Genomic DNA, 55,788 nt, shown 5'->3' with positions numbered 1-55,788 from the left:
GCGCTCGAAGTCAACCGCTCCATGCACTCGTGGGGCCTCGATACCAGCCTGCAATACCTCGTCAAGCAAGGCAAGGGCGTGGCCGTGCTGCTCAACTGCGGTGAAAGCGCCGCCCAGCTGTTGGCCCAGTTTGAAGGTACCGCCCGCGCGGCGCAGGCCCCCGAACGCGGCCGCATGGACCTGCGCACCTATGGCGTGGGCGCGCAGATCCTGCGCGAATGTGGCGTGCACAAGATGGCTCTGATGGGCCAGCCCCGCCGCATGCCCAGCATGGCCGGCTACGGCCTCGAAATCACCGGCTTCATCCCCAAGGAATAAAGAACATGTTTGGCGCAGACAAAGGAACAGCGGACAAGCTGGACGGCAAGAAACTGCACATCGGTATCGTGCAGGCCCGCTTCAACGAGAGCATCACCAACACGCTGGCGGCAGCCTGCCGCGCCGAGTTGCTCGCGCTGGGTGTGCAAGAGAAAAACATCAAGCACGTGCTGGTGCCCGGCGCACTGGAGGTGCCCGTGGCCTTGCAGGCCATGGCCGAAAGCGATGAATTCGACGCGCTGATCGCGCTGGGCTGCATCATCCGTGGCGAGACCTACCACTTCGAACTGGTAGCCAACGAATCCGGCGCGGGCGTCACGCGCCTGTCGCTGGACTACCAGATCCCGATTGCCAACGCCATCATCACCACCGAAAACGTCGAGCAGGCCATCGCCCGCCAGACCGAAAAAGGCACCGATGCCGCCCGCGTTGCGGTGGAAATGGCCAACCTGCTGGACGAGCTGTCATGACCGAAAACACCCCCACGCCGTCCTCGGCACGCCCGCCCAAGCAGGCCCGCACCGGGCTCAAGAGCACGGGCACGCGCAAGGCAGCCTCCAAGTCCAACCGCAGCCGCGCGCGCGAATTCGCGCTACAGGCGCTGTACCAACACCTGGTGGGCGGTAACGATGCACACGCCATCGATGCGTTCACCCGCGACCTGGCGGGCTTTCACAAGGCCGATTCGGTGCACTACGACGCACTGCTGCACGGCTGCATCAACACCGCCGCCGACCTGGACGCGCTGATCACCCCGCTGCTGGACCGCAAGATGGCCGAGATCTCGCCCATCGAGCACGCCGTGATGTGGATCGGCGTGTACGAGTTTCAGCACTGCCTGGACGTGCCATGGCGTGTGGTGCTCAACGAGTGCATTGAGCTTGCCAAAGAGTTTGGCGGCACCGATGGCCACAAGTACGTGAACGCCGTGCTCAACGGACTGGCCCCCAAGCTGCGTGCGCTGGAAGTGGCGGCCGACAAGGCCACGGGCGCAATGCCTGGCGCGCCCGCCGACGAAGCCTGAGCGCACCCCGCCGAAAGGCTCCCGCGCGTGCAACCCACTGCCACGCACCGGGCCTTCTTTCTTGAGTTTCCGAGCAACACCCGACCCGCCCGGGCAGGACACCTTCCCATGAAGTTTTCCACGCGCGCTGAGCGCATCGAACCGTTCTATGTGATGGAGGTCGCCAAGGCCGCGCAGGCCCTGGCCCGCGAGGTGGCGGGCACGCGCGAGCCGATGATCTTCCTGAACATCGGCGAGCCGGACTTCACCGCGCCGCCCCTGGTGCAAGAGGCCGCCGCGCGCGCCGTGCACAGCGGCGCTACGCAGTACACCAACGCGCTGGGGCTGGATGCGCTGCGCGAGCGCATCAGCGGCTGGTACCAGAGCCGCTTTGGCGTCAATGTGCCTGCACGCCGCATCGTCGTCACGGCCGGTGCTTCGGCCGCGCTGCAGCTGGCGTGCCTGGCGCTCATCGAGTCGGGCGACGAGATCCTGATGCCCGACCCGAGCTACCCCTGCAACCGCCACTTCGTGAGCGCCGCAGAAGGCAAGGCCGTGCTGCTGCCCACCACGGCGGCCGAGCGCTACCAGCTGAGCGCCGATAAGGTGCGCGCCGCCTGGGGCGAGAAGACGCGGGGCGTGTTGCTGGCATCGCCATCCAACCCCACGGGTACTTCGATTGCGCCCGATGAGCTGCGCCGCATCCATGACGTGGTGCGTGCGCACGACGGCATCACGATGATCGACGAGATCTACCTGGGCCTGTCGTACGAGGAAGAGTTTGGCCACACCGCACTGGCCATCGACGACAACATCATCAGCATCAACAGCTTCAGCAAGTACTTCAACATGACCGGCTGGCGCCTGGGCTGGATGGTGGTGCCCGAAGCCATGGTGCCGGTGGTCGAGCGCCTGGCGCAGAACCTGTTCATCTGCGCCAGCACCGTGTCGCAACACGCGGCGCTGGCCTGCTTCGAGGCAGAGAGCATTGCTGAATACGAACGCCGCCGCGCCGAGTTCAAGGCCCGGCGCGACTTCTTTATCCCCGCCCTGCAGTCCATGGGCCTTTCGGTGCCGGTGATGCCCGACGGCGCCTTCTACGCCTGGGCGGACTGCACGCAGGCCGCCGAGCGCCTGGGTGTCAGCGGCAGCTGGGACTTTGCTTTTGAGCTGATGCGCCGTGCGCACATCGCCGTGACGCCAGGGCGTGACTTCGGCACGGCCGAGCCAGAACGGTTTGTGCGCTTTTCCACCGCCAACTCCATGGCGCAACTCCAAGAGTCTGTGGCGCGGCTGCGCAGCGTGCTGGGGTAACGCGCGATGGCATTCGAGTTCCCCATCCGCGTGTATTGGGAGGACACCGATGCCGGCGGCATCGTGTTCTATGCCAACTACCTCAAATTCTTCGAGCGCGCTCGCACCGAATGGCTGCGGTCGCTGGGCGTGGGTCAGCAGCGATTGCGGGAACAAACCGGGGGCATGTTTGTCGTAACCGATGCCCAGCTTCGCTACCACCGGCCTGCACGGCTGGACGATGAACTGATTGTTACCGCCGCCCTGCAGGCCTCGGGCCGCGCATCGTTGACAATAGTGCAGCGCGCGCTCCTGAAACCAGAGCAGATGACCGAACAAGCCCCTTTGTTGCTGAGCGAAGGCACCATCCGCATCGGATGGGTTGATGCTGCCACCCTGCGCCCCGCAAGAATTCCGAACACCCTGCTGGAACAACTCTCACCATGAACTCCCAAGACATGTCCATCATCACCCTGGTGCTGCACGCCAGCTGGGTGGTGCAACTCGTGATGCTGCTGTTGCTGGGCGTCTCCGTCGCCAGTTGGGCAGCCATCTTCCGCAAGCTGTTTTCGCTCAAGCGCGTGAAAGCGCTCAATGAGGATTTCGAGCGCGAGTTCTGGTCGGGCACCAGCCTGAACGACCTGTACGCCAGCGCCGCACAAAACGCCAAGCAGGCCGGTCCCATGGAACGTATTTTTGCCAGTGGCATGCGTGAATACCAGAAGCTGCGTGAGCGCCGCATCGTGGACCCCGGCACCCTGCTCGACGGCGCACGCCGCGCCATGCGCGCGAGCTTCCAGCGCGAGATGGATGTTGTGGAGTCGAGCCTGTCATTCCTGGCGTCGGTCGGCTCCGTGTCGCCGTACGTGGGCCTGTTTGGCACCGTGTGGGGCATCATGCACGCGTTCACCGGCTTTGCGGGCATGGAGCAGGTCACGCTGGCCACCGTGGCGCCTGGCATTGCCGAAGCCCTGGTGGCCACCGCCATCGGCCTGTTTGCCGCCATCCCCGCTGTGATCGCCTACAACCGCTTTGCCCGTGACATCGACCGCGTGGCCACGCACCAGGAGACCTTCATCGAAGAGTTCTCCAACATCCTGCAGCGCAATCTGGGCGCCCAGCCCGCACCCGCAGGCCATACGGCCTCGGGCCACTGAGCACGGAGGCCCACATGCCCGCCATGGCATCCCGCGGTCGAGGCCGCCGCACCATCAACGAGATCAACATGGTCCCGTTCATCGACGTCATGCTCGTGCTGCTCATCATCTTCATGGTGACGGCGCCCATGCTGACGCCGGGCGTTGTTGATGTGCCCAGCGTGGGCAAAGGCAAGAACATGCCCAAGGTGGTGGCCCAGGTCATCGTCAACAAGGACGGCACGCTGCAGTTCAAGACACCCGAAGCCACACGCAGTCTGAACCAGCGCGAGATCGGCGACGCGGCCAGCCGCTGGCAGAAGGCACAGGGTGCTGACAGCGCCAGTGCCGTGGTCATCAGCGCCGACAAGGGCGTGCAGTACGAAAACGTGGTGAAAGCCATGGATGCCTTGCAAAAGGCGGGCGTGCAACGCGTGGGTCTTTCCGTCAAACAGGGTGGTTGAACCGAACGCACGCCCGCCGCTCTGAAGCCCATGCACGCCCACAACGACCGCGACCAGTTTTCCCCGCCCCGCCCCCCGGCACGCTTGCGCGCCATTTCACTGGCGGTGCTTGTGCATGTTGTGCTCATCGGTGCGCTCACCTGGGGCGTGAACTGGAAGAACAGCGCCGACCAGCCTGCGGTGGAGGCCGAACTGTGGGCTGCGGTGCCCCAGCAGGCCGCACCACGCGCCGTGGAGCCCCCGCCGCCACCACCCGCTCCCCCGGAAGTGCGTCCGCCCGCTCCGCCACCACCACCGCCCCCTCGCGCCGTGGAGCCGCCCGACACGCGCGAGGCGGACATCGCCATCGAACGCGAAAAAAAGCGCCTGGAGCAGGAGAAGAAGGCGCGCGAGCAGCAGCTGGAACGTGAAAAGCGCGAACGTGAGCGCAAGGAAGACGAACGCCGCGACCGCCTGGAGCAGGAAAAGAAGGAACGCCTGCAAAAGGAAAAGGAAAAAGAAAAGGAACAGCGCGAAAAGCAGCTGGCTGAGCAGAAGAAGGCCGAGCAGGACAAGCAAAAGAAGCTGGCCGAAGACAAGCGCAAGGCCGACGCGGAGGCCAAACAGCTGGCAGAACAGCGGGAAGCCAACCTGCGCCGCCTCCAGGGCCTGGCGGGGGCCACGGGCGGCGAGAACGCCACAGGCACAGCCCAGCGCAGCGCTGGTCCGTCGGGCAGCTATGGCGGCAAGGTTGCAGCCAAGGTCAAGCCCAACATCGTGTACCCCGACGCGATCTCTGGCAACCCGCGCGCCGAGGTGGAAGTCCGCCTTTCGCCCGATGGCACCATCGTGGGCAAACGCCTGGTGCAGTCCAGCGGCAACAAGGCCTGGGATGACGCAGTGCTCCGTGCCCTGGACAAGACCGAGACCCTGCCGCGCGATGTGGATGGCCGCGTGCCGCCTTCACTGACCATTGGCTTCAGGCCACAGGACTGAGCCTCCACAAAAAAAAGCGCCCGGGTAGTACCGGGCGCTCATTTTTAGAGCATTTTTAGCCTCTAGCGCTTTGTAAACAAGCGCAAATAGCTATACAAACAATAGCAAATCTCTGCCCCTTACCGGTCCCGGCGCTCCATGCGCCGATTCAGGTTCAGCGCGCCCAGCGTGCAGGCTACGCCCGACAGCAAATACACCGTGACCGCCAGCAGCCCGAACTGGGCCGACAGGTACAGGGCCACCAGCGGTGCAAACGCGGCGCCAATGATCCAGGCAAGGTCGGCCGAGAGAGCGGCGCCCGTGTAGCGGTATTGGGGCGAAAAATTGGCCGTGACCGTGCCCGAAGCCTGGCCATACGACAAGCCCAGCAGCACAAAACCCAGCAGCAGGAACATGGTGCTGCCCACCTCGCCCGAGTTGAGCAGCACGGGGGCCATGAAGCTGAACACGCCGATCAACACCGCCATGCCGCCCAGCAGCTTGCGGCGGCCCAGGTGGTCCGACAGCCAGCCAGACACCATGATGGCCCCCGCTGCCAGAAAGGCGCCTACGATCTGCACGCCCAGAATCTGGGTCACCGGCTGGTCCGAATACAGCGTGATCCAAGACAGCGGGAACACCGTGACCAGGTGGAACAGCGCAAAGCTGGCCAGCGCGGCAAAAGCACCCAGTACCACATTGCTGCCTTCGTCACGTATCACACGGCTCACAGGCACGGGCTGCAGTTCACGCTCTTGCAGCAGCTCGGCGTACGACTGCCCCACCACCAGGCGCAGGCGGGCAAACAGGGCCACCACGTTCACGGCAAAGGCCACGAAGAAGGGATAGCGCCAGCCCCAGGCCAGAAATTCCTGCACGCTGAGGCTGCTGTACAGATAGGCAAACAGACCCGCCGCCAGCACAAACCCGACAGGCGCGCCCAATTGCCCGATCATGGCAAACCAGCCCCGCCGTTCCTTGGGCGCCGACATGGCCAGCAGCGACGGCAGGCCGTCCCACGAACCGCCGAGCGCCAGACCCTGGCCAATGCGCAGGATCAGCAGCGCCACCACGGCAGTCAGGCCCGCGTCCTTGTAGCCCGGCAAGAACGCCATCCCCACCGTGCACACGCCCAGCAGGAACAGTGCAATGGTCAGCTTGGTGCCCCGGCCCCAGCGCCGCTGGATGGCCATGGAAATGGCCGTGCCCACCGGGCGCACGACAAAAGCGACCGCCAGCAGCGCAAACGCCATCAGCGTGCCCTCCAGGCGCGAGAGGAATGGAAAGAGGAAGGACGGGAAGACGAGAACGCAGGCGATCCCGAAAACGAAGAAGTCGAAATACTCGGACGAGCGTCCGATGATCACGCCCACAGCAATTTCGCTGGGGGTCACGTTTTCATGCGTATCAGCCCGCGAGAGAGAGGCGGGGCTTTCTTCAAAGCCGGCCGCAGGGTAAGTGGCAGAGGCGGGGCTGCTCATGAACAGGGCTCCTTGTCGTTGTTTGGATAAGACATTCTGGTTCTACACGCAAGTTTGATCTGGGACAAGTGCGGTTTCACTATGCCGTGTGCAGGACAACACCGCAGCGGCCGGAAATGCACCAAAGTGGGGCGCATTACTTTGACCTTGGACAAAATGTCCAATGTACAAAAAAGCTAGGGCTATTACATTCGACGGCACTTCGTTATCCGCGTTTACCCTTAAACGCCTTGGTTGCGCCTGTCACATGTCCAAACTACCTTTACCTCGCGTGCCTGTCTGGCTCGCCGCCATGGCCGCCCTGGGCAGCCTGGCTGGCTGCAGCAAGGCGGTCGTCCTCAATCCTGCCGGCGACATCGCTGCCCAGCAAGGCCACATGGTCATTCAGGCCACGCTGCTGATGCTGATCATCATCGTGCCGGTGATTGCCCTCACCCTGTGGTTTGCCTGGAAGTACCGCCAGAACAACACTGCCAACACCGAGGCCGACTACGACCCCGACTGGCACCACTCCACCACGCTGGAGCTGGTGATCTGGACCGTGCCGCTCTTGATCGTCATCGCCCTCGGCGCCCTGACCTGGATCGGCACCCACAAGCTCGACCCCTACCGCCCGCTGGACCGCATCTCGGCCAGCAAACCGCTGGACGCCCAATCCACCCCCATGGAAGTGCAGGTGGTGGCCATGGACTGGAAGTGGCTGTTCTTCTACCCTGAGCTGGGCATTGCCACCGTGAATGAACTGGCTGCGCCGGTGGACCGCCCCATCCTGTTCAAGCTCACGGCCACGTCCACGATGAACGCGTTTTACGTGCCCGACCTCGCCGGCATGATCTACGCGATGCCCGGCATGCAGACCGAGCTGAACGCCGTGATCAACCAACCGGGCGTGTACAAGGGCATGTCCTCGCACTACAGCGGCGCTGGCTTCTCGGGCATGACGTTCAAGTTCCATGGCCTGAGCGAGAGCGACTTCGCGCAGTGGGTGGCCAAGACCAAGTCCGAAGGCAAGCCACTTACACGCCAGGCCTACATGGACCTGGCCAAGCCCAGCGAGCGCGACCCCGTGCAGCGCTTTGCCAGCGTGGAAGAAGGCCTGTATGACAAGGTACTGAACCGCTGTGTCGAAGACGGCAAGATGTGCATGCACCACATGATGGCCATCGACGAGAACGGCGGTGACGCCTATGTGCGCGCCGTGGGCCTGAATCTGCCGCAGGACGTATGCACCTCGCAGAACGCCGCCCAGGTGGTGGCCAGCCTGGAAGCCCGCCACGCACCGCGCGCCAACTCCGCCCAATGACCCGCCCTTGATTTGCCATGTCGGCGCCCGTGCCAAGCGGGTGTTGGCATCTTCCAAAGACCTTTATGTCCTCCGCACCTGATACCGCATCCCATTGGGCCTTGGGCCGAATCACCTGGGATTCCATACCGATGGCGCACGAGCCCATCGTGCTCTGGACCTTTGTCGCCACCGTGCTGGGTGGCCTGGCCGTGATGGCCGCCATCACCAAATTCCGCCTGTGGGGCACGCTGTGGCGCGACTGGATCTGCAGCATCGACCACAAGCGCATCGGCATCATGTACATGATCCTCGGCCTCGTGATGCTGCTGCGCGGCTTTGCCGACGCCGTGATGATGCGCCTGCAGCAGGCCATGGCCTTTGGCGACAACATGGGCTACCTGCCGCCGCACCACTATGACCAGATCTTCACCGCCCACGGCGTGATCATGATCTTCTTCGTGGCGATGCCGCTGGTCACGGGCCTCATGAACTACCTCGTGCCGCTGCAGATCGGCGCGCGAGACGTGTCGTTCCCGTTCCTCAACAACTTCAGCTTCTGGATGACCACGGCAGGCGCGATCCTGGTGATGGTGTCGCTGTTTCTGGGCGAGTTCTCCACATCCGGCTGGCTGGCACTGTCCAACCTGGGGGCGCAGGACCCCGGCGTGGGGCTCGACTACTACATCTGGGCCCTGCAGATTGCGGGGGTGGGCACCACGCTCTCGGGCATCAACCTGATCGTCACCATCATCAAGATGCGCGCCCCGGGCATGAACCTGATGCGCATGCCCGTCTTCACCTGGACTGCCCTGTGCACCAACGCGCTGATCGTGGCCTCGTTCCCGGTGCTGACGGCAGCGCTCGTACTGATGTCGCTGGACCGCTATGTCGGCACCAACTTCTTCACGAACGACCTGGGCGGCAACGCCATGCTGTACGTGAACCTGATCTGGATCTGGGGCCACCCCGAGGTCTACATCCTGATCCTGCCGTGCTTTGGCATCTTCTCTGAAGTGGTGGCCACGTTCTGCAAGAAGCGCCTGTTCGGCTACACCTCCATGGTCTACGCCACGGTGGTGATCACCATCCTGTCGTACCTGGTGTGGCTGCACCACTTCTTCACCATGGGCTCAGGTGCGAGCGTGAATACCTTCTTTGGCATCACGACGATGATCATCTCGATCCCCACGGGCGCGAAGATCTTCAACTGGCTGTTCACCATGTACAAGGGCCGCATCCGTTTCGAGCTGCCCATGATGTGGACCGTGGCCTTCATGGTGACCTTTGCCATTGGCGGCATGACCGGCGTGCTGCTGGCCGTGCCCCCGGCCGACTTCGTGCTGCACAACAGCCTGTTCCTGATCGCCCACTTCCACAACGTGATCATCGGTGGTGTGCTGTTCGGGCTGTTCGCCGGCATCAACTACTGGTATCCCAAGGCCTTTGGCTACAAGCTCGACCGCACCTGGGGCGTGCGTTCCTTCTGGCTGTGGGTGGTGGGCTTCTGGGTGGCGTTCGGCCCGCTGTATGTGCTGGGCCTGATGGGTGTCACGCGCCGTGCCAACCATTTTGAAGACCCGTCGCTGCAGATCTGGTTCGTGATCGCCGCCATCGGCGCCGCAATGATTGCTGCGGGCATCGCCTGCTTCCTGATCCAGATCGTGGTGAGCTACCTCAAGCGCGACCAGCTGCGCGACCACACGGGCGACCCGTGGGATGCGCGCACGCTCGAATGGGCCACCTCGTCGCCCCCGCCCGACTACAACTTTGCCTTCACCCCCGTCGTGCATGAAATCGATGCGTGGTGGGACATGAAGAAGCATGGATACCAGCGCCCGCTCGCCGGCTTTGCGCCCATCCACATGCCTGCCAACACCGGCTCAGGCGCGGTCATCTCGGCCTTGTCGCTGGTCTTTGGCTTCGCGCTGATCTGGCACATGTGGCTGCTTGCGGGCGTTTCGTTCGCGGCGCTGCTGCTGGCTTCGATCATCCACACGTTCAACTACAAGCGTGACTTCTACATCCCGGCGTCCCAAGTCGCCGCCACCGAAGAAGCCCGCACACTCCAACTGGCACGCCATGTCTGAACTCCGCCTCAACGCTGGCGCCGCCGCAGGCGCCCTGGCCCCGCGCGACTACCACCTTGCGCACGAGCCCCATCCCGAAAACGGCACCGCACTGGGCTTCTGGCTCTACCTGATGAGCGACTGCCTCATCTTTGCCGCCCTGTTTGCCACCTATGGCGTGCTGGGCCGCAGCTATGCGGCTGGCCCCACGGGCGCGCAGCTGTTTGACCTGACGCTGGTGGCCATCAACACGGCCTTCCTGCTGCTGTCGTCCATCACCTTTGGCTTTGCCATGCTGCGCAAGCAGCAGAACGACGTAAAGGGCACGCTGGTGTGGCTGGCCGTGACGGGTTTCTTCGGCCTGTGCTTCCTGGGCCTCGAACTCTATGAATTCGCCCACCTGATCCACCAGGGTGCCACGCCCCAGCGCAGCGCCTTCCTGTCGGCCTTCTTCACGCTGGTGGGCACCCACGGCCTGCACGTGACCTTTGGTCTGATCTGGCTGGTGGTGCTGATGGTGCAGATCGGCAAACACGGCCTGATCCCTGCCAACACCCGCCGCCTGATGTGCCTGTCGATGTTCTGGCACTTTCTGGACGTGGTCTGGATTGGCGTCTTCACCTTTGTGTACCTGATGGGAGTGCTGTAACTATGAGCGCACAACACACAACACACGCACACGGCGCGCATGACCATGGCGGCCACGACCACCACGGCGACGCGGAACCGCACAGCAGCCTGCGCGACTACACGATCGGCTTCGTGCTCTCGGTCATCCTCACGGCCATTCCCTTCTGGCTCGTCATGGCCAAGGTCATCGCCGACCGCAACACCGCCGTGCTGGTGCTGGGCGGCTTCGCCGTGATCCAGATCCTGGTGCACATGGTGTATTTCCTGCACATGAACGGCAAGGTCGAAGGCGGCTGGACCATGCTGTCCACCATCTTCACCGTGGTGTTCGTAGCCATTGCCATTGCGGGCACGCTGTGGGTCATGTTCCACATGAACGCGAACATGATGCCCGAGCACCCCACCCCCACGCCCGCAACGCATGAGGCGCCGGGCCACTCGACGCCCTGATGCCATTCCACCCCACAGCCCCGGTCCCCCAGTCCCGGCGGCTTCGCCAGGCGGTGCTCGCAGTGGTGGGCATCGCCTTGTTTTTGGGCTTTATCGCGCTGGGTACCTGGCAGGTGCAGCGCCGCGCCTGGAAGCTCGCGTTGATAGAGCGCGTCGATCAACGCGTGCACGCTGCTCCTGTACCCCTGCCCTCCCGCCCAGAGTGGCCCCAGGTGAGTGCGGCCAGCCACGAATACCTGCCCGTCACCGCGCAGGGCCGGTGGCTGCCCGAGAAAACCGTGCTTACCCAGGCCCTGACCGAGCTGGGCTCGGGCTTCTGGGTGATGACGTCCTTGCAGCTGGATGATGGCGCGCAGGTGCTGGTGAACCGGGGTTTTGTGCCGCAGGAGCAGCGCGCCCAATGGCTGGCAACGCCTATGCCCGCCTCTACCCCCCCTACCTCCACCACCGCGACTGTCCAGGGCCTGCTGCGCGTGAGCGAGCCCGATGGTGGTTTTCTGCGCACCAATGCCCCGGCTGAGCAGCGCTGGTACTCGCGCGACATTACGGCCATCGGCCATTGGCTGCAGTTGCCCGAGACTGCCCCCTTCTTCATCGATGCGGGGTTGCCTCCCGCACCAGGCGCCGCTGCGCCCCCGGCAGCGGACACCCGTTGGCCGCGCGCTGGCATGACGGTGATCCGTTTCCACAACAGCCACCTGGTCTACGCACTGACCTGGTACGGTCTGGCCCTCATGGTTGCGGGTGCTGGCTGGTATGTGGCACGCCACGAGCGCCGCCTGCGCGGCTTTGCGCGCCCTGCCACCACCTTCGCCCCTGATGACACCTCTTCGTCCTGATACTGCGACCGCCGCGCCGCAGCGCAACGCACGCTCGGCCGATGCCGCCGCAGGCATCAAGAACCTGCAGCAGCTGATCGAGCTGCGCTGGATTGCCGTGGTCGGCCAGGTGTTCACCATCGAGATGGCGCACTACAGCCTGAACCTCACGCTGCCTGTGCGCGAGATGCTGCTGGTGGTGGGCTGCCTGGCGGTGTTCAACGTAGTGAGCCTGCTGCGGCTGCGCACCGGTGTGATGGTGCGCAATGTGGAGCTTTTTCTGGCCCTGCTGATCGATGTGGCCGTGCTCACAGTGCAGCTGTACCTGAGCGGGGGCACCAGCAATCCGTTCGTCTTCCTGTACCTGCTGCAGATCACGCTGGGGGCCGTGCTGCTGCGCGGCGCCTACATCTGGTCCATCGTGATCATCACGCTGCTGTGTTTTGGCGTGCTGGCCACACATCACCTGCCCCTGGAGTTGCCGCAGGACCTGCACCAGGGCCTGTCGAGCCTTTACGTGATCGGGTTGCTGGTGTGCTTTGTGCTCAACGCCACGCTGGTGGTGGTCTTCATCACCCGCATCAACCTGAACCTGCGTGAACGCGATGCGCGCCTGGCCGCAGCACGCCGCCGCCGCGTGGAAGAAGAGCACATCGTGCGCATGGGCCTGCTGGCCTCAGGCGCGGCCCACGAGCTGGGCACGCCGCTGTCCACGCTGGCCGTGATCCTGGGGGACTGGCAGCACGACAAGCAGCTGGCGGCCTACCCAGCGCTGAAGGAGGACATCGACGAAATGCAGGCCCAGGTGCAGCGCTGCAAGAGCATCGTGAGCGGCATCCTGCTTTCGGCCGGAGAGACACGCGGCGAAGCCTCCATGCAGACCACCGTGCGCACTTTTGTGGATGCCCTGGCAGAAGAATGGCGCAGCACCCGGTCGATGCCGCAGTTCATCTACGACAACGACTTCGGCGCAGATACGCCCATGGTGTCTGACACCACGCTCCAGCAGATGGTTTTCAATGTGCTGGACAATGCACGCGACGCCTCGCCCGGCTGGGTGCGCCTGGCCGTCACCCGCAACGCCGATGCACTGCGCATCACGGTGACCGACGCAGGGCCGGGCTTTGCCCCCGACATGCTGGCCAAGCTGGGCACGCCCTACCAGTCCTCCAAAAACCGCCCCGGCGGTGGGTTGGGCCTGTACCTTGTGCTCAACGTGGCACGCACGCTGGGTGGCAGCGTGGCGGCACGCAACCGCCCCGAAGGGGGTGCCGAAGTAACCATCGAACTGCCACTGGCGGCGATCGCACTGCCTGAAGCCAAAGCCTGAAGCCATGAGCCCTACCGACGACGAAGAACGAGAACAAGCGCAACCACTGCTGCTCATCGTGGAAGATGACGAGGCCTTTGCCCGCACGCTCGCCCGTTCTTTCGAACGGCGCGGCTACCGCGTGCTGCAGGCTGCCAGCCTGCCCGAGGTCGAAACCCTGCTCGCACACCACACGCCCGGCTTTGCGGTGGTGGACCTCAAGCTCAAGGGCGAAGCCTCGGGCCTGGCCTGCGTGCAAAAGCTGCATGCCGCCAGCGAAGACATGCTGATCGTGGTGCTGACCGGCTTTGCCAGCATTGCCACCGCCGTGGAGGCCGTGAAACTGGGCGCCTGCCACTACCTCGCCAAGCCGTCCAATACCGACGACATCGAGGCCGCTTTTGGCCTGAAGGCGGGCAACACCGAAGTGGAGCTGACCAACCGCTCCAGTTCCATCAAGACGCTGGAATGGGAGCGCATCAACGAGGTGCTGGCAGAAACCGGCTTCAATCTCTCGGAAGCGGCAAGGCGCCTGGGCATGCACCGCCGCACCCTGACCCGCAAGCTGGAAAAGAAACAGGTTCGTTAGGCGGGCACCGGAACCAGGGCTCAATATTTCAAGAATAATTGGCTGCTAGCGCTTAAAGGGCTTCATTGTTAGCTATATTTTTTATAGCAAACCCCATGAAAGCAGCCATCAACCGCCTCGGCCCATCCATAGACACCCTTTGCGCCTGAGGCCTGGCCTCACATCAGCGCTGGCGCTGCACCAGCCAGTGCTCCGCCTCTTGCTGCTTTCCAAACTGCGCCCAATCCAGCGCATTCTTGCCATGCGGGTCTTTGCGCCAAAGGTCCACACCCCGCACCTCCAACCACTCCAGCGTCTGGATGCGCCCTTTGGCAGCAGCCAGCATCGCAGGCGTCTCGCCCCGGCTTGCGGGTGCGGGCTCGTCCAGGGGCTGCCCCTGTTCGGCCAGCCACTGCAAACAAGGCACACAACCACTTTGCGCTGCCATATGCGCCGGGCCCCAGTCCCACCGGTTGCGGGCCGCCAGGCTGGCCCCGGCCTGCACCAGGCGTTGGGCGGCAGCGAGGTGGCCGCCATAGAAGGCGCGCAACAACGCAGTGTCTCCACGCTCGCTGTCTTTGTATGTCTGGCGAAGGTCGGGCTGGGCACCAGCCTGCAACAGCAGCTCGATGTGTTCCAGCTGCCCCCGGTGGGCCGCCAGCATGAGCACGGACGAGCCGCTGGGCGCGAGCAGGTTGGGGTTGGCGCCTGCTGCCAGGGCTGCGCCCAGGGCCCGGGCATCACCGGCGTCCTGCGCGTCGAGCAGCGCGTCGTCCGCTGCAGAATACGACGCAGGTGGCTGTACGGCGGCGGCGACGGGCGCAGCCGATGGCCCGGGCAGAGCCGGGCGCACCAGGCCGACAAGGGACGGCCCCCAGATCCACCAGGCCAGAGCAACTGCCAGCAGCAGCATTCCCCAGGCCGGGCGCGAATGCCAGGAGCGGGCAGGCCGCTGTGCGCCAGGGCTGAAATGGCCCCGGCGGTGCGACCAGGCCCGCGCGATGGATTGGCCCAACGCAGTGGCAGCCCCTTCGCCACTGACGCCGGGGGTCAACCGAACCAGGGTGCCATCGCGCTCGCGCGCATAGACAGCGAAATAAGGGGTCTCGCTGGCGCAGCTGCCGGTGGAATACAGCAGCTTGTGCACCAGGCTCTGGCTGGCCTGTCCGGGCAGGGCGTCTGCCCGCGACCACAGTGCAGAGTAGCGGCGCACGGTGATGCCCTCATCCCGCACAGACAGGGTCCAGCGGCAGGTGGCAGCCTGCAGGACAAAGGCGACCAGCAGCCACCAGGCGCCGGTGGCCACAAAGAATGGTGGCAATGCGATGCCGCCAGAGCCGAAGCGGCCGTTCAGGAAGGCCTCCGCCACAAGACCCGCCAGCACCAGGCCTGCAGCCCAGCGCCAGCCGCGACGGCTGAATTCAAACTGCCACGCATGCGGGGTCTCCAGCAGCGTAACGGAAGCGGGCAGGAGCAAGGCGCCCTCACCATCCAGACCCGCTTCTCCTTCTCCGTGGGCCGGATCAGCGGGCGCGATGGGGGTCACTTTCTTCCAGATAGCGCGCCGGTCAAAGCGATCAGCCTGCTCGTGACCAAACGCCTGTGGGGCTGCCTGCACGGGCACGTCGTAGGTCAGTTCTACGTCCCCGCCCGGGGTGCGCAGCAACTCCAGCCGCCAGTCCACACGTTCACCAGAGCGCTGCGCGCCGTGCGGGGGCGCGTCGGGTGGCAGGTCAAAACGTGCCGTCAGCCGCAGCCCGCCATCGTCCGTGGGCTGCACACGCGCGGTTTCAGAGAAAGACTCCACACAACGCTCCGGCGAACCGGAGCTCGATTCATCCACCCGGTACTGGGCCAGGCGCAGCTGCAGCTGCTGGCCCTGCTGGTAGGCGGCGGCACGCTCGGGCAGGAGCAGTGTCATCTCGACCGGGTGGCCCGCACGCGGGACTGTGGGCAGTGCGGTCAGCTCTGCGCCCGCGTAGCGCCAGGCCATGTGGGTATGGCGCACCGACAGGGTCACCAGCCCCAGGCCGATCATCACGAAGAGGGAGATGAAGGCCTTGGCAAACCAGGGGGCGCTGGATTGTGTCCACAGCAAGGCCGCCATAGGGAACGCAATACCGCACCAGAAGATGGTGAAAAACCAGATAGCACCCACCGAAGTGCCGGAAGCGCCCTTCGCGAACAAGCTGGTGGGCGACGAGCCCGGCTGCAGGCCGCCACTGCCAGCTGCCGGCGATGTCCCCCCGGCCCTGACCAGACCCAGCAGGGTGTGCAGAAAAAACCAGGCCGCCACCAGCCCCACCAAGGTAAAAACCAGGGCAAACGGAATGCGGAAAATCTGCAGCGACCAGCGGATGGTGGGATCGATAAGCGACTGCGACGGATCGTGGGGATTGACCAGGACCGTGATGCCCTGCCCCCGTGCCTGCGCGCTCTGAAGACGCCCCGCCCACTGCCGTGGCCAGTCGTCGATGTTGTCGCTGTTGCCCCGCGCGTCCAGGCCGACGCGGGTGCCTTCGTAAGCCTTGCCCGCCACCTGATAGCGGTAGCGGGCCTGCACTTCGTAGGTGGCGCCATCGCTGCTGTGGTGCGTCTTGAGTTCAGCCGACAGGACTTCGGCCTGCACAGGCTGCCAGCCACGCACCTGCAGGGCAGTATCGAGCGTACGGGCGAGGGGCTTGAGCCCGGCGTGGTAGCCGCCCAACCCAAACCCCAGAGCGAAGACCGCGCTGATCAGCAGCGCCGCGAGGCGTGCCCCTACGCTGCTGGTCTTGTCGGCATTGTTTTTCTCTCTTGCCATGGATGTCCCCCCATTTCGTTTTGTTTTTATGGCTGGAGCATAGCGACGAAATCATGACATTTGCGTGACAAACACGCGTCCATAGCGTTACACGCCGTGGCATGGCTTGGCGATTGCGTGGTTTGCAACAAACATCCAGCGCCAAAAAAAAGCGGCTCCGAAGAGCCGCTTTTTGCTGGTCCATCCATCCCCGAGGGGAAGGATCAGGCGGTCACGCCGTCTGCCACTTCCTTGAACTCGGCGATCTGGTCGAAGTTCATGTACTTGTAGATCTTGTCGCCGTTCTGGTTGATGACACCGATGTCTGCCAAGTACTCTTCCTTGGAAGGAATGCGACCCAGCTTGGAGCAGATGGCCGAGAGTTCGGCCGAGCCCAGGTACACGTTGGTGTTCTTGCCCAGACGGTTGGGGAAGTTGCGGGTGCTGGTGGACATCACTGTAGCGCCTTCCTTCACCTGCGCCTGGTTGCCCATGCACAGCGAGCAGCCGGGCATTTCCATGCGGGCACCGGCCGCGCCGAACACGCCGTAGTGGCCTTCTTCGGTGAGCTGGTGTGCATCCATCTTCGTGGGCGGGGCCATCCACAGCTTGACGGGGATGTCCTTCTTGCCTTCGAGCAGCTTGGAGGCTGCACGGAAGTGGCCGATGTTGGTCATGCACGAGCCGATGAACACTTCGTCGATGGCAGCACCCGCCACGTCCGACAGCGTCTTGGCGTCGTCGGGGTCGTTGGGGCAGCAAACGATGGGCTCGGTGATTTCGGCCAGGTCGATCTCGATGACGGCCGCGTACTCGGCATCTTCATCAGGTGCCAGCAGCTGGGGGTTGGCCAGCCAGGCTTCCATGGCCTTGATACGGCGGCCGATGGTGCGTGCGTCGGCATAGCCCTGGGCGATCATGTTCTTGAGCAGCACGATGTTCGAGTTGATGTACTCGATCACGGGTTCCTTGTTCAGGCGCACCGTGCAGCCAGCGGCAGAGCGCTCGGCCGAGGCGTCAGACAGTTCGAACGCTTGCTCGACCTTCATGTCAGGCAGGCCTTCGATTTCCAGGATGCGGCCCGAGAAGATGTTCTTCTTGCCCTGCTTGGCCACTGTGAGCAGGCCTTGCTTGATGGCGTACAGCGGAATCGCGTGCACCAGGTCACGCAGCGTGACGCCGGGCTGCATCTGGCCCTTGAAGCGCACCAGCACCGATTCAGGCATGTCCAGGGGCATCACGCCCGTGGCTGCTGCGAATGCCACCAGGCCCGAACCTGCAGGGAAGCTGATGCCGATAGGGAAACGCGTGTGCGAGTCGCCGCCAGTGCCCACCGTGTCGGGCAGCAGCATGCGGTTGAGCCAGCTGTGGATGATGCCGTCGCCAGGCTTGAGCGAGATGCCGCCGCGCGTGCTGATGAAGTCAGGCAGCTCGTGGTGCATCTTCACGTCCACGGGCTTGGGGTACGCAGCCGTGTGGCAGAAGGACTGCATCACCAGATCGGAGCTGAAGCCCAGGCAGGCCAGGTCCTTGAGTTCGTCGCGGGTCATGGGTCCGGTGGTGTCCTGCGAGCCCACCGAGGTCATGCGGGGTTCGCAGTAGGTGCCGGGCACCACACCCAGGCCTTCGGGCAGTCCGCAGGCGCGGCCGACCATCTTCTGGGCCAGCGTGAAACCCTTGCCGGTGGCGGCAGGCACTTGCGGCAGGCGGAACAGCGTGGAAGGCGGCAGGCCCAGGGCTTCGCGGGCCTTGGCAGTCAGGCCACGGCCAATGATCAGCGGAATGCGGCCACCGGCACGCACTTCGTCAAACAGGACTTCGCTCTTGACTTCGAATTCGGCAATCACGTTACCGTCCTTGAGCGCCTTGCCAGCGTAGGGCAGCAGTTCGATCTCGTCGCCCATGTGCATCTGGCTTACATCCAGTTCGATGGGCAGTGCACCAGCGTCTTCCATGGTGTTGTAGAAGATGGGCGCAATCTTGCTGCCCAGGCACACGCCGCCGAAGCGCTTGTTGGGTACGAACGGGATGTCTTCGCCCGTGAACCACAGCACGCTGTTGGTGGCGGACTTGCGGCTCGAACCCGTGCCGACCACGTCGCCCACGTAGGCCACCAGGTTGCCACGCGCGCGCAGGTCTTCGATGAACTTCACCGGGCCGCGCTTGCCGTCTTCTTCGGGCGTGATGCCGTCGCGCTTGTTCTTGAGCATGGCCAGCGCGTGCAGCGGGATGTCGGGGCGGCTCCACGCGTCAGGTGCGGGCGACAGGTCGTCGGTGTTGGTTTCGCCAGTGACCTTGAGCACGGTGAGCTTGATGCTCTGGGGCACTTCGGGGCGGCTGGTGAACCACTCGGCATCGGCCCAGCTTTGCAGCACGGCCTTGGCGAAGGTGTTGCCCTTGTCGGCCTTTTCCTTGACGTCATGGAACTGATCGAACATGAGCAGCGTCTTCTTGAGCGCTTCGGCGGCGACGGAGGCCACCGCAGCGTCGTCCAGCAGGTCGATCAGGGGGGTGAGGTTGTAGCCGCCCAGCATGGTGCCCAAAAGCTGCGTGGCGCGCTCGCGGCCAATCAGCGTGCACACCTCAGTACCGTGCGCCACGGCAGCCAGGTAGCTGGCCTTGACCTTGGCGGCGTCGTCCACACCGGCAGGCACGCGGTGCGTGATCAGGTCCACCAGCGTGGCTTCTTCGCCCGCAGGGGGGTTCTTGAGCAGCTCGATCAGCTCGCCCGTCTGCTTGGCGGTCAGCGGCAGGGGCGGGATGCCGAGGGCGGCGCGCTCGGCCACGTGGTCACGGTAGGCTTTCAACATCATTTTTCTCCGGTTGCGTTCTAAAGTGGGGCGGCGTGCAGCGCGGCGGCGTTTTTCGATAGCCGGGGCGCCTGCATGCGCGGGGTCGTGCGGTTTTCTTCTCTGTGGCGCTGCGCTGGTGAAGGACTTACTTCAGGGGTTCCAGCACACTGACGGGCGGGTTTTTCTTGATGGCCTCGGCCACCACCACCTGCTGCGGACTCATGCATTCGTCGGCCAGGCGTTGACCCAGTTTCTGGTTCATCAGCATGGACTTGTTGGCGATCTGCAGCCAGACGGCGCCACCCTTTTGGTCTTCCAGGCGCACCGTGCCCGTGGTGGTAGCGACGGGGGCCATGAAGTACTTGAAGCCCTTGCCTTCCACATGGAAGTGGCCTGGGCTCGCAGGCTCGGCGGTCACGGTGACAAAGGCACCGAGTTCGCAGGGGATGCGGCCCACGTGCACACGTTCGGCAATGGCCAGTTCTTCGGGGGACAGCGCGGCTTCGGCAGCAATGATGCCGGTGGCCACCTGGTTCGCCGCGCTCTTGAGCTGGCTGCGGCTGCTGGTGCCTTCGGTTTTGGCTACCGAAGATTTCTTGGGGGCAGGCGCCTTGTCCGCAGCCTTGGCAGACTTCGTATCGGACTTGGCAGCGGGCTTTGCTGCAGGTTTGGCGGCAGCCTTGGTCTCGGGTTTGGCTTCGGTCTTGGCAGGGGTTTGCGCCAGGGCGAGGGCTGGAGCCAGCAGCATCAGGGCAGAGGCGATAAAGGATTTCATGGGAGGTCCTGCGTGGAAAAATTCAGGAATGTTCACAACGGAACGGAAGCCGACGCGCCAAACCAATGGCGCACGGCATGAGGAAGTGTGCGCCCGGTACGGTGGGCGCGCTCCAGCACCTGCCAGTAAAAGCGATAGCTGGCGCGGTCGTGCAACGTGCCTTCAAAGCTGATGGGAGCCCAATCAGAATCTGCGGCAGCAGCTATTATTTTCGAAGCAACTTCGATGTCATCCTGCGGAGGCGCAAACGCCTGCAGGATGGGTCGGATCTGTGCGGGATGGATGCTCCACATGCGGGTATAGCCCAGCTCGCGCGCGGCACGGCTGGCGGCGCCTTGCATGGCCACCGAATCGGCGAACTCCGTCACCACACAGTGCGATGGCACCTTGCCGTGGGCATGGCAGGCAGCGGCAATCTCCAGCTTGGCACGCACCACCAGTGGGTGCGAAAACTGCCCCACCGAAGTCATGCCATGCGCAGGGATGGCGCCACCATGGGCCGACACAAAATCCATGAGGCCAAAACTCAGGCTCTGCACGCGCGGGTGGGCTGCGATTTCAAAAGCACGGTGCACCGCAGCAGGGGATTCGATGAGGACATGGATCGGTACCGGGGCGGCAGAGGCTTTCTCCAGCGCCCGCTCCGCTGCCAGTACGTCGTCCACAGATTCCACCTTGGGAACCATGATGTGGCTGAGCCGATGGCCTGCTTCGCCCGCTATCGTGGCGACATCGTTGGCGAATGCCGGGTGGTCCACCGCGTGGACCCGGGCGGCCACGCGGGCACCGGGTGCGGCGCCCAGGGCCAGACGGGCAACCAGCCGGGCGTGGTCGGCTTCAAGGCCGACGGGGGCGCCGTCTTCACAATCGAGGGTGACATCAAAGACGCAGGTACCGAACTCCTGCGTCATCTCGGCCTGCAGCTGCAGGCTCTTGCGCATGCGCGCTTCGACGCCGCTGTAGTGGTCACAGACCGGCAGGAAGCCTGTCTGCGCCTGGGCGCCCAGCAACACATCGCGTGGATGGGATGGCGCAGCGCCCTGCCCCTGCGCGGGGACCCGGGCGGCCCGAAGGCCCGATGCCTGTGGCGTCGGCTGCATGGCGCTCACCTGGTTTACAGCAGGTGCTTGACGCCGTCTTGCTCGCCTTGCAGCTCAGCCAGCGTGATGTTGATGCGCTCTTGCGAGAACGCGTCGATTTCCAGACCTTCAACGATCTTGTACTCGCCGTTTTCGCACGTCACGGGGAAACCGAACATGGTGTCCTTGGGGATGCCGTACTGGCCGTCCGAAGGAATGCCCATGGTGACCCACTTGCCGTTGGTGCCCAGGGCCCAGTCACGCATGTGGTCGATGGCGGCGTTGGCAGCCGAAGCAGCCGACGACAGGCCACGCGCTTCGATGATGGCAGCGCCGCGCTTGCCCACGGTGGGCAGGAAAGTGTTGGCGTTCCATTCCTGGTCGTTGATCATCTTGGCGACGCTTTCACCGTTGATGGTGGCGAAGCGGTAGTCGGCGTACATCGTGGGCGAATGGTTGCCCCAGACGGTCAGCTTTTCGATGTCCGCCACGGCCTTGCCGGTCTTGGCAGCGATCTGGCTGGCAGCGCGGTTGTGGTCCAGGCGCAGCATGGCGGTGAAGTTCTTGCGTGGCAGGTCGGGGGCCGACTTCATGGCGATGTAGGCGTTGGTGTTGGCAGGGTTGCCGACGACCAGCACTTTCACGTTGCGCGAAGCCACGGCATTCAGGGCCTTGCCCTGTGCCGTGAAGATGGCGCCGTTGACAGCCAGCAGTTCGGCGCGTTCCATGCCCGGGCCGCGGGGGCGCGAACCGACCAACAGGGCGTAGTCGGCGTCCTTGAAAGCGGTCATGGGGTCGCTGTGGGCTTCCATGCCCACCAGCAGGGGGAACGCGCAATCGTCCAGTTCCATCATCACGCCCTTGAGCGCCTTCTGGGGGCCTTCGACAGGCACTTCGAGCAATTGCAGGATGACGGGCTGGTCCTTGCCCAGCATTTCGCCGGAGGCGATGCGGAACAGCAGGGCGTAACCAATTTGACCAGCGGCACCGGTGACGGCGACGCGAACAGGCTTCTTGCTCATGGTGAAAACTCCAGGGAAGTGAGGAAAACAGGTGTGAGTGCAACGCAAGCACCAGCGCCTGTTACCAGCAGCCCGTGCCCCGCAAAACAGCCTTGGAGTGTACCGCTGATTGGACACCTCGGTCAATTTGTCTTATGTCTTATATAAGATATGATTACACCCCGACACAGCCCGCGTATCACTTCGTGTGCGGCCCGCCCTTCTCCCGATCGCCATGTCCTCGCTTCCGCTCAACGCCGACAACCCTGCGCAGCCTTTGGCAGGCACGGGCTCTGCCACGCCAGCGTTCAGCCCCCTGTACCAGCAGATCAAAGGGCTCATCCTGCAAAGTCTGCAACAGGGCGAGTGGAAACCGGGCGAATCCATCCCCAGCGAGATGGAGCTGGCTGCACGCTTTCGCGTGAGTCAGGGCACGGTGCGCAAGGCCATTGACGAGCTGGCGGCCGAAAACCTCGTGATGCGGCGCCAGGGCAAGGGCACCTTTGTGGCCACCCATGCCGAGCAGCATGTGCAGTACCGTTTTCTCAAGCTCATGCCCGACACGGGAGACGTCCGCGTGGAGGGGCCCGCACAGCGCAAGGTGATCGATTGTCGGCGTGTGCGTGCCAGCGCTGACGTGGCGCGCGCACTGGCACTGCGCAGCGCCGACCCGGTGGTCCAGGCGCGGCGAGTCCTGTCATTCGCAGGCGTACCTACCATCCTGGAAGACATCTGGCTGCCCGGCCAGGCTTTCAAAGGGCTGACGGCCGAACAATTGGCCAACTACCAAGGCCCTACTTACGCCATGTTTGAACTCGACTTCGGCGTACGCATGGTACGTGCCGAGGAGAAAATACGTGCCGTACTGCCCGATGCCGACCAGGCGGCGATGCTGCAGATCCCACAGGCCACGCCGCTGCTGAGCGTGGAGCGCATCGCCTACACCTACAACGACGTTCCGATGGAGTTACGGCGCGGCCTGTACCTGACCGACACGCACCATTACCGTAACGAACTGAGCTGACACCACCCTGGCAACTGAGCGGAAACGTAGAACATTCGGGCTGGAGCAAACCCTTCTTGTTGCGTTGCAATAGAATTTTGCGTTCTTTGCATCTTCAAATTACAAAGCAGTTACATCCACGAAAGCACACAACATGACAGAACTCGCCAAAAAACGGCCTGAATTCCGCAACATCAATGCCTTCAAGGACCTGACCACCTACCGCATGACTCCTGCCGCGTGGGTTTCGATCCTGCACCGCGGCAGCGGGCTGATCATGTTCCTGCTGCTGCCCTTCATCATCTGGATGTTCGACACCTCGGTGTCGTCTGAAATCTCGTTCGCCCGGTTCTCGGCGGCTTTCAACATCGGCATTGGCTTCGTGCCCGGCTGGTTCATCAAACTGGTGGCCCTGGCACTGATCTGGGCCTACCTGCACCACTTCACCGCTGGCCTGCGCCACCTGTGGATGGATGTGAGCCACAGCGCCGTGAACAAGGAATTCGGCAAGTCCTCGGCCTTTGCCGTCCTGGCCATCAGCATCACGCTGACCCTGGTGCTGGGCGCCAAGCTTTTCGGCCTGTACTGATCGATCAACCCCAAAAAGCGGCGGCTGCTGCCAGGCAGTGCCCGCCGAAGAACGAGAGGAAATTCCCATGTCCGTCAATTACGGTTCCAAGCGCGTCGTCGTCGGCGCCCACTATGGCCTGCGCGACTGGCTCAGCCAGCGCGTCACGGCAGTCCTGATGGCCCTGTTCACCCTGGCACTGCTGGCCCAGGTGATCTTCTCCAAAGGTCCCATCGGCTACGACAAATGGGCCGGTATCTTCTCGGCCCAGTGGATGAAGGTGCTGACCTTCTCCGTGATCGTTGCACTGGCTTGGCACGCCTGGATCGGCCTGCGTGAAGTCTTGATGGACTACATCAAGCCCGTGGGCCTGCGCTTGGCACTGCAGGTGTTCAGCATCGTCTGGCTGGTCGGCTGTGCCGGCTGGGGTATCCAGGTTTTGTGGCGTCTCTGATTGATCCCCGCGACTGAAGGCAAAAAAAATATGAGCTACACCAACGCTAACATCACCCGCCGCAAGTTCGATGTCGTCATCGTCGGCGCAGGCGGCTCCGGCATGCGTGCCGCGCTTGAACTCTCCCGCGCAGGCCTGAACGTGGCCTCGCTGTCCAAGGTTTTCCCCACCCGTTCGCACACCGTGGCTGCACAAGGCGGCGTGAGCGCATCGCTGGGCAACATGTCCGAAGACAACTGGCACTACCACTTCTACGACACCATCAAGGGCTCCGACTGGCTGGGCGACCAGGACGCCATCGAGTTCATGTGCCGCGAAGCCCCCAAGGTGGTGTATGAGCTGGAGCACTTCGGCATGCCGTTCGACCGCAACCCCGACGGCACCATCTACCAGCGCCCCTTCGGCGGCCACACCGCCAACTATGGCGAAAAGCCCGTGCAACGCGCCTGCGCCGCTGCCGACCGCACTGGCCACGCCATGCTGCACACGCTGTACCAGCAGAACGTGAAGGCCAAGACCAACTTCTTCGTCGAATGGATGGCGCTGGACCTGGTCCGCGACGCCGACGGTGACGTGGTGGGCGTGACCGCCCTGGAAATGGAAACCGGCGACCTGTACATCCTGGAAGCCAAGACCGTGCTGCTGGCCACCGGCGGTGCAGGTCGCATCTTTGCGGCATCGACCAACGCCTTCATCAACACCGGTGACGGCCTGGGCATGGCGGCACGTGCCGGCATTGCGCTGCAGGACATGGAGTTCTGGCAGTTCCACCCCACGGGCGTGGCCGGCGCCGGCGTGCTGCTGACCGAAGGCTGCCGTGGCGAAGGCGCTATTTTGCTCAACAGCAACGGCGAGCGCTTCATGGAGCGTTATGCGCCCACCATGAAGGATCTGGCCCCGCGCGACTTCGTGTCCCGCTGCATGGACCAGGAAATCAAGGAAGGTCGCGGCTGCGGTCCCAACAAGGACTATATCCTGCTCAAGCTCGACCACCTGGGTGCAGACACCATCCATAAGCGCCTGCCTTCGGTGTACGAAATCGGCGTCAACTTCGCCAACGTGGACATCACCAAGGAACCTATTCCTGTGGTGCCCACCATCCACTACCAGATGGGTGGCGTGCCTACCAACATCAACGGCCAGGTGGTTGCACAAGCCAACGGCATCAACAACGAAGTGGTCAACGGCCTGTACGCCGTGGGCGAATGCGCCTGCGTGTCGGTGCACGGCGCCAACCGCCTGGGCACCAACTCGCTGCTGGACCTGCTGGTGTTCGGCAAGGCCGCTGGCCGCCACATCGTCGAGTTCAACAACAAGAACAAGGAGCACAAGCCCCTGCCCAAGGATGCGGCCGACCGCACCTTGGAGCGCTTGAACCAGCTCGACAAGTCGAACGAAGGCATCTACGCGCAAAACCTGGCAGGCGACATCCGCTCCACCATGCAGCAGCATGCCGGCGTGTTCCGCACCCAGGCCAGCATGGACGAAGGCGTCAAGAAGATCGCCGAGATCCGCAGCCGCGTGGCCAACGTGACGCTGAAGGACAAGTCCAAGGTGTTCAACACCGCCCGCATCGAAGCGCTGGAAGTGGACAATCTGATCGAAGTGGCGCAGGCCACCATGGTGTCGGCCGCCGCCCGCAAGGAATGCCGTGGCGCCCACACCGTGTACGACTACGAGCACCCTGCCGACCACGCCGAGTTCCCCTTGGGCCGCAATGACCAAGAGTGGATGAAGCACACCCTGTGGTACAGCGAAGGCAACCGCCTCGCCTACAAGCCGGTCAACCTCAAGCCCCTGACGGTGGACAGCGTGCCCCCCAAGGTCCGTACGTTCTAAACAGTAGCCCCACGAGAGAAGAACCATGCAAAAGCGCACATTCCAAATCTACCGCTACGACCCGGACAAGGACGCCAAGCCTTACATGCAGACCATCGAGATCGAACTCGACGGCCATGAACGCATGCTGCTGGACGCCCTGATGAAGCTCAAGGAGCAGGACCCCACGCTGTCGTTCCGCCGTTCGTGCCGCGAAGGCGTCTGTGGCTCCGACGCGATGAACATCAATGGCAAGAACGGCCTGGCGTGCCTGACGAACATGAATACCCTGAAGGGCACGATTGTTCTCAAGCCCCTGCCCGGCCTGCCCGTGATCCGCGACCTGATCGTGGACATGACGCAGTTCTTCAAGCAGTACAACTCGATCAAGCCCTACCTGATCAACGAGCAGATTCCACCCGACCGCGAGCGCCTGCAGTCTCCCGAAGAGCGCGAAGAGCTCAACGGCCTGTACGAGTGCATCCTGTGTGCCAGCTGCTCCACGAGCTGCCCCAGCTTCTGGTGGAACCCCGACAAGTTCGTGGGCCCTGCCGGACTGCTGCAGGCCTACCGCTTCATCGCCGACAGCCGCGATGACGCCACCGGCCAGCGCCTCGATAACCTCGAAGACCCGTACCGTCTGTTCCGTTGCCACACCATCATGAACTGCGTGGACGTGTGCCCCAAGGGCCTGAACCCCACGAAGGCCATCGGCAAGATCAAGGAACTGATGGTGCGTCGCGCCATCTGACCGGGGCCCAGGACCGCCATGGGTGCAACCGCCACCACCGCCCCCTCGGCAGCCTCGCCGCTGCTGACGGAACGCGAACTCAGCAAGCTGCACTGGCGCTGCCGGCGCGGCCTGCTGGAAAACGATCTGTTCATCGAACAGTTCTTCACCCGTTTCGAGCCTGAGCTGAACCAGCGCCACGCCCAGGGCCTTGCGGCCCTGATGGACCTCGCCGACAACGACCTCCTGGACCTGCTGCTTTGCCGCAAGGAACCCAGTGAGACGCTGGATGCGCCCGAGGTGCATGAAGTGCTGGGCATGCTGCGGGAAAGCGGCGGCACCCCCGTGCTGGGCACCTGACGAGCGGGTTTTCTCGCTCTGAAAAGATCCCAGCCCCACCAGACCGGATGATCATCGGCAAACCTAAGGAAAGTAACAATGAAGCTAGCTGACAACAAAGCCACCCTGTCGTTCAGTAACGGCGGCCCCAGCGTGGACCTGCCGGTCTACCAGGGCACCATTGGCCCGGATGTCATCGACATCCGCAAGCTGTATGCGCAGACGGGCATGTTCACCTATGACCCAGGCTTCCTGTCAACGGCAGCCACCCAGTCGGCCATCACTTACATTGACGGCGACAAGGGCGAACTGCTGTACCGCGGCTACCCCATTGAGCAGCTGGCTGAAAACTGCGACTTCCTGGAAACCTGCCACCTGCTGCTGTACGGCGACCTGCCCAACGCAGCGCAGAAGACCGACTTCACGAGCCGCGTGACCAACCACACCATGGTCAACGAGCAGATGCAGTTCTTCCTGCGTGGCTTCCGCCGTGACGCGCACCCCATGGCCGTGCTGACCGGCCTGGTTGGCGCCCTGTCGGCCTTCTACCACGACAGCACGGACATCAACAATCCGCAGCACCGTGAGATCGCCGCCATCCGCCTGATCGCCAAGATGCCCACGCTGGTCGCCATGGCCTACAAGTACGGCATGGGCCAGCCCTACATGTACCCGCAGAACAACCTCTCGTATGCAGGCAACTTCCTGCGCATGATGTTCGGTACGCCCTGCGAAGAGTACAAGGTCAACCCCGTGCTGGAACGCGCGCTCGACCGCATCTTCATCCTGCACGCAGACCACGAGCAGAACGCTTCGACCTCCACCGTGCGCCTGTGCGGCTCGTCGGGCACCAACCCGTTTGCGGCTATCGCGGCGGGCGTGGCCTGCCTGTGGGGCCCTGCCCACGGCGGCGCCAACGAAGCAGCACTGAACATGCTGTACGACATCCAGGCCCAAGGCGGCGTGGAAAAGATCGGCGACTTCATCAAGCAGGTCAAGGACAAGAACTCCGGCGTCAAGCTCATGGGCTTTGGCCACCGCGTGTACAAGAACTACGACCCCCGCGCCAAGCTCATGCAAGAGACCTGCAATGAAGTGCTGGCCGAGCTGGGCCTTGAAAACGACCCGCTGTTCAAGCTGGCCAAGGAACTGGAAAAGATCGCCCTGGAAGACGACTACTTCGTGCAGCGCAAGCTCTACCCGAACGTGGACTTCTACTCCGGCATCGTGCAGCGCGCCATCGGCATTCCTGTGAACCTGTTCACCGGCATCTTCAGCCTGGCCCGCACTGTGGGCTGGATCGCCCAGCTCAACGAAATGATCGGCGACCCCGAGTACAAGATCGGCCGCCCCCGCCAGCTGTTCACCGGCTCCGAGCGCCGCGACGTGCCACCCCTGGCCAAGCGTTGACCGGTACGGCGCCCCGCGCGCCGTCCACCCCCTCCCGAAGCCCGCAGGCAGTGCCTGCGGGCTTTTTTCATGGGCGCCCCACACAGGCCAAGCCGTGCCGGATGCACATACTCCCCCCTAGTTAAAAGGTTTTTTGACGACCTAGCGCACGACCAGTATGGGGTTATCTTTTATACTGCCACCCAGTACAAAGACAGCCCCCGCACCCCACACCCGCAGCCCATGCCCCACACCCCCGAAGACAAGCAACGCGCCATCACCCGACTGCGCCGCATCAAGGGCCAGGCCGAGGCGCTGGAACGCGCGGTGGAGGCGGGCAGCGACTGTGCGCCCATCCTGCAGCAGCTGGCGGCCATGCGGGGCGCCGTGCACGGACTGATGGCCGACCTGCTCGACAGCCATGTGCGCGAGGCGCTGGCGGAAAAACCAGCACCGTCGCAGCAGGCCATTGACGAAACACTGGCGTTGCTTCGCTCCTACCTCAAATAAATAGACCGTCCCCATCCGATTGACCGAAAGGAACACCCCATGAAATCCCGTGCCGCCGTCGCCTTCAAAGCCGGAGAACCCCTGCAGATCGTCGAGATCGACGTCGCCCCGCCCAAGAAGGGCGAAGTGCTCATCAAGATCACCGACACCGGTGTGTGCCATACCGACGCCTTCACCCTGAGCGGTGACGACCCCGAAGGACTGTTCCCCGTGGTGCTGGGCCATGAAGGCGCTGGCATCGTGGTGGAGGTGGGCGAAGGCGTGACCAGCGTGAAGCCCGGCGACCATGTGATCCCGCTCTACACCGCCGAATGTGGCGAGTGCCTGTTCTGCAAGAGCGGCAAGACCAACCTGTGCGTGAGCGTGCGCGCCACACAGGGTAAGGGTGTGATGCCCGACGGCACCACGCGCTTCAGCTACAACGGCCAGCCCATCTACCACTACATGGGCTGCAGCACCTTCAGCGAATACACCGTGGTGGCCGAGGTGTCGCTCGCCAAGGTCAACTCCAACGCCAACCCCGAGCAGGTCTGCCTGCTGGGCTGCGGCGTGACCACGGGCCTGGGCGCCGTCAAGAACACCGCAAAGGTGCAAGAGGGCGATACGGTCGCCGTGTTCGGCCTGGGCGGCATCGGCCTGGCGGTCATTCAAGGCGCCAAGCTGGCCAAGGCCGGGCGCATCATCGCCGTGGACACCAACCCGTCCAAATTCGATCTGGCCCGCACCTTTGGCGCCACCGACTGCGTGAACCCCAAGGACCATGACAAGCCTATCCAGCAAGTCATTGTGGAGATGACGACCTGGGGCGTGGACCACAGCTTTGAGTGCATTGGCAACGTCAACGTGATGCGCGCCGCCCTCGAATGCGCGCACCGCGGCTGGGGCCAGTCGGTCATCATCGGCGTGGCAGGCGCGGGGCAGGAGATCAGCACCCGCCCCTTCCAGCTCGTCACCGGCCGCAAGTGGATGGGCACGGCGTTCGGCGGCGTCAAGGGCCGCAGCGAGCTGCCCGGCATGGTCGAAGACGCGATGGCGGGCAAGATCCAGCTCGCGCCGTTTGTCACGCACACCATGGGCCTCAAGGACATCAACGAAGCGTTTGATTTGATGCACGAAGGCAAGTCGATACGCTCCGTCGTTAAATACGCAGTGGCCTGAGCCCTGCAGAGCAGCCAGCGTTTGAGACGCCCGAACGCCCCGTTACCCGTTCGGGCTGAGCCTGTCGAAGCCATGGCACGCCTTACCACCAACCCTTCGACAGGCTCAGGGCAAACGGGCTCGGTCTAAGGTCAATTTTCAATTCAAGCAAAAAAGACCTCCAGCGCTTATCCATCAAGCGCTAGCAGCTATTATTTTCAGAGCATCTACCATGACCACCTCCCTGGAACTCCTCAGCACCCACGCCTGCTTTGGCGGCGAGCAGCGCTTCTACCAGCACGCCTCCACCGAAATCGGGCTGCCCATGAAGTTCTCGGTGTTCCTGCCCCCGCAGGCGCAGCAAGGGCCCGTGCCCGCCCTGCTCTTCCTGGCGGGGCTGACCTGCACCGAAGAAACCTTCATGGTCAAGGCCGGCGCCCAGCGCCTGGCGGCCGAGCTGGGCCTGGCCCTCATTGCGCCCGACACCAGCCCGCGCGGGGCCAATGCGCCGGGCGAGGCCGACAGCTGGGACTTTGGGGTGGGCGCAGGCTTTTATCTGGACGCCACGCAGGCGCCGTGGCGCACCCACTGGCGCATGGAGAGCTACCTCCTGAAAGAGCTGCTGCCGCTGGTCTCAGCCCAGTTGCCCATCGACGGCACCCGCCTGGGCATCACCGGCCACTCGATGGGCGGGCATGGCGCGCTCACGCTGGCGCTGCGCCATCCGGGCCGTTTCCAGAGCCTGTCGGCCTTTGCCCCCATCTGCGCGCCCACCCAGTGCCCATGGGGTGAGAAAGCCTTCACGGGCTACCTGGGCGCAGACCGCACGGGCTGGATCGAGCACGACGCCACGGTGCTCATGCAGCACCAGCCGGTCGCGCCTTACCCTGCGGGCATCCTCATCGACCAAGGCCTGTCCGACAAGTTTCTGGCCGACCAACTGCACCCACACCTGTTCGAAGCTGCGTGCCAGGCCATCGGCCAGCCGCTCAGCCTGCGCCGCCACGCGGGCTACGACCACGGCTACTACTTCATTCAAACCTTCATGGCCGACCACCTGGCGCACCACGCCAGAAACCTGCTGCCGCAATCCGAACGTTAATGCGGCCTTAAGCCTCGGGCGCCACAGTGCGCCCCATGCCTTTGATACTGCAGCGCCTGCTGCTTCCCCACCTGGCCACGGGCACCGCGCCCCGGCCCGTTTCCACCGCAACACGCCACCTGCACCCCGCCTGGGTGGTGGTGCTCATCAGCACCTGGCTGGCCACGGCCTGCAATGTGCCGCTGTGGCGCGAGGTGGCGCAGTTGCCGGGCCAGGGCAGCCTGCGCGGCTGGGGCTTTGCCATCGCGTTTGCGCTCATCGTGGCAGCGGGCAATGCCGCACTGCTGAGCCTGCTGGCCTGGCGCTGGACGCTCAAGCCCGCCGCCACCGTGCTGGTGGTGATGGCTGCGTTTGGCGCGTATTTCATGCTGGCCTACGGCGTGGCCATTGACGCCAGCATGCTCACCAACGTGCTGCAAACCGACGTCAAAGAGGCGGGTGACCTGCTCAACTGGCGCATGCTGGCCACCGTACTGGCGCTGGCCGTGCCACCGCTGTGGTGGCTGCTGCGCCGCCCCGTGCTGCGGCTGAGCACCTTGCGCCACGCGGCGCACAACGGGCTGCTGCTGGCGGGCGCCATCGCCGTCATCGTGCTGTGCCTGCTGCTGGTGTTCCAGGACTTTGCATCGACCATGCGCAACCACACCAAGCTGCGCTACCTGATCAACCCGCTCAACAGCGTGTACGCGCTGGGTAACATCGCCACCAAGCCCCTGCGCATGGACACCAGCAAGCTGCTGCCCCTGGGGCGCGATGCACAGCTGGGCGCCAGCTATGCGGGCCAGGCCAAACCCCCGCTGCTGGTGCTGGTGCTGGGCGAAACCGGCCGTAGTGGCAACTTCGGCATCAACGGCTATGAGCGCAACACCACACCGCTGCTCGCGGCCCGCACGGACCTCGTCAGCGCCCGCAATGCGTGGTCGTGCGGCACCAGCACCGCAGCATCGGTGCCCTGCATGTTCTCGCACCTGGGCCGCACGGGCTATGAAGCGCGCGCTGCCAACTTTGAAAGCCTCATCGACGTGCTGCACCACGCAGGCCTGGCCGTGCTGTGGGTGGACAACCAGTCCGGCTGCAAAGGCGTGTGCGACCGCATTGGCGAGACCCTCACCAGCGCGCCAAAAAGCCCGACGCCCGACCCCGCCCTGTGCCCCGGCGGCGAGTGCCTGGACCGCGTGATGCTGCAAGACCTGGACACCCGGATCGCCGCCCTGCCCGCGGAACAGCGCCAGCGCGGCACCGTGGTCGTGCTGCACCAGATGGGTAGCCACGGCCCCGCGTACTACAAACGCTCGGCGCCCGACAACAAGAAGTTTGGCCCCGAATGCACATCCACCTCCCTGCAGGAGTGTGAGCGCCAGCAGGTCGTCAACGCGTATGACAACAGCGTCGTGGAGACGGACTTTTTCCTCGATTCAGTGCTCAAATGGCTCACAGCGCAGGATAGCAAAGCGCAAACAGCTATGATTTACGTAGCAGACCACGGCGAATCACTGGGCGAGAACAACCTCTACCTGCACGGCCTGCCCTACTCCATTGCGCCCGACGTGCAAAAGCATGTGCCGTGGATCACCTGGCTCTCGCCCGCCATGCAGGCGCGCACCCAGGTCGCCACCGGCTGCCTGCAGCACGAGCTGGCCGAGCGGCGCATCACCCACGACAACTACTTTCACTCGGTGCTGGGGCTGATGGATGTGAAGACCGGGGCGTACAGCGCGCGGCTGGACATGTTTGCAGGTTGCCGACAGGCGGCAGGGGCGGCCAGAGCGGCGGGCTGACGCGGAGTCGGGCCTGCCCGGGCGCCATGCCCCAACCGCAACAATGAACTTCTGCGCGCCTCACGCCGCCCCTGGCAGCAGCAGAATCTTGCCGACGTTGACGCCAGATTCCATGCGACTGTGGGCCTGCGCGGCATCTGCCAACGGGTAGGTGCTGTCAATCACCGGCCAGATCGCACCGGCCGCCAGCGCAGGCAGCCACCGCTCGGCAAAGCGCTGCACCATGGCCTGCTTGACCTCGGGCGGGCGCGACTTCATCACCGTGCCAAAGATCTGCAGATGGCGGTACAGCACGGCGTCCATCGGCAACGTGGCGCCTTGCGCGCCCCCCAGCAAGCCCACGGCCACCATGCGCCCGCCCACGGCCAACGACCGCACGTTGCGCTCCAGGTATGGCGCACCAATGAAGTCGATCACCACGTCCACACCTTTGCCGTCCGTTGCCTGCGCCACCACGGCCGCAAAGTCCTCGCTGCGGTAATCAATGAACACATCCGCGCCAAAGCCCAGCACTGCATCGCGCTTGTCACCGCTTGCTGTGCCAAACACCCGTGCGCCCGCCGCTTTCGCCAGTTGCACCGCCGCCGAGCCCACGCCGCCTGCGGCGGCGTGGATCAGCACCGACTCGCCCGCCTGCAGGTTGGCCAGGTGGAACAGCGCCTCGTGTGCAGTCACAAACACCTCTGCCACCGCACCCGCAGCCACCAGGCCCAGGCCCTCCGGCACATGCATGGCCATGCGGTGGTCGATGCGCGACAGCTCGGCGTAGGCCCCGCCGCCCACAATGCCCATCACACGGTCGCCCACGGCAAAGCCGCGCACCAGCGGGCCCACCTCGACCACCGTGCCCGCGATCTCCAGCCCCATGGTGTCCGCATCGCCAAAGTAGGCGCGACCGTAAGCCCCTTTGCGGTGCAACAGATCAGCGCGGTTCACGCCGATGGAGGCGTTGCGCACCAGCAGGTCGTGCGGACGCACCTCGGGGGTCGGGACCTCCCGGGCCACCAGCACCTCAGGCCCACCGAAGTCGTCGAACACGATGGCCTGCATGGTGGGTGGTACGGCGGTCTGCACAGTGGCGGGATGTTGTTCACTCAAAGCAGTGGGCATGGGTTGCAGTCCTCAAAAATGTCATTCAGGCTTGCAAGGTTACAGCGCCAACACACCATTCAAACGCAGCAATTTCGCTCTGTAGTGATGCAAAATTGCATCACTCCCACCCGATGAATACCACCATGAGCTGGGACGACACCCGCGTCTTTCTCGCGCTGACAAGAGCCCCCTCCTTGCGCGCCGCCGCGCGCAGCCTGGGCATCGACCAGGCCACCGTGGGGCGGCGGCTGAATGCACTTGAGGCCGAGCTGGGCGCCAAGCTGTTCCTGCGTGCCAAAGATGGATACCTGCTCACGCCGGCAGGCGAAACGGCCCTGGCAGCCGCCCGCCGCATGGAAAGCGCAGCCCTCGACCTGCGCACCAAAATCGAAGGCCAGGACGAAAACCCCGGCGGCATCGTGCGCGTCACCAGTACCGACTCCATCGCCATCGACCTGCTGCTGCCCGCCGTCGAACGCCTGCAGCGGCACTGGCCCCACATCCGTGTGGACCTGGAGGTCTCCACCCAGTTGCTCAGCCTCAGCCGCAGGCAGGTGGACATTGCGTTTCGCAACGTCCGCCCGGAGACGCCCGACCTGGTCGTGCGCCGCGTGGTGTCATGGCCGGTGGGCCTGTTTGCCAGCGCGGGCTATATCGAGCGCTTTGGCGAACCCGTGCCCGACGACGAGCTGCGGGGCCACCACCTGGTGGCCTATGGCCCCTACCTGGAGCACAGCCCGTTTCTGACCATGGCCGGTGTGCCCGCCCGCCAAGCCCGCATCGCCATGGCCGTGCGCTCCAGCCTGCTGGTGCGCAAGGCGGTGGCAGCGGGCATTGGCCTGGGTGAAATGCCGGTGTGGATGGGCGAGCGCGAAGGCCTGGTCCGCATCTGGCCCCAACGCCGCCGCGCCACCGATTACGAGGTCTGGCAAGTCATGCACCCCGACCTGCAGCGCACCGCCCGCGTCCGCGCCACGGCAGAGTTTCTGTCGGAGGCATTTGGTCAGGCGTAGCGGAAAACGGCATGCTGCTTGGCGCTGCCTTCGCAACCAAAGCATCAGCAAACCTGAACTGGCCGACCGACCGAAGAAGCAACCCATTCATCAATCGGTCAGCGGCGGCAATACCTGCTGCGCCATACTCCGGCACCTATTCCATCTGCTTCATTCACCACCCCATGCAGCACACCATCCAGCACCAAGAGCAAGACGCCAAAGGCGCCTTCACCATCGAGAACAGCGGCCAGCGCCTGGCCGAGATGACCTACAGCCGCACCAACGCCACGATGGTCATCGTGGACCACACCGAGGTAGATCCATCACTCAGCGGGCAAGGTGTCGGGCGCGAGTTGCTGGGCGCGCTGGTGCAGTGGGCGCGGGCTACGGGCACCAAGGTGGTCCCGCTGTGCCCATTTGCCAAGGCGCAGTTTGACAAGGACGTGGCTATTCGGGATGTGCTGGTTTAGGCAGGCCCTATGACGGGGACGCGACAGCCTCAACCCACTGATTGGATCCGCTCGCCGGGGTTTTTTTGCTTCTTGGAGTCAGAGGTCGCTTGGGCAAAATGGCAGCACCATGCGCCAGCAATCCAATCCGTCGCACGAGCCGACTCACGTCGGCTAGCCACCACATGCTGCTCAGGATCAACGTTCAGCATCACCAGGAGCGTCGCACTTGATTCGTCTCACCATCGCCATTGCATCCGTGGTTCTGCTCATCGGATGCGCGGGGCCCCGTTTTGATGCCGGACGGACAGAAACGGTACTTCCACTGCACCGTGCCTGGGTTGACGGGCGACAGGTGGAGTACATCACGACAGACATCTCGGACGGCGCCATGGCAGAGGCCGCCGGTGTGAACCACGTGCCTCGCCTGCGCGACGCCATCGCCGCGCGCCCCTCGGTGCTGGAGCGTGTGTACAAATTCTCGCAGGGCGAACAGATCAGCATCTTTCAATCTGCGCCACGTCCCGTGGGCGCGGCGAACACGGACCGAAGCTACAGCCCACTGTGGCGCCTCGTCCTGGTGACGAGAACGACACACGATCCGGGGCCCGAGCTAACATCGGAGGAGGAGCTATTGGCTGCCGAAGAAAAAGGCCTGGTCTCGCTCGAAGTCACCGACATCGTCATCAACTGCCCCGTAACGCGGGCTGTCGGTGGCGGGGGCCTGGCAGGGGTGCGGTAAGACGGACCGCAGCTCAACCGGGTGTCAGTTCCTGGCGTTCCACGAGGGCTGATGTGAGAAGCCGCATTGCTGCGCCTCTAAACCGTCGGCACCGTGCCCCCATCAATCACATGCTCCGAGCCCGATATCGCTCCCGCACGCGGTGACACCAAAAAAGTGATCAGGTCGGCCACCTCTTGCGGCCTGGCGGGGCGGCCCAGCGGGATGCCGCCCAGCGACTGCATGATGATCCGCTGGCCGCCTTCGTAGTCCGTGCCTGCCTGGATGGCCACGCGCTCGGCCAGTGCGACGGCGGCTTCGGTTTCGACCCAGCCGGGCGAGACGCTCAGCACGCGAACGCCTTGTGGCGTGACCTCTTTCGACAAGGCCTTGCTGTAGGTGGACAGGGCCGCCTTGGCAGCGGCGTAGGCGGTGGTGGACTCGGGCAGCGGCAGCACGCGCTGGATGGAGCTGACGTGGACGATGACGCCCGCGCCCTGGGCCAGCATGGCGGGCACCAAAGCGCGGTCCAGGCGCACGGCGGGCATCAGGTTCTGGTTCAGTTCGTTGAACCACTGCGCATCGTCCAGCGCTGCAAAGCCCCCGCCTGGCGCGCTGGAGCCGCCCACCACGTTGATCAGAATGTCCACGCCGCCCCAGTGCGTGAGCACCGCCTGCGCAACCTCTGCAGCGCCCTCTGCGGTGGAGACGTCGGCAGGCACGTACAGCACGCCGCCAATCGGGTGCGCAGGGGCTGAACGCGCGGTAGCCATCACCTGCACACCGGCCTCCACCAAAGCCTGCACCACGGCAGCGCCCACGCCTTTGGTACCGCCCGTGACGAGTGCGCGCTGGCCGCGCAGTTGAAGGTCGAAGCTCATACCGTGATCTCCAGCGACGCAATCAGGCCACGCTCCAGGCGAAAGCGGTAGCGCAGATCGACCGGGCTACCAGGGAAGTTGCCCTCGACGCGGCTGGTGACGACCTGGTGGCCGTCGCTCTGCTGCAGCGCAAAGGGTTCGGTGGTGTACGTGTACTTTGTCGATGCCGCGGCCTTCCAGGCCTTGATGGCGTCGATGCCCGAATGGGTGCGGCCCTCGTCCTTGACGACGGCCTGTGCCGCGAAGCACCGGGCAATGGCCTCAGCGTCCTTTTGTTGGTCGGCCGCAAAGTAAGCGGCAATGGGGTCGGGGAGGCTCAAAGGGTTCATGGTGACGATCTCCTTGGTTTAGGGATGACCTGCACAACTCCCTGCGGTCTGTGATAGCGCGGTCTCGGGCGGTCCACTGCGTTGCTCTTCTTGCCAATAGCGCGGCTATTGGCAAGAAAAGACGCCTTGTGACCCATCCCGATCCGCACTACCACCGCCTCGCGAGGGTTATGCAGGTCATCCTTAGTCTTTGGGTTGGTGGAGTCGTCAGGATGCGCCTGCAGCACCAATTAGTGAATGGCCTAGAATTTAAATAGGCTATGTAGAAAAAAATACAGAATGCGCGGATCGGATTTTGCAGAACTGAAGGCCTTTGCCGCCGTGGTCGAGCGCGCGAGCTTTGCGCGCGCGGCGGAGCACCTGGGGCTGTCGCCGTCGGCGCTGAGCCAGACGATTCGCCAGCTGGAAGCCCGCTTGGGCGCGCGATTGCTGAACCGCACCACGCGCAGCGTGGCGCCCACGGCCACCGGGGCGCAGCTGTATGCGCGCATGGCACCGCTATTTCGGGACATGGCCGACGCAGTGGCCGAAGCCAGTGCGTCGGCCAGCCAGATGGGGGGCACGCTGCGCATCAACACGCTGGGCATGGCCGCCACACAGGTCATCGCGCCACGGCTTGGGCGGTTCCACCAGGCCCACCCGGATGTGGTGCTGGACATCGTGGTGGACGACGGGCTGAGCGACATCGTTGCGGGCCGCTTTGATGCGGGCATCCGCGTGGGCGGGCGGCTGGAAAAAGACATGATCGCCGTGCGCCTGACACCGGAAATGAAGATGATTGCCGTGGCCTCGCCCGACTACCTGGCGCAGCGCGGCACGCCCAAGGCGCCCGCCGACCTGCACGGCCACGCGTGCATCAACTGGCGGCTTCAGATGGATGGCCGGACCTACCGCTGGGAGTTCGAGAAAAAAGGAAAACGGGTGGAGATTGCGGCAGAAGGACCGCTGGTGACCAACCACTCGGACATGGGCGTGGCTGCGGCCGTGCAGGGCCTGGGCATTGCCTATGCGTTTGACCGTGAGCGGGTGGACAACCACATTGACCAGGGGCGGCTGGTGCAGGTGCTTGCCGACTGGTCGGTGGCAAAGCCCGGCCTGTTCCTGTACTACTCCAACCGGCGCCATCCATCACCGGCATTGACGGCTTTCATCGACTGCCTGCTGGACCGTGATCTGCCAGAACCCAAGCCTGGCGTGCAACGCCCATCAGTGAATGCGGCTGTGCAGAGGGCTCCACGTCGGTGATGGGGTCTTGGGTGGCCGATATCAGCCATTCAAGCCAGATGCGTCTCCCTCACCGTCCTTCCATCCACCCTTTCACCTCGCCCATCAGATGCCCCCGGAACACCTCCGCAATCGGTGACAGCTGCTTGCCCTTGGGCCAGACCAGGTGCCATTGCGACTGGATGGGGAAGCCTTGCACGTTGAGCACGGCCAGGCCCTCGTGGTGGGGGCCGAGGCTGTGGCGGGAAACGATGGAGACGCCCAGCTGGCCTTCCACCGATTCCTTGATGGCCTCGTTGCTGCCCAGCTCCAGTACGGCGCTGGGAACAAAGCCCAGCTGGCGCAGGTGCGCGTCGGTGGCCATACGGGTACCAGAGCCTTTTTCGCGCAGGATGAAGCGCTCGGCCTGCAATTGCGTGAACTTGACGCGCTTTTTCGCGGCGAGTGGGTGGCCTGCGGCGGCGATGACGACGAGCGGGTTGGGCATGAGGATGTGGTCTTCCAGCGGCAAATCGGCCGGCGGCATGGACATGACGTAGAGGTCGTCCAGGTTGCTGCGCAGCCGGTTGATGACATGGTCGCGGTTGAGCACCTCCAGCGAGATGTCGATCTGTGGGTGCAGCTTGCAGAAGCTGCCCAGCAGACGCGGCACAAAGTATTTGGCGGTGCTGACCACGGCGACCTTGAGGCGTCCGCTGGTGAGCCCCTTGGCGCCAGACACGCGCTGCTCAAACGCATCCCACTCGCCCGCAATGGCGCGCGCGGTGCGGGCCAGGGCATGCCCCGCTTCGGTGAGGTGCACGCGGCGCGAGATGACTTCGTACAGCGGCAGGCCCACGGCCTGAGACACCTCGCGCAGCTGCATGGAGGCGGTGGGCTGGGTGACGTGCATGACCCGGGCGGCGGCGCTGACGCTGCCGGTTTCGGCCAGCGCCAGAAAAAGGCGCAGCTGGCGAAAGGTGATGTTCATAGATTTTTATCTATAGATAAGCGCATTCGAATCGATTTTACTTTGCACCCTGCACTGCATAGCATTGGCGCCCAAGGAGTTGAACGATGCAAAGCTTGCTGGACCCTGCGATCCTGTTTTTTGCCCTGGGTGTGTTTGCGGGCCTGGTGCGGTCCAACCTGGAGATGCCTGCGGCGATCTCGAAGTTCTTGTCGATCTACCTGCTGATGGCGTTGGGCCTCAAGGGCGGGTTTGCGCTGGCGGCGTCGGGCTTTACGTCCAACGTGGCCACCAGCCTGGGGCTGGCGGTGCTGCTGGCCATCGTGGTGCCGCTGGTGGGCTATGCGCTCTTGCGGCGGGTGCTGTCGGGCTTCAATGCGGCGGCGGTGGCAGCCACCTATGGATCGGTGAGCGCGGTGACGTTTGTAACGGCCACGCAGTACCTGGAGTCGCAACACATCGCCTACGGCGGCCACATGGCGGCGGCGATGGCGCTGATGGAGTCGCCCGCCATCATCCTCGCAGTGCTGCTGGCCAATGCGCTGCGGCAAAAACAGCAGGCGGTGGCCATGGCCACCGCCGCCCCGCCCGTGGTGGCGATGACAGGCGGGGGCGCCGCCACGCTGGGCGGTCATGGCCCGGGCAACGTCAGTGGGAAGAGCGGCCCGCACCTGTCGGTGGGCAAGATCCTGCACGAGTCGTTCACCGATGGCACGCAGTTGCTGCTGCTGGGCACGATGCTGATCGGCCTGCTGACGGGCGATGCGGGCAAGGCGGCCATGCAGCCGTTCTCGGGTGATCTGTTCAAGGGCATGCTGTGCCTGTTCCTTCTGGACATGGGCCTATCAACCGCGCGCAACCTGCCTGCTGTGCGCCAGCAGTCGCCCTGGCTGCTGGCCTATGCGGTGCTGGGCCCCATCACCCACGCCACGCTGGCGCTGGGCCTGGCCTGGCTGGTGGCCGTGCCCGCAGGCGATGCGGTGCTGCTGATGGTGCTGGCGGCCAGTGCGTCCTACATCGCCGTACCTGCGGTGGTGCGCTATGCCATCCCTGAGGCCGATCCGTCGCTGTATGTGAGCCTGTCGCTGGGGCTGACGTTTCCGCTCAACATCGTGCTGGGCATTCCGCTGTACACGCAGGTGGTGCAAAGCCTGTGGGCCGTGTGAGGGGCGATGCATACAGCCCCCACGTGGCCCCTGGCGTGCGCCTGTAGAGCCCGATTCACTTGCTATCATTTAAATAGCTATTGAGTCATACTGGACGAGCGGAAACAGCAATTTTTATCCAAATTTTCAACCCACTGCGCCACACAGCCGGTCAGAACAGGCTGCTTTGCCCCTGCAGCAGCCCGGGGCGAAACTGGCCCAGGTCCAGCTCCACGCGTTCGCGGTTCAGGCCCAGCCTGCGGCAGGTGGTGGCAAAACGCTGGCGCACCAGGTCGGCCCACAGGCCGGTGCCTTTCATGCGGGTGGCGAAGTCGCTGTTGTAGGTTTTGCCCGCGCGGCGCTCGGCGTCGCTCAGGTGGTGCAGGTCTTGCACTCGCGCCATCACGCGTGCGGCGCGCTGCGGGTAGTGCACCGTGAGCCATTCGCGAAACAGCGCATCCAGCTCCCACGGCAGGCGCAGCACGGTGTAGAAGGCGCTGCGCGCGCCCGCGTCGCGCGCAGCCTCCAGCACCTGCTCCATGTCTTCGGTGATGAAGGGGATTTGCGGCGCCACGCTCACGCCCACCGGCACACCCGCCTCGGCCAGCGCACGGATGGTGCGCAGGCGCCGGTGGGGCGCGGCGGCACGGGGTTCCATGCGGCGGGCCAGGGTGGCGTCGAGCGTGGTGATGGTGACGTACACCGCAGCCAGGCGCTGCGCCGCCAGCGGGGCGAGCAGGTCCAGGTCGCGCTCCACGCCGCTGGACTTGGTGATGAGCGAAAACGGGTGGCGCGCGTCGCGCATCACTTCGATGAGGCTGCGGGTGAGCTTCAGTTCGCGCTCCACAGGTTGATAGCAGTCGGTGGCCGAGCCGATATTGATCAAACGGGGCACGTAGCGCGGCGCGCACAGCTCGCTACGCAGCACTTCGGCAATGTTGTGTTTGGCCACGATCTGCGTTTCAAAGTCGAGCCCGGGTGAGAAGTTGAGGTAGCTGTGGGTAGGCCGCGCGTAGCAGTAAATGCATCCGTGCTCGCAGCCCCGGTAGGGGTTCACCGAGAGTTCAAAGAAGATGTCTGGCGAATCGTTGGCGCAGATGGCGCTGCGTGCGGTTTCGAGGTGCACGCGGGTGGCGGCGGGGGCAGCGGGTGCATCGTCGTCCGCATCGTTACCCCCCGGCAGTTGGCCCCAGCCGTCGTCGGCCGCCTCGCGCACATCGCGCGCAAACCGGTGTGCCATGGCCGTGGCCGCGCCTCGGCCACGGATGGCCTGCAGCGGGATGCGGACCTCTTCGGGCGGCGCGGGGATGTCGGACTTGTCCGTGAAGGTGCGAGACATAACTGTATGAATATACAGCCATTTGGTGCTGCGTGCTTGCCCCTCCGCCCCCGCAAGCATGCGCGCGGCCTTGGCCCGGTTTACTCCTTGAACAGCTGCTCGATCAGCCCCCGCATCCACTGGTTGCCGGGGTCGCTTTCAAAGCGGCGGCTCCAGTGCAGCGACACCGTGAAGTCGCGCAGCGGCAGTGCGGGCTCGATCAGGGTGTAGCCACCGTCGGCCGCAAAAGTGCGTGCGATGTTGCGGGGCATGACCACGGCCAGGTCCGTGGCCCGCACGATGGCGGGCAGCACCATGAAGTGCTCGGTGGTCAGGCGGATGCGGTCCTGCAACTGTTGCATCTCCAGAATGCGCAGGGTGTCGGAGTGGGTGCGCACGGCCACAAACTCCAGCTGGTGCAGGGCGCTGAGCAGGACAGGGCCGCTGCGCCTGGTGGCGGCGAAGGGGTGGCCTGCGCGCAGCAGCACCACGTAGCGATCCTGGAGGAGTTGCACACGCTGCGTATCCTTCACCGTGGGCAAAAAGCCAAAGGCGAAGTCGATGGCACCGCTGTCCAGCCGCTGGGGGATCTCGTGGCGTGGCACGGGCAATGTCTCCAGCCGCACGCCGGGCGCCTGGCGCTGCAGCGCCACCATCAGGTCGGGCAGAAAGCGGCCCTCGCCAATATCGCTCATGTGGATGCGAAAGACCTTGCGCGACTGCAGAGGATCGAACAAGGCCGACTCGTTCAGGGCCTCTTCCAGCAGGCCCAGCGCGCTGCGCACGGCGTTGGCCAGCCGGTCGGCCTTGGGGGTGGGCTGCACGCCGCCACCTGCGCGCACAAACAGCGGGTCTTTGATGAGCAGGCGCAGCCGCGTCAGCGCCTGGCTGGCAGCGGGCTGGGTCAGGTCCAGCAGGTCGGCGGCGCGGCTCACACTGCGTGTGCGGTAGACGGCATCGAACAGGCGCAGCAGGTTGAGGTCGATGTCTTTGATATGCATTGAGTGAATACCGATTAGTCATTTCATTGTATTGATGGATAGAGCAAGCCATCCGAAGATGCGGGGATGCCTTCAGAACAACCCCATCTCCCCACCGTGCGCGAGGCCGTGCTCGACCTGCTGCGCGGCTTTCACATCGATACCATCTTTGGCAACCCGGGCTCCACCGAGCTGCCACTGTTCCTCGACTTTCCCAGCGACTTCCGTTACATCCTGGGCCTGCAGGAATCGGTGGTGGTGGGCATGGCCGACGGCTATGCGCAGGCCACCCACAACGCCGCCTTTGTGAACCTGCACTCGGCGGCCGGCGTGGGGCACGCCATGGGCAATATCTTCACGGCACACAAGAACCGCACGCCCATGGTCATCACGGCCGGGCAGCAGGCGCGCTCCATCCTGCCGTTCGACCCCTTCCTGTTCTCGGGCCAGGCCACCGAGCTGCCCAAGCCCTACGTGAAGTGGAGCGTGGAGCCCGCGCGCGCCGAAGACGTGCCACTGGCCATCGCCCGCGCCTACTACATCGCCATGCAGCAGCCGCGTGGGCCGGTGCTGGTGTCTATCCCCGCCGACGATTGGGACAAGCCTTGCGAGCCGCTGAAGGCGCGCACCGTGAGCACCGAAACGCGTCCCGAGCCCCGCGTGCTGCAGGCCATTGGCGATGCGCTGGATGCCGCGCGGCGCCCCGTCTTCGTGGTGGGTGCCGCCGTGGACCGCGACCGTGCCTGGGACGAGGTGGTGGCGCTGGCCGAGCGGCACAACGCTGCCGTGTGGATTGCGCCCATGTCCGGCCGCTGCGGCTTTCCGCAGGACCACCGCCTGTTTGCGGGTGTGCTGCCCGCCATGCGCGAGAAGATCGTGGCGCTGCTCGGCAGGCACGACCTGGTGTTTGCGCTGGGCGCCGCCGCCTTCACCTACCACGTGGAAGGCTTTGGCCCGCATGTGCCGCCGGGCGCGCAACTGGTGCAGCTGATTGAAGACCCCGGCACCGCCGCCTGGACGCCTGAAGGCACCTCGGCCGTGGGCGGCATCCGGCTCGGGGTGCTCGACCTGCTGGCGCGCCCCGCACCACTGCCACGCGCCTTGCCACAACCGCGCCCCGCACGCCCGCGTGTGGAGCCCACGGGGCCGCTGATGGGCGTGCCCTACGTGATGCAGACCCTGGCCGAGGTGCGCGACGCGGCCTCCATCGTGGTGGAAGAAGCCCCCAGCTCGCGCGCAGCCATGCACGCCTACCTGCCCATTGTGCAAAGCGAAACCTTCTACACCATGTGCAGCGGCGGCCTGGGCTATGGCATGCCGGCCGCCGTGGGCGTTGCGCTGGCCAAACCCGACAAGAAGGTGATCGGGCTGTTGGGCGACGGCTCGGCGATGTATTCCATCCAGGCCCTGTGGAGCGCGGCGCAGCTGAAGCTGCCCATCACCTTCATCATCCTCAAGAACCGCCGCTACGCGGCGCTGCAGGAGTTTGCCCCCACCTTCGGCTTCCACGAAGGCGACAAGCTCGAAGGCACCGACCTGCCGGATCTCGACTTCCTCGCGCTCGCCCGTGGCCAGGGCTGCGAGGCCGTGCGTGTGAGCGACCCCGCCTTGCTGCACCAGGTGCTGCGCGATGCACTGGCCAGCCCGCGCGCCATCCTGGTTGAGGTGGACGTGGCCTGACAGGCCCTGCACAAACCGTTCTTCCCGGCTCACCCCATCACCACAACACACCAGACCCGGCGCACCCGGGCGCTCACCTTGACTGGAGACAACCATGCACCCCCTTCACAACCCGCCCTCCCCAACCCCCCGCCACCTGCTGCGCACGCTGGCATGCGCCGCTGCCAGCGTGCTGCTCAGCACCGCCGCCATGGCAGACACCTGGCCCAGCAAGCCGATTAAAGTCATCGTCAACTTCCCCGCCGGGGGCGCCGCCGACCAGATTGCGCGCGCCGTCACCCAGCCCCTGCAGGCCGCGCTGGGACAGCCGGTGGTGGTGGAAAACCGGGGCGGTGCGGGCGGCAACATCGGCGGGGAGGCCGTGGCCAAATCCCCGGCCGACGGCTATACCCTGCTCATGAGTTCGGGCGGCATGGTGTCGGTCAACCCGCACCTGTATCCCAAGATGCCTTTCGACCCCGTCAAGGACCTGACACCCGTGGCTGCTGCTGCACGGGTGCTGGTCTTCCTGGAGGTGCGCCCCACACTGCCGGTCAACACCATCCAGGAGTTCCTCGCGCACCTGAAGGCCAACCCCGGCAAGCTGAGCTTTGGCACGCCGGGCAACGGCAGCTCGCCCCACCTGGCGGCCGAGATGCTCAAGACCCAGGCCAATGTATTTGCGGTGCATGTGCCCTACCGGGGCGCGGCACCGGCCATGCAGGACCTGCTGGGTGGGCAGCTGGACTTCATGTTCGACCCGGGTATCGGCCTCTCGCATGTGAAAGCGGGCAAGCTCCGGCTGCTGGCCGTGGGCAGCGCCAAGCGCTCACCCCTCTTCCCGGACGTTCCCACACTGGACGAAGTGGGCCTGAAGGGCTTTGACGCAGACACCTGGTTTGGTTTTTATGCACCGGCGGGCACACCGCCCGACGTGGTCACGCGCCTGAACCGCGAGATCAACAAGGTGCTGGGCACGCAGGCCGTCAAGGACCGCATCACGGCGCTGGGCGGGGTGCCTGCCCCCATGTCGCCCACCGACTTCAACGCACGGGCTTCCATCGACAGCGCACGGTTTGGCGCACTGATCAAGGCGCGCAACATCCAGGGAGATTGACCGCGCGTGGCAGTGCGAGATTCGCGATGGTCTACAGTCCCGCGCTTTGTCACCACCTTAGAGGTACTGCCATGGCGCGCAAGCCCCAGATCATCCTGTCGTCGCTCGACGTTGACCGCATCGAAGCCCTGCTGGCCGCCATCCCGGCCAGTGTCTTCCCGGGCAAGGCGGACCTGCAAGCAGAGCTGGACCGGGCCGATGTGGTGCCGCCCGAGGACATCCCGCCCAACGTGGTGACCATGAACTCCACCGTGCAGTTCTCCATCCTGGAGACGGGCAAGGAGTTCTGCCTGACCCTGGTCTACCCGCGCGACGCGGATGGCACTGCGGACCGCATCTCGATCTTCGCGCCCGTGGGCAGCGCCCTGCTGGGCCTGGCGGTGGGCGATGAACTGGCCTGGCCCGGACCGGGCGGCAAGTCGATGACGGTGCGCGTGAAAGACATCCTGTACCAGCCTGAAAGTGCCGGCGAACTGCATCGGTGAATTCGGCCCCCCCCCTGAGGCGCTGCGCGCCTTCCCCTCGCTCTCACAGCGCTGCGCACTGCGGGCGGGGGGACGCCGCCCTCGCTGCGGGGCGGCCCCTGCTTGGCTGCCCTGGCCTTTGAGCACGCCGGTTTCTGAGGCTATTGGGTAGCTGGAGCCCGCTGGAGCACTGCGCGCCTTCTATTCCCGGCGAGTCCAGCCTGGAGGGTGCAGATGCCGTGGATTGGGGTGGTGCAAAGCGCCATGAGCCGCGACAATGGCAGCCGCCATGACCACACCGCCCGCACCACACACGCCAGACATCCCTCCATCGATTGACCAGTTCGACCCGAACTCGACGGTCGCATTCCAGCGGCGAATGGAGCGGGCTCCTGAATGGTTCTGCTCCTTCCTGGCGGGAAACAGCCGCGAAAAGAGCCGCCTCAAGCGCGAGATGGCAACAATGAAGGGCTCGGTGGTGTGGCTGGTGCAGCAGCGCCGCCAGGGCAACTGGGATGCCGCAGAGCGCGCCCATTTGCGGGATGTGATGCGGTCAGCCTCGTCCGTGAGTCCCTACCTGTTCATCTGGGTGATTCCGGGCTCGATGCTGATCCTGCCCTTCATGGCCTGGTTTCTGGACCGGCAGCGCAAGCGGCGCGAGCGCAAGCTACAGCGTTGAAGAGCTCTTCACGAGCCCTCATTCAGAACCCGTTGTTGGTAACAGCCACCAGCAGACCGGTGCCCACCAGCCCCGCCTGCCAGCGCAATGCGGTGGACCAGGTGGGCACATGCTGCTCCACCCGCAGGTAGAGCAGGCGCCCGGCGGCGAGGGACAGGACAAACGCCAGCAGCATGCCCAGTGCATTGGGCACCGGCGAAGCAGGCCACAAGTGGCTGACCACGGCATTGACCAGCAGGCACACGGCAAAGTGCACGAGGAAGATGGAGTAGGACATCTGCCCCACGCGAACCAGCGGCGCAAAACCGCCCCAGGCACGCAGACGTTCGGACCGCAACGCCACCACCAGGCACAGCGCCGTGACGAGCGCCACCACAATGCGGCCCCGGAAGTCCAGCGCCAGGGCCACACCGCCCAGAAGCACCATGGCGCTCAGCCACCCCACCGGGCTGGCTGCGCGCACTGCCCAGTACGCCAGCATGCCCAGGCCATAGGCACCCAGGAAGTAGATCGCCCACATGTCGAGCCCGGCCATGCGGTTGAAAACCCACAGCGACGCCGCCACACCTGCCACGATGAGCACCCGGGCCAAAACAGCCCTGTGCCGCTGGGCCCACGCGCCCGGCAGGGCCCTGACGCCCGCCCAGAGCAACACGCTCAATGCAAAAAGCTGGAAGTCGATGGCCACATACCAGACACCGGCAGACAGGGCATCTTCGTCCACGATGTCCTGCAGCAGCAAGGCATTGGCCAGCAATTGCGCCAAGGTGGGTTCTTGCGGCACAGAAGGGTGCTCCATCCAGGGGCGCACCAAGGCAGCCACCACCACCGTCAGCAACAACGCCACCGCGTAGGGAACCACCAGCCGCACAAAACGCTTGGCCACTGCATTGCCGGCATGGTCAAACCGCGCCACGCCCTGGGGCGCCAGGCTGGCTGCGGCAAGGTAGCCGCCCAGCACCAGAAACACCTGCACCGCCATGCGCCCATAGTCATACAGCCAGGCCATCAAGGCGGGGGCGAGAGGCTGGGCGATGTCCGACATCGGGCCATAAAAGGCCAGGTGGTGCCAGACGATGGTGATGCACGCCACGCCCTTGACCATATCGATCAGGGGCATGCGGGAAGGAGACGAAGACATGGGAGCGGGGAGGTATGGCATGTGCCGCGGCGGGGCCGCACCAGCAGACAAAAACCTCTATTGTCCCCCGCATCCAGCAGTTTGCGCAGCCCCAGAGCCTGCCGCGGTACCCCGCCTTCTGAAGGCGCAATTTCCTGAATTTTCAGAAATTACTGAAATTTCAAAAATCAAGCGCACAATACGTGCCTATATGACCTACGTCAACCATTTACCCCCTCTGAACCGCCAGTTCGTGGCCCACTTTGGCGAGATGGGCAGCCGCTGGGGCATCAACCGCACGGTCGGCCAGATGTATGCACTCATTTTCCTGTCTCCTCGCCCGCTCAATGCCGACGAGATTGCTGAAACGCTGGAGTTTTCGCGCTCCAACGTGAGCATGGGGCTCAAGGAGCTTCAGGCCTGGCGGCTGGTGAAACTGAGCCACCAGCCGGGCGACCGGCGCGAGTACTTCGAGGCACCCAAGGACGTGTGGGAGATCTTCCGTGTGCTGGCCGAGGAACGCCGCCGCCGCGAGATCGAACCCACCTTGTCGATGCTGCGCATGGCGCTGCTCGAAGAGCCCTCCTCCGATGAAGAGCGCCACGCCCAGGAACGCATGCGCGAGATGCACGAACTGATCGACCGGCTCATGACATGGTTCGACGACGTGCAGCGCCTGGCGCCTGAAACAGCGATGCAGCTCATGGGCATGGGCACCGCCGTTACCCGGGTGCTCGAATTCAAGGACCGGCTGACCGGCAAGGGCAATCACTCGCCAAAGAGCAATCCCTCAGGAGTTTGACGCCATGGACGCCTTCACGCTCTCGCGCATCCAGTTCGCGGCCAACATCAGCTTTCACATCCTGTTCCCCACCATCACGATTGCGCTGTGCTGGTTTCTGGTGTTCTTCCGCCTGCGGCACACGGCCACGCGCGGCACACCGGCGGCGCTGGGCTGGGAGCAGGCCTACTACTTCTGGACCAAGGTGTTTGCGCTGACCTTTGCGCTGGGCGTGGTGTCGGGCATCACCATGAGTTTTCAGTTCGGCACGAACTGGCCGGGCTTCATGGAACATGTGGGCAACATTGCCGGACCGCTGCTGGGCTATGAGGTGCTGACGGCGTTCTTTCTGGAGGCCACCTTCCTGGGGATCATGCTGTTTGGCCGGGGGCGCGTGTCCGAGCGCATGCACCTTGTCGCCACGCTCATGGTGGCTTTTGGCACCACGCTGTCGGCTTTCTGGATTTTGAGTTTGAACTCGTGGATGCAGACGCCCGTGGGCTACGAGATCATCGATGGCAAGTTCCACGCGGTGGACTGGCTGGCGATTGTGTTCAACCCGTCCTTCCCCTACCGACTGGGCCACAAGCTGCTGGCATCGGCCCTCACGGCAGGCTTCTTGATCGCCGGTGTGAGTGCCTGGCAGCTCATCAAGGGCACGGCCAACGAAGGCACGCGCAAGGCCCTGCGCACGGCCATCACCGCAGTGGCCGTCGTGATCCCGCTGCAGATCTTCATGGGCGACCTGCATGGTCTCAACACGCTGGAGCACCAGCCCGCCAAGATCGCCGCCATCGAGGGCATCTGGCACACCGAGAAGGGCGCGCCACTTACGCTGTTCGGCCTGCCCAACGAGAAGGAAGGTCGCACCGACTACGCCTTGCAGATCCCCAAGGCGGCCAGCCTGATCCTCGCGCACGACATCGACGCCGAGCTGAAGGGGCTCAACGAATTCCCAGGTGCCCATCCGCCCGTGGCGCCCGTGTTCTGGGGGTTCCGCGTGATGGTGGGTGTGGGCCTGCTCATGCTGGCCGTGGCCTGGGTGGGTGGTTTTGTGCTGTATCGCCGCCGCAAGCAAGACCTGGCCACCCTGCCCCGGCCACTGCTCTACACGCTGGTGGGTATGGCGTTCTCAGGCTGGGTGGCCACGCTGGCCGGGTGGTACGTGACCGAAATCGGTCGCCAGCCTTACCTGGTCTATGGCCTTTTCAAGACCGCCGACGCCGTGGCCCCCCACGCGCCCGCCATGGTGGCCAGCACGCTGGCGGCCTATCTCATCGTCTATGGGCTGCTGCTGGTGGCCTATGTGGGCGTGATCAAGTACATGGCCGAACACCCAGCCATGCCCACACCGGCGGCGTCCCATCCCGCGCCAGCCCCTCGCGCCGTTTAAGGAGGCCTTCATGGACGCACTGAACTGGGCCACCGCCCTGCCCCTGATCTTCATGGCCGTAATGGGCCTGGCCCTGCTGGCCTATGTGATCCTCGACGGCTACGACCTGGGCGTGGGCATCCTCCTGCCCTTTGCCACCGATGCGGAGAAGGACGTGATGGTGTCCAGCATCGGCCCTTTCTGGGACGCCAACGAGACCTGGCTGGTGCTGGGCGTGGGGGTGCTGCTCATCTGTTTTCCGACCGCGCACGGCGTGGTGCTGTCGGCCCTGTACCTGCCGGTGGCCGTGATGCTGGTGGGGCTGATATTGCGCGGCGTGGCGTTCGACTTTCGCGTGAAGGCCCGCGACTCGCACAAGACCACATGGAACCGCCTGTTTGCGGCAGGCTCACTGGCGACCACCCTGGCCCAGGGCTGGATGCTGGGGGCCTACATCACCGGCTTTCAGAACGACACCTGGGGCCTGCTGTTTTCCGCAGGCATTGCCATCACCCTGCCTGCGGCCTACGCGATGCTGGGCGCGGGCTGGCTCCTCATGAAGACCGATGGCGATCTTCAGCGCAAGGCCGCCCGCTGGGGCCAGGGTGCGCTGTGGCCCATGGGGTTTGCGCTCATGGGAATTTCGCTGGCCACGCCGCTGGTCAGTCCCACGGTGTTTGCCAAGTGGTTTGTACTGCCCGAGCTGTTTGCGCTGCTGCCCATTCCGCTGGCCTGCGTGGCGGCCTTCTTTGCCATCCGCCATGTGCTGGCCACGCCGCGCGTCGTGCAGGCGGGCTACGGCTGGATCGTGTTCGGCGCCACCGTGCTGATCTTTGTGCTGGCCTTCCTGGGGCTGGCCTACAGCATCTATCCTTACATCGTGATCGACCGCCTGACAGTGTGGCAGGCCGCCAGCGCCACGGAATCGCTGGTGGTGATCGGCATCGGCGTGGCCATCACGCTGCCAGCGATCATTGCCTACACCATCTTCATGTACCGGGTGTTCTGGGGCAAGGCGCGGGAGCTGACGTACGGGTTGTGAAACCTCCGCTCAATACCGCAGACTCCCTTCCGCGTCCACAATGGCCAGCTCCACATAAGTCGAGCCGTTGTGGCTCTTGGGCGAGTATTTGACGTTAAAGCGCCCAAAGGATATTTCACCGGCATCCTCCATCGTCTTGATGAAAGACTCCGTGGTCAGGTTGCGCCCCGTGCGGCGCAACCCCTCCACCAGCAGCCGGGCATGCACGAATCCCTCGAACTGTGAAGCCGAAGGCTGGGCGCTGGGGGACTTGGCGCGCAGCAGGGCCAGGTATTCGGCCACCACGGGCACCGTGGTGCTGCGCAGCGACGGCATGATCTGCGCGAGGATGATGCCGCGCGCCCTTTCTTTAAGTTCGCGGTGGATCACGTCCATGCTGGCTACAGAGAACCCGTAGTACGCGGGCCGCGCCGCTGTCGATTGCACGGCCTTGATGTAGCTGGTGAACGTGGTTCCTGCGGTTGCAACGATAACGGCCTGGGGCTGTGCCTTTTCGGTGGCCTGCGCCGCAGCAGCGAAGTCCGGCTGTTTGGGATCTACCTTGATCTCCGCCACGAAGGCCAGCTTTTCCTCATCGGAGGCTTTCTTGAGTTCGGCCAGCAAGGTTTTGCCCAGCCCGTCGTCCTGGTAGAACACGGCCACGCGGCTGATGCCCTGCTGGCGCAGCTGCGAGACGATTTTTGCAGCCTCGCTCGCATACCCTGCGCGCACATGAAAGACGTAGGGGTTGAGGGTTTCCCGAAACACCGAAGCGCCCGTGACCGGGCCAAACAGCAGGGTGCGGTGCTCCTTGATCAGGGGCAATATGGCGGCCGTCTGCGCCGTGCCGGTGCTGTTGTAGATCATGAAGACCTTGTCGGTCTCCAGCAGCTGGCGCGTGTTCTCCACCGCTTTCTGGGGATCGAAGCCGTCGTCAAGTGTGGTGTATCGGATCATGCGGCCATGCACGCCGCCCTGCGCATTCACCGCGTCGAACATGAGCCGCGAGCCCTCGCCATACTGCGCAGTCTGTGGCCCGAGCGGCCCCGACAGCACCGCCGATGCGCCAAGACGGATTTCATCGGCGGTCACGCCCTCGTTGCGGGCATGGCCCAGGCCACCTGTGCACAAGGCAACCAGCAGCACCAGAAAAGAACGAAACATCACGCACCCACCTTGCAAAGAATGTGCTGACCGAGCAACCCAAGCACACGCGCTTTGGTTATTGATCATCACCATTATCCGCAGCCACCAGAACAGGCTTATGGGGGTTTGCCCTTGCCTCGGGAGCGCCAGAAACAGCTTCGCCCGCAGTGCACACCAGGCGCACTGCGGGCGAATGAAGCCCTCTTGCCCAAGGCCACCACGCCCTGGGCAGCGGCGGCGGTGTGGAGCCCAAAAAGCTCAGCGCAGCATCAGAGCTTGAGGCGCGCGCGCGCAGCCTCGTACTCGCGGCGCAGCTTGCCCACCAGCTCGGCGGTGCTGGTCACGGCGTTGATGGCACCAATGCCCTGGCCGCAGCCCCAGATGTCTTTCCAGGCCTTCTTGGCATCGCCGCCAAAGTTCATCTTGCTGGGGTCGGACTCGGGCAGGTTGTCGGGGTCCATGCCCGCAGCGCGAATCGACGGAGCCAGGTAGTTGCCGTGCACGCCGGTGAACAGGTTGCTGTAGACGATGTCGTCGGAGTTGCCGTCCACGATGGCCTGCTTGTAGGCATCGCTGGCACGCGCTTCGTGCGTAGCGATGAAGGCCGAGCCGATGTAGCCAAAGTCTGCGCCCATGGCCTGCGCGGCCAGCACCGCGTCGCCGCTGGCGATGGAACCACTCAGCGCAACGGGGCCGTCGAACCACTGGCGGATTTCCTGGATGAGCGCAAACGGGCTCTTCACACCCGCATGGCCGCCCGCACCGGCGGCCACCGCGATCAGGCCATCGGCGCCCTTTTCGATCGCCTTGTGGGCAAACTTGTTGTTGATGATGTCGTGCAGCACGATGCCACCCCAGGCATGCACAGCCTGGTTCACATCCTCGCGCGCGCCCAGGCTGGTAATGATGATCGGCACCTTGTACTTGGCGCACACCTGCATATCGTGCTCCAGCCGGTCGTTGCTCTTGTGCACGATCTGGTTGATGGCAAAAGGCGCGGCCGGCTTGTCGGGGTTGGCCTTGTTGTAGGCAGCCAGCGTCTCCGTGATCTCGGCCAGCCATTCGTCGAGCAGCTCAGCGGGGCGGGCATTGAGCGCGGGCATGGAGCCCACCACACCCGCCTTGCACTGCTCAATGACGAGCTTGGGGTTGCTGATGATGAACAGCGGCGAGCCGATGACAGGCAGCGAGAGGTTTTGTAGCGCGGCGGGCAGTTTGGACATGGCAACAACTTCCTGAACAGGTTTTTGGATGAAATAGGGCTCTAGCGCTTATTCATCAAGCGCTAGCAGCTATCATTTTTATATCAATGAGCTGCCCGCTCTGCGGGCAGTCCGTCTCCTCACAACACGCTCAACCTTCAAAAGGCTTCCAGCGCCAACTCGGTAACGCTGGCCGCGCCTTCCACAATGCTGTCGCGCAGGCCCGGGGCCTTCACCAGGATGTGATCAGCGTAGAACTGGGCCGTAGTGATTTTTGCGCGCATGAACGCTTCGTCCTGTCCCTTTTGCAACAGGTCCTGTGCCACCAGCAGGCTGCGCGCCAGCTGCCAGCCCGCCACCACATTGCCCGCCAGCATCAGGTAAGGCACGCTGCCCGCAAACACGGCGTTGGGCTGGGCCTTGGTGCCACCGGCCACAAAGTCAATCACATCGAGCAGCGCCTTGCGCGCCGCCGTGAGGCGCTTGGCCACTGCCAGCGCGGCGGGGGTGCCGCTGGCCAACAGATCGGCCTCGGTCTTCTCGATCTGTGCGGCGATGCCCTTGGCGGTCTGGCCGCCGTCACGCGCCGTCTTGCGGCCCACGAGGTCGTTGGCCTGGATGGCCGTGGTGCCTTCGTAGATGGTCAGGATCTTGGCGTCGCGGTAGTACTGCGCCGCGCCGGTTTCTTCGATGAAACCCATGCCACCATGCACCTGCACGCCCAGGCTGGTCACTTCCAGGCTGGTCTCGGTGCTGTAGCCCTTGACCAGCGGCACCATGAATTCATAGAACGCCTGGTTCTGCTTGCGCGTTTCCGCATCGGGGTGGTGGTGGGCAGCATCAAACGCTGCTGCGGCCACGGTGGCCATGGCACGGCAGCCTTCCACGGTGGCGCGCATCGTCATGAGCATGCGCTTGACGTCGGGGTGGTGGATGATGGCGGCGCTGGCATTGATGCTGCCGTCCACGGGGCGGCTCTGCACGCGGTCTTTGGCGTACTGCACGGCCTTCTGGTAGGCGCGCTCGGAGATCGCAATGCCCTGCATGCCCACGGCGTAGCGGGCCGCGTTCATCATGATGAACATGTATTCGAGGCCGCGGTTTTCCTGGCCCACGAGGTAACCCACGGCGCCGCCATGGTCGCCAAACTGCAGCACGGCCGTGGGGCTGGCCTTGATGCCCAGCTTGTGCTCGATGCTCACGCAATGCGCGTCATTCCGCGCGCCCAGGCTTCCATCCTTGTTGACCATGAACTTGGGCACGACGAAGAGGCTGATGCCCTTGACGCCCTCGGGTGCGCCCTGCACACGGGCCAGCACCAGGTGGACGATGTTCTCGGCCATGTCGTGCTCACCGTAGGTGATGAAGATCTTGGTGCCGAAAATCTTGTACGTCCCGTCGGGCTGGGGTTCGGCGCGCGTGCGCACCAGGGCCAGGTCCGAACCAGCCTGGGGTTCGGTCAGGTTCATGGTGCCGGTCCATTCGCCGGTCACCAGCTTTTCAAGGTACGTGGCCTTGAGCTCGTCACTGCCTGCGGTGAGCAGCGCCTCAATGGCGCCATCGGTCAGCAGCGGGCACAGCGCAAAGCTCATGTTGGCGCTGTTGGTCATCTCGATGCAGGCCGCGCCGATGGTCTTGGGCAGGCCCTGGCCGCCAAAGTCGGCGGGGTGCTGCAGGCCTTGCCAGCCGCCTTCGCCATATTGGCGGAAGGCTTCCTTGAAACCGGGGGTGGTGGTGACCACGCCGGATTGAAAGCTCGATGGATTCTTGTCGCCTTCCCAGTTGAGCGGCGACAGCACCCCTTCATTGAACTTGGCGCACTCTTCCAGCACGGCAGCCGCCGTGTCCAGGCCGGCGTCTTCAAAGCCGGGAATCTGCGCAATCTGTTCAATGTTGGCCAGGTGCTCGATGGCGAACAGCATGTCCTTGACGGGGGCGGTGTAGCTCATGGGTGTCTCCGGGAAAGCGAAATTTCGTCAAAAAAAAGGCATCGCGAGCGATGCCTTTGTGCGCACAGTGGCGTTCTTACAGGGCCTTAACCAGTTCTGGCACGGCCGTGAACAGATCCGCTTCCAGCCCATAGTCGGCCACGCTGAAGATCGGTGCCTCAGG

Annotated in this window: 55 protein-coding genes (1 of these 55 only partly in view); 38 read left to right on the top strand and 17 right to left on the bottom strand. The window is 64.4% G+C overall.

Translation table 11 applies throughout. The features are described from left to right. The 8 genes from ribBA to tolA all read left to right on the top strand — a co-directional run. Window positions 1–318 carry the end of a bifunctional 3,4-dihydroxy-2-butanone-4-phosphate synthase/GTP cyclohydrolase II gene (gene ribBA, locus ACSQ22_RS17990; RefSeq protein WP_436131106.1) on the top strand. 804 nt of this gene lie to the left of the window's left edge, so only the last 318 of its 1,122 coding nucleotides appear in the window; its start codon lies off the left edge, out of view; its stop codon occupies window positions 316–318. Between the two features lie 5 nt (window positions 319–323). Further along, entirely contained in the window at window positions 324–788 is a 465-nt protein-coding gene (ribH, locus tag ACSQ22_RS17985; protein ID WP_121419471.1) for a 6,7-dimethyl-8-ribityllumazine synthase, read from the top strand. Beyond that, window positions 785–1,342 carry a transcription antitermination factor NusB gene (nusB, locus tag ACSQ22_RS17980; protein ID WP_436131105.1) on the top strand — a complete coding sequence of 186 codons (558 nt, stop codon included), beginning with the start codon at window positions 785–787 and terminating at the stop codon, window positions 1,340–1,342. The genes ribH and nusB overlap by 4 nt, the downstream gene beginning before the upstream one ends. A 108-nt stretch (window positions 1,343–1,450) precedes the next feature. Continuing rightward, window positions 1,451–2,635 (top strand): pyridoxal phosphate-dependent aminotransferase, encoded by a 1,185-nt coding sequence (locus ACSQ22_RS17975; protein WP_436131104.1) that lies wholly within the window; start codon window positions 1,451–1,453, stop codon window positions 2,633–2,635. A 6-nt stretch (window positions 2,636–2,641) separates the two neighbouring features. After that, a complete protein-coding gene (gene ybgC, locus ACSQ22_RS17970) occupies window positions 2,642–3,061 on the top strand; it encodes a tol-pal system-associated acyl-CoA thioesterase (RefSeq protein ID WP_055398907.1) in 420 nt (139 codons plus the stop codon). Then, window positions 3,058–3,771, top strand: a complete 714-nt coding sequence (gene tolQ, locus ACSQ22_RS17965; protein WP_055398908.1) for a protein TolQ — start codon at window positions 3,058–3,060, stop codon at window positions 3,769–3,771. Before ybgC ends, tolQ begins: the two co-directional genes overlap by 4 nt. 14 nt (window positions 3,772–3,785) lie before the next feature. Beyond that, complete coding sequence (locus tag ACSQ22_RS17960; RefSeq protein ID WP_055398910.1) at window positions 3,786–4,214, top strand: ExbD/TolR family protein; 429 nt, start codon at window positions 3,786–3,788, stop codon at window positions 4,212–4,214. A 30-nt stretch (window positions 4,215–4,244) separates the two neighbouring features. Then, a complete protein-coding gene (gene tolA / locus ACSQ22_RS17955; RefSeq protein WP_436131103.1) occupies window positions 4,245–5,189 on the top strand; it encodes a cell envelope integrity protein TolA in 945 nt (314 codons plus the stop codon). A gap of 119 nt (window positions 5,190–5,308) precedes the next feature. Here tolA and ACSQ22_RS17950 read toward each other — a convergent pair whose 3' ends face one another. Beyond that, window positions 5,309–6,649 (bottom strand): MFS transporter, encoded by a 1,341-nt coding sequence (locus ACSQ22_RS17950; protein ID WP_436131102.1) that lies wholly within the window; start codon window positions 6,647–6,649, stop codon window positions 5,309–5,311. A gap of 247 nt (window positions 6,650–6,896) precedes the next feature. Between ACSQ22_RS17950 and cyoA the strand changes: the two genes are divergently transcribed. The 7 genes from cyoA (at window position 6,897) to ACSQ22_RS17915 (ending at window position 13,796) form a co-directional block, all read left to right on the top strand. After that, entirely contained in the window at window positions 6,897–7,952 is a 1,056-nt protein-coding gene (gene cyoA, locus ACSQ22_RS17945; RefSeq protein WP_121419466.1) for a ubiquinol oxidase subunit II, read from the top strand. Between the two features lie 65 nt (window positions 7,953–8,017). Further along, window positions 8,018–10,021: a cytochrome o ubiquinol oxidase subunit I gene (gene cyoB / locus ACSQ22_RS17940; protein WP_436131101.1), complete on the top strand. Its 2,004-nt coding sequence runs from the start codon at window positions 8,018–8,020 to the stop codon at window positions 10,019–10,021. Next, a complete protein-coding gene (gene cyoC / locus ACSQ22_RS17935) occupies window positions 10,014–10,649 on the top strand; it encodes a cytochrome o ubiquinol oxidase subunit III (RefSeq protein WP_436131100.1) in 636 nt (211 codons plus the stop codon). The genes cyoB and cyoC overlap by 8 nt, the downstream gene beginning before the upstream one ends. 2 nt (window positions 10,650–10,651) lie before the next feature. Beyond that, a complete protein-coding gene (gene cyoD / locus ACSQ22_RS17930) occupies window positions 10,652–11,080 on the top strand; it encodes a cytochrome o ubiquinol oxidase subunit IV (protein WP_055402912.1) in 429 nt (142 codons plus the stop codon). Further along, a complete protein-coding gene (locus ACSQ22_RS17925) occupies window positions 11,080–11,919 on the top strand; it encodes an SURF1 family protein (RefSeq protein WP_436131099.1) in 840 nt (279 codons plus the stop codon). Before cyoD ends, ACSQ22_RS17925 begins: the two co-directional genes overlap by 1 nt. After that, window positions 11,900–13,228 carry an ATP-binding protein gene (locus ACSQ22_RS17920; RefSeq protein ID WP_055393148.1) on the top strand — a complete coding sequence of 443 codons (1,329 nt, stop codon included), beginning with the start codon at window positions 11,900–11,902 and terminating at the stop codon, window positions 13,226–13,228. Before ACSQ22_RS17925 ends, ACSQ22_RS17920 begins: the two co-directional genes overlap by 20 nt. A gap of 4 nt (window positions 13,229–13,232) precedes the next feature. Then, window positions 13,233–13,796: a response regulator transcription factor gene (locus tag ACSQ22_RS17915; RefSeq protein ID WP_436131098.1), complete on the top strand. Its 564-nt coding sequence runs from the start codon at window positions 13,233–13,235 to the stop codon at window positions 13,794–13,796. A gap of 163 nt (window positions 13,797–13,959) precedes the next feature. On the opposite strand, the gene ACSQ22_RS17910 is transcribed toward ACSQ22_RS17915, so the two are convergent. The 5 genes from ACSQ22_RS17910 to ACSQ22_RS17890 all read right to left on the bottom strand — a co-directional run bounded on the left by ACSQ22_RS17910 (window position 13,960) and on the right by ACSQ22_RS17890 (window position 22,225). Then, a complete protein-coding gene (locus tag ACSQ22_RS17910; RefSeq protein ID WP_436131097.1) occupies window positions 13,960–16,578 on the bottom strand; it encodes an ankyrin repeat domain-containing protein in 2,619 nt (872 codons plus the stop codon). Window positions 16,579–16,781: 203 nt separating this feature from the next. Next, a complete protein-coding gene (acnB, locus tag ACSQ22_RS17905; protein ID WP_055393150.1) occupies window positions 16,782–19,367 on the bottom strand; it encodes a bifunctional aconitate hydratase 2/2-methylisocitrate dehydratase in 2,586 nt (861 codons plus the stop codon). A gap of 127 nt (window positions 19,368–19,494) precedes the next feature. After that, window positions 19,495–20,124 (bottom strand): hypothetical protein, encoded by a 630-nt coding sequence (locus tag ACSQ22_RS17900; protein ID WP_436131096.1) that lies wholly within the window; start codon window positions 20,122–20,124, stop codon window positions 19,495–19,497. A 32-nt stretch (window positions 20,125–20,156) separates the two neighbouring features. Continuing rightward, the gene (locus ACSQ22_RS17895; RefSeq protein WP_436131095.1) at window positions 20,157–21,224 is read right to left on the bottom strand and encodes an HpcH/HpaI aldolase/citrate lyase family protein; all 1,068 of its coding nucleotides are present in this window, start codon (window positions 21,222–21,224) and stop codon (window positions 20,157–20,159) included. A 14-nt stretch (window positions 21,225–21,238) separates the two neighbouring features. Next, on the bottom strand, window positions 21,239–22,225 hold the full coding sequence (locus ACSQ22_RS17890; RefSeq protein WP_055393136.1) for a malate dehydrogenase: 987 nt from the start codon (window positions 22,223–22,225) through the stop codon (window positions 21,239–21,241). A gap of 214 nt (window positions 22,226–22,439) precedes the next feature. Between ACSQ22_RS17890 and ACSQ22_RS17885 the strand changes: the two genes are divergently transcribed. From ACSQ22_RS17885 to ACSQ22_RS17835, 11 genes are all read left to right on the top strand, one after another. Beyond that, window positions 22,440–23,228 (top strand): GntR family transcriptional regulator, encoded by a 789-nt coding sequence (locus ACSQ22_RS17885; protein ID WP_055393133.1) that lies wholly within the window; start codon window positions 22,440–22,442, stop codon window positions 23,226–23,228. A 133-nt stretch (window positions 23,229–23,361) separates the two neighbouring features. Next, complete coding sequence (gene sdhC, locus ACSQ22_RS17880) at window positions 23,362–23,796, top strand: succinate dehydrogenase, cytochrome b556 subunit (RefSeq protein WP_121419458.1); 435 nt, start codon at window positions 23,362–23,364, stop codon at window positions 23,794–23,796. 67 nt (window positions 23,797–23,863) lie between these two features. Then, the gene (sdhD, locus tag ACSQ22_RS17875; RefSeq protein ID WP_055393129.1) at window positions 23,864–24,229 is read left to right on the top strand and encodes a succinate dehydrogenase, hydrophobic membrane anchor protein; all 366 of its coding nucleotides are present in this window, start codon (window positions 23,864–23,866) and stop codon (window positions 24,227–24,229) included. A 30-nt stretch (window positions 24,230–24,259) separates the two neighbouring features. Beyond that, window positions 24,260–26,068 carry a succinate dehydrogenase flavoprotein subunit gene (gene sdhA / locus ACSQ22_RS17870; protein WP_055393127.1) on the top strand — a complete coding sequence of 603 codons (1,809 nt, stop codon included), beginning with the start codon at window positions 24,260–24,262 and terminating at the stop codon, window positions 26,066–26,068. Window positions 26,069–26,093: 25 nt separating this feature from the next. Next, the gene (locus tag ACSQ22_RS17865; RefSeq protein WP_055393124.1) at window positions 26,094–26,798 is read left to right on the top strand and encodes a succinate dehydrogenase iron-sulfur subunit; all 705 of its coding nucleotides are present in this window, start codon (window positions 26,094–26,096) and stop codon (window positions 26,796–26,798) included. A gap of 18 nt (window positions 26,799–26,816) precedes the next feature. Beyond that, window positions 26,817–27,137 carry a succinate dehydrogenase assembly factor 2 gene (locus tag ACSQ22_RS17860; protein WP_055393121.1) on the top strand — a complete coding sequence of 107 codons (321 nt, stop codon included), beginning with the start codon at window positions 26,817–26,819 and terminating at the stop codon, window positions 27,135–27,137. 78 nt (window positions 27,138–27,215) lie between these two features. Continuing rightward, complete coding sequence (locus tag ACSQ22_RS17855) at window positions 27,216–28,526, top strand: citrate synthase (RefSeq protein WP_121419457.1); 1,311 nt, start codon at window positions 27,216–27,218, stop codon at window positions 28,524–28,526. A gap of 222 nt (window positions 28,527–28,748) precedes the next feature. Then, window positions 28,749–29,015, top strand: coding sequence for a metal/formaldehyde-sensitive transcriptional repressor (locus ACSQ22_RS17850; RefSeq protein WP_436131094.1), 267 nt, complete (start codon window positions 28,749–28,751; stop codon window positions 29,013–29,015). Between the two features lie 39 nt (window positions 29,016–29,054). Further along, entirely contained in the window at window positions 29,055–30,173 is a 1,119-nt protein-coding gene (locus ACSQ22_RS17845) for an S-(hydroxymethyl)glutathione dehydrogenase/class III alcohol dehydrogenase (RefSeq protein ID WP_121419456.1), read from the top strand. Window positions 30,174–30,384: 211 nt separating this feature from the next. After that, window positions 30,385–31,254, top strand: a complete 870-nt coding sequence (gene fghA / locus ACSQ22_RS17840; protein WP_436131093.1) for an S-formylglutathione hydrolase — start codon at window positions 30,385–30,387, stop codon at window positions 31,252–31,254. 35 nt (window positions 31,255–31,289) lie between these two features. Continuing rightward, window positions 31,290–33,032, top strand: a complete 1,743-nt coding sequence (locus ACSQ22_RS17835) for a phosphoethanolamine transferase (protein ID WP_436131092.1) — start codon at window positions 31,290–31,292, stop codon at window positions 33,030–33,032. A gap of 60 nt (window positions 33,033–33,092) precedes the next feature. Here the strand turns inward: ACSQ22_RS17835 and ACSQ22_RS17830 are convergent, their stop codons facing one another. Then, window positions 33,093–34,082, bottom strand: a complete 990-nt coding sequence (locus ACSQ22_RS17830; RefSeq protein ID WP_436131203.1) for an NAD(P)H-quinone oxidoreductase — start codon at window positions 34,080–34,082, stop codon at window positions 33,093–33,095. A gap of 185 nt (window positions 34,083–34,267) precedes the next feature. Here ACSQ22_RS17830 and ACSQ22_RS17825 point away from each other — a divergent pair, with 185 nt between their 5' ends. The 3 genes from ACSQ22_RS17825 to ACSQ22_RS17815 all read left to right on the top strand — a co-directional run bounded on the left by ACSQ22_RS17825 (window position 34,268) and on the right by ACSQ22_RS17815 (window position 36,310). Further along, window positions 34,268–35,137 (top strand): LysR family transcriptional regulator, encoded by an 870-nt coding sequence (locus ACSQ22_RS17825; protein ID WP_436131202.1) that lies wholly within the window; start codon window positions 34,268–34,270, stop codon window positions 35,135–35,137. Window positions 35,138–35,148: 11 nt separating this feature from the next. Further along, window positions 35,149–35,589, top strand: coding sequence for a GNAT family N-acetyltransferase (locus ACSQ22_RS17820; RefSeq protein ID WP_436131091.1), 441 nt, complete (start codon window positions 35,149–35,151; stop codon window positions 35,587–35,589). Window positions 35,590–35,797: 208 nt separating this feature from the next. Beyond that, window positions 35,798–36,310 (top strand): DUF7482 domain-containing protein, encoded by a 513-nt coding sequence (locus ACSQ22_RS17815; protein ID WP_436131090.1) that lies wholly within the window; start codon window positions 35,798–35,800, stop codon window positions 36,308–36,310. A gap of 77 nt (window positions 36,311–36,387) precedes the next feature. Here ACSQ22_RS17815 and ACSQ22_RS17810 read toward each other — a convergent pair whose 3' ends face one another. Further along, window positions 36,388–37,170, bottom strand: a complete 783-nt coding sequence (locus tag ACSQ22_RS17810; protein WP_436131089.1) for an SDR family oxidoreductase — start codon at window positions 37,168–37,170, stop codon at window positions 36,388–36,390. Further along, window positions 37,167–37,499 (bottom strand): nuclear transport factor 2 family protein, encoded by a 333-nt coding sequence (locus ACSQ22_RS17805; RefSeq protein ID WP_436131088.1) that lies wholly within the window; start codon window positions 37,497–37,499, stop codon window positions 37,167–37,169. The genes ACSQ22_RS17810 and ACSQ22_RS17805 overlap by 4 nt, the downstream gene beginning before the upstream one ends. A gap of 279 nt (window positions 37,500–37,778) precedes the next feature. On the opposite strand from ACSQ22_RS17805, the gene ACSQ22_RS17800 reads away from it, so the two are divergent. After that, window positions 37,779–38,744, top strand: coding sequence for a LysR family transcriptional regulator (locus ACSQ22_RS17800; protein ID WP_436131087.1), 966 nt, complete (start codon window positions 37,779–37,781; stop codon window positions 38,742–38,744). Between the two features lie 49 nt (window positions 38,745–38,793). Here ACSQ22_RS17800 and ACSQ22_RS17795 read toward each other — a convergent pair whose 3' ends face one another. Then, a complete protein-coding gene (locus ACSQ22_RS17795; RefSeq protein WP_121419447.1) occupies window positions 38,794–39,693 on the bottom strand; it encodes a LysR family transcriptional regulator in 900 nt (299 codons plus the stop codon). 86 nt (window positions 39,694–39,779) lie between these two features. On the opposite strand from ACSQ22_RS17795, the gene ACSQ22_RS17790 reads away from it, so the two are divergent. Further along, window positions 39,780–40,838 (top strand): sodium-dependent bicarbonate transport family permease, encoded by a 1,059-nt coding sequence (locus ACSQ22_RS17790; protein ID WP_436131086.1) that lies wholly within the window; start codon window positions 39,780–39,782, stop codon window positions 40,836–40,838. A gap of 151 nt (window positions 40,839–40,989) precedes the next feature. Here the strand turns inward: ACSQ22_RS17790 and ACSQ22_RS17785 are convergent, their stop codons facing one another. Further along, window positions 40,990–42,156, bottom strand: coding sequence for a PA0069 family radical SAM protein (locus ACSQ22_RS17785; RefSeq protein WP_436131085.1), 1,167 nt, complete (start codon window positions 42,154–42,156; stop codon window positions 40,990–40,992). A gap of 80 nt (window positions 42,157–42,236) precedes the next feature. Then, on the bottom strand, window positions 42,237–43,136 hold the full coding sequence (locus ACSQ22_RS17780) for a LysR family transcriptional regulator (protein WP_436131084.1): 900 nt from the start codon (window positions 43,134–43,136) through the stop codon (window positions 42,237–42,239). 66 nt (window positions 43,137–43,202) lie between these two features. Between ACSQ22_RS17780 and mdlC the strand changes: the two genes are divergently transcribed. The 4 genes from mdlC to ACSQ22_RS17760 all read left to right on the top strand — a co-directional run bounded on the left by mdlC (window position 43,203) and on the right by ACSQ22_RS17760 (window position 47,034). Then, complete coding sequence (mdlC, locus tag ACSQ22_RS17775) at window positions 43,203–44,795, top strand: benzoylformate decarboxylase (RefSeq protein WP_436131083.1); 1,593 nt, start codon at window positions 43,203–43,205, stop codon at window positions 44,793–44,795. A gap of 94 nt (window positions 44,796–44,889) precedes the next feature. After that, window positions 44,890–45,891 carry a Bug family tripartite tricarboxylate transporter substrate binding protein gene (locus ACSQ22_RS17770; protein ID WP_436131082.1) on the top strand — a complete coding sequence of 334 codons (1,002 nt, stop codon included), beginning with the start codon at window positions 44,890–44,892 and terminating at the stop codon, window positions 45,889–45,891. Between the two features lie 71 nt (window positions 45,892–45,962). Then, window positions 45,963–46,376 carry a nucleoside diphosphate kinase regulator gene (gene rnk, locus ACSQ22_RS17765; RefSeq protein ID WP_055394263.1) on the top strand — a complete coding sequence of 138 codons (414 nt, stop codon included), beginning with the start codon at window positions 45,963–45,965 and terminating at the stop codon, window positions 46,374–46,376. A 268-nt stretch (window positions 46,377–46,644) separates the two neighbouring features. Beyond that, a complete protein-coding gene (locus ACSQ22_RS17760; RefSeq protein ID WP_436131081.1) occupies window positions 46,645–47,034 on the top strand; it encodes a hypothetical protein in 390 nt (129 codons plus the stop codon). Between the two features lie 22 nt (window positions 47,035–47,056). On the opposite strand, the gene ACSQ22_RS17755 is transcribed toward ACSQ22_RS17760, so the two are convergent. Then, window positions 47,057–48,175 (bottom strand): acyltransferase family protein, encoded by a 1,119-nt coding sequence (locus ACSQ22_RS17755; RefSeq protein WP_436131080.1) that lies wholly within the window; start codon window positions 48,173–48,175, stop codon window positions 47,057–47,059. A 190-nt stretch (window positions 48,176–48,365) separates the two neighbouring features. Here ACSQ22_RS17755 and ACSQ22_RS17750 point away from each other — a divergent pair, with 190 nt between their 5' ends. From ACSQ22_RS17750 to ACSQ22_RS17740, 3 genes are read left to right on the top strand one after another with little or no spacing between them, the layout of a single operon-like run. Beyond that, window positions 48,366–48,956: a GbsR/MarR family transcriptional regulator gene (locus tag ACSQ22_RS17750; RefSeq protein ID WP_055394259.1), complete on the top strand. Its 591-nt coding sequence runs from the start codon at window positions 48,366–48,368 to the stop codon at window positions 48,954–48,956. Window positions 48,957–48,960: 4 nt separating this feature from the next. Further along, entirely contained in the window at window positions 48,961–50,328 is a 1,368-nt protein-coding gene (locus ACSQ22_RS17745; RefSeq protein WP_436131079.1) for a cytochrome ubiquinol oxidase subunit I, read from the top strand. A gap of 10 nt (window positions 50,329–50,338) precedes the next feature. Next, window positions 50,339–51,349, top strand: a complete 1,011-nt coding sequence (locus tag ACSQ22_RS17740; protein ID WP_055394255.1) for a cytochrome d ubiquinol oxidase subunit II — start codon at window positions 50,339–50,341, stop codon at window positions 51,347–51,349. Between the two features lie 9 nt (window positions 51,350–51,358). Here the strand turns inward: ACSQ22_RS17740 and ACSQ22_RS17735 are convergent, their stop codons facing one another. The 4 genes from ACSQ22_RS17735 to ACSQ22_RS17720 form a co-directional block, all read right to left on the bottom strand. Then, window positions 51,359–52,492, bottom strand: coding sequence for an ABC transporter substrate-binding protein (locus ACSQ22_RS17735; RefSeq protein ID WP_121507081.1), 1,134 nt, complete (start codon window positions 52,490–52,492; stop codon window positions 51,359–51,361). Between the two features lie 251 nt (window positions 52,493–52,743). Continuing rightward, window positions 52,744–53,697 (bottom strand): NAD(P)H-dependent flavin oxidoreductase, encoded by a 954-nt coding sequence (locus ACSQ22_RS17730; RefSeq protein ID WP_055394253.1) that lies wholly within the window; start codon window positions 53,695–53,697, stop codon window positions 52,744–52,746. Window positions 53,698–53,834: 137 nt separating this feature from the next. Continuing rightward, complete coding sequence (locus ACSQ22_RS17725) at window positions 53,835–55,625, bottom strand: acyl-CoA dehydrogenase (protein ID WP_436131078.1); 1,791 nt, start codon at window positions 55,623–55,625, stop codon at window positions 53,835–53,837. A gap of 76 nt (window positions 55,626–55,701) precedes the next feature. After that, window positions 55,702–55,788 (bottom strand): electron transfer flavoprotein subunit alpha (locus ACSQ22_RS17720; RefSeq protein ID WP_233100048.1); only part of this gene is annotated, 87 nt, incomplete at its 5' end.

Source organism: Acidovorax sp. LjRoot38 (genome assembly GCF_964252975.1).
In the GTDB taxonomy this organism is placed as follows: Bacteria; Pseudomonadota; Gammaproteobacteria; order Burkholderiales; family Burkholderiaceae_C; genus Acidovorax; species Acidovorax facilis.
This window is presented reverse-complemented; position numbering and strand designations above follow the sequence as displayed.

Coding starts and splice junctions, on each gene's coding strand:
- ACSQ22_RS17725 (WP_436131078.1), bottom strand. CDS start 55,625: ATGAGCTACACCGCCCCCGTCAAGGACATGCTGTTCGCCATCGAGCAC.
- cyoD (WP_055402912.1), top strand. CDS start 10,652: ATGAGCGCACAACACACAACACACGCACACGGCGCGCATGACCATGGC.
- ACSQ22_RS17820 (WP_436131091.1), top strand. CDS start 35,149: ATGCTGCTTGGCGCTGCCTTCGCAACCAAAGCATCAGCAAACCTGAAC.
- ACSQ22_RS17910 (WP_436131097.1), bottom strand. CDS start 16,578: ATGGCAAGAGAGAAAAACAATGCCGACAAGACCAGCAGCGTAGGGGCA.
- tolA (WP_436131103.1), top strand. CDS start 4,245: ATGCACGCCCACAACGACCGCGACCAGTTTTCCCCGCCCCGCCCCCCG.
- ACSQ22_RS17865 (WP_055393124.1), top strand. CDS start 26,094: ATGCAAAAGCGCACATTCCAAATCTACCGCTACGACCCGGACAAGGAC.
- ACSQ22_RS17925 (WP_436131099.1), top strand. CDS start 11,080: ATGCCATTCCACCCCACAGCCCCGGTCCCCCAGTCCCGGCGGCTTCGC.
- ACSQ22_RS17790 (WP_436131086.1), top strand. CDS start 39,780: ATGCAAAGCTTGCTGGACCCTGCGATCCTGTTTTTTGCCCTGGGTGTG.
- sdhD (WP_055393129.1), top strand. CDS start 23,864: ATGTCCGTCAATTACGGTTCCAAGCGCGTCGTCGTCGGCGCCCACTAT.
- sdhC (WP_121419458.1), top strand. CDS start 23,362: ATGACAGAACTCGCCAAAAAACGGCCTGAATTCCGCAACATCAATGCC.
- acnB (WP_055393150.1), bottom strand. CDS start 19,367: ATGTTGAAAGCCTACCGTGACCACGTGGCCGAGCGCGCCGCCCTCGGC.
- ACSQ22_RS17770 (WP_436131082.1), top strand. CDS start 44,890: ATGCACCCCCTTCACAACCCGCCCTCCCCAACCCCCCGCCACCTGCTG.
- ACSQ22_RS17835 (WP_436131092.1), top strand. CDS start 31,290: ATGCCTTTGATACTGCAGCGCCTGCTGCTTCCCCACCTGGCCACGGGC.
- ACSQ22_RS17750 (WP_055394259.1), top strand. CDS start 48,366: ATGACCTACGTCAACCATTTACCCCCTCTGAACCGCCAGTTCGTGGCC.
- tolQ (WP_055398908.1), top strand. CDS start 3,058: ATGAACTCCCAAGACATGTCCATCATCACCCTGGTGCTGCACGCCAGC.
- ACSQ22_RS17780 (WP_436131084.1), bottom strand. CDS start 43,136: ATGCATATCAAAGACATCGACCTCAACCTGCTGCGCCTGTTCGATGCC.
- ACSQ22_RS17810 (WP_436131089.1), bottom strand. CDS start 37,170: ATGAGCTTCGACCTTCAACTGCGCGGCCAGCGCGCACTCGTCACGGGC.
- ACSQ22_RS17890 (WP_055393136.1), bottom strand. CDS start 22,225: ATGAGCAAGAAGCCTGTTCGCGTCGCCGTCACCGGTGCCGCTGGTCAA.
- ACSQ22_RS17785 (WP_436131085.1), bottom strand. CDS start 42,156: ATGTCTCGCACCTTCACGGACAAGTCCGACATCCCCGCGCCGCCCGAA.
- fghA (WP_436131093.1), top strand. CDS start 30,385: ATGACCACCTCCCTGGAACTCCTCAGCACCCACGCCTGCTTTGGCGGC.
- cyoC (WP_436131100.1), top strand. CDS start 10,014: ATGTCTGAACTCCGCCTCAACGCTGGCGCCGCCGCAGGCGCCCTGGCC.
- ACSQ22_RS17805 (WP_436131088.1), bottom strand. CDS start 37,499: ATGAACCCTTTGAGCCTCCCCGACCCCATTGCCGCTTACTTTGCGGCC.
- mdlC (WP_436131083.1), top strand. CDS start 43,203: ATGCCTTCAGAACAACCCCATCTCCCCACCGTGCGCGAGGCCGTGCTC.
- ACSQ22_RS17730 (WP_055394253.1), bottom strand. CDS start 53,697: ATGTCCAAACTGCCCGCCGCGCTACAAAACCTCTCGCTGCCTGTCATC.
- ACSQ22_RS17755 (WP_436131080.1), bottom strand. CDS start 48,175: ATGTCTTCGTCTCCTTCCCGCATGCCCCTGATCGATATGGTCAAGGGC.
- ribH (WP_121419471.1), top strand. CDS start 324: ATGTTTGGCGCAGACAAAGGAACAGCGGACAAGCTGGACGGCAAGAAA.
- ACSQ22_RS17745 (WP_436131079.1), top strand. CDS start 48,961: ATGGACGCCTTCACGCTCTCGCGCATCCAGTTCGCGGCCAACATCAGC.
- ACSQ22_RS17975 (WP_436131104.1), top strand. CDS start 1,451: ATGAAGTTTTCCACGCGCGCTGAGCGCATCGAACCGTTCTATGTGATG.
- ACSQ22_RS17915 (WP_436131098.1), top strand. CDS start 13,233: ATGAGCCCTACCGACGACGAAGAACGAGAACAAGCGCAACCACTGCTG.
- ACSQ22_RS17740 (WP_055394255.1), top strand. CDS start 50,339: ATGGACGCACTGAACTGGGCCACCGCCCTGCCCCTGATCTTCATGGCC.
- sdhA (WP_055393127.1), top strand. CDS start 24,260: ATGAGCTACACCAACGCTAACATCACCCGCCGCAAGTTCGATGTCGTC.
- ACSQ22_RS17845 (WP_121419456.1), top strand. CDS start 29,055: ATGAAATCCCGTGCCGCCGTCGCCTTCAAAGCCGGAGAACCCCTGCAG.
- rnk (WP_055394263.1), top strand. CDS start 45,963: ATGGCGCGCAAGCCCCAGATCATCCTGTCGTCGCTCGACGTTGACCGC.
- ACSQ22_RS17855 (WP_121419457.1), top strand. CDS start 27,216: ATGAAGCTAGCTGACAACAAAGCCACCCTGTCGTTCAGTAACGGCGGC.
- ACSQ22_RS17895 (WP_436131095.1), bottom strand. CDS start 21,224: ATGCAGCCGACGCCACAGGCATCGGGCCTTCGGGCCGCCCGGGTCCCC.
- ACSQ22_RS17735 (WP_121507081.1), bottom strand. CDS start 52,492: ATGTTTCGTTCTTTTCTGGTGCTGCTGGTTGCCTTGTGCACAGGTGGC.
- ACSQ22_RS17760 (WP_436131081.1), top strand. CDS start 46,645: ATGACCACACCGCCCGCACCACACACGCCAGACATCCCTCCATCGATT.
- ACSQ22_RS17825 (WP_436131202.1), top strand. CDS start 34,268: ATGAGCTGGGACGACACCCGCGTCTTTCTCGCGCTGACAAGAGCCCCC.
- ACSQ22_RS17960 (WP_055398910.1), top strand. CDS start 3,786: ATGCCCGCCATGGCATCCCGCGGTCGAGGCCGCCGCACCATCAACGAG.
- cyoA (WP_121419466.1), top strand. CDS start 6,897: ATGTCCAAACTACCTTTACCTCGCGTGCCTGTCTGGCTCGCCGCCATG.
- ACSQ22_RS17885 (WP_055393133.1), top strand. CDS start 22,440: ATGTCCTCGCTTCCGCTCAACGCCGACAACCCTGCGCAGCCTTTGGCA.
- ybgC (WP_055398907.1), top strand. CDS start 2,642: ATGGCATTCGAGTTCCCCATCCGCGTGTATTGGGAGGACACCGATGCC.
- cyoB (WP_436131101.1), top strand. CDS start 8,018: ATGTCCTCCGCACCTGATACCGCATCCCATTGGGCCTTGGGCCGAATC.
- nusB (WP_436131105.1), top strand. CDS start 785: ATGACCGAAAACACCCCCACGCCGTCCTCGGCACGCCCGCCCAAGCAG.
- ACSQ22_RS17795 (WP_121419447.1), bottom strand. CDS start 39,693: ATGAACATCACCTTTCGCCAGCTGCGCCTTTTTCTGGCGCTGGCCGAA.
- ACSQ22_RS17830 (WP_436131203.1), bottom strand. CDS start 34,082: ATGCAGGCCATCGTGTTCGACGACTTCGGTGGGCCTGAGGTGCTGGTG.
- ACSQ22_RS17800 (WP_436131087.1), top strand. CDS start 37,779: ATGCGCGGATCGGATTTTGCAGAACTGAAGGCCTTTGCCGCCGTGGTC.
- ACSQ22_RS17850 (WP_436131094.1), top strand. CDS start 28,749: ATGCCCCACACCCCCGAAGACAAGCAACGCGCCATCACCCGACTGCGC.
- ACSQ22_RS17950 (WP_436131102.1), bottom strand. CDS start 6,649: ATGAGCAGCCCCGCCTCTGCCACTTACCCTGCGGCCGGCTTTGAAGAA.
- ACSQ22_RS17900 (WP_436131096.1), bottom strand. CDS start 20,124: ATGAAATCCTTTATCGCCTCTGCCCTGATGCTGCTGGCTCCAGCCCTC.
- ACSQ22_RS17920 (WP_055393148.1), top strand. CDS start 11,900: ATGACACCTCTTCGTCCTGATACTGCGACCGCCGCGCCGCAGCGCAAC.
- ACSQ22_RS17860 (WP_055393121.1), top strand. CDS start 26,817: ATGGGTGCAACCGCCACCACCGCCCCCTCGGCAGCCTCGCCGCTGCTG.